The sequence below is a fragment of the uncultured Campylobacter sp. genome (assembly GCF_938002845.1).
Taxonomy (GTDB): Bacteria; Campylobacterota; Campylobacteria; order Campylobacterales; family Campylobacteraceae; genus Campylobacter_B.
Genome location: NZ_CALKZP010000008.1, coordinates 1 through 41329 on the forward strand (window position 1 = coordinate 1; position 41329 = coordinate 41329).

Annotated in this window: 54 protein-coding genes and 1 pseudogene; 2 read left to right on the forward strand and 53 right to left on the reverse strand. The window is 47.9% G+C overall.

Features of this window, described 5'->3' with window-relative positions:
• On the forward strand, nucleotides 1-635 hold a 635-nt coding region (locus tag Q0224_RS00535; RefSeq protein ID WP_297948085.1), incomplete at its 5' end, for a hypothetical protein.
• A gap of 219 nt (nucleotides 636-854) precedes the next feature.
• Here the strand turns inward: Q0224_RS00535 and trxB are convergent.
• The 18 genes and pseudogenes from trxB to mqnP all read right to left on the reverse strand — a co-directional run bounded on the left by trxB (nucleotide 855) and on the right by mqnP (nucleotide 14210).
• Complete coding sequence (gene trxB / locus Q0224_RS00540) at nucleotides 855-1799, reverse strand: thioredoxin-disulfide reductase (protein ID WP_297948088.1); 945 nt, start codon at nucleotides 1797-1799, stop codon at nucleotides 855-857.
• A 110-nt stretch (nucleotides 1800-1909) separates the two neighbouring features.
• Entirely contained in the window at nucleotides 1910-2224 is a 315-nt protein-coding gene (trxA, locus tag Q0224_RS00545; protein WP_295151069.1) for a thioredoxin, read from the reverse strand.
• A 70-nt stretch (nucleotides 2225-2294) separates the two neighbouring features.
• A complete protein-coding gene (locus Q0224_RS00550; protein ID WP_297948091.1) occupies nucleotides 2295-2633 on the reverse strand; it encodes a YraN family protein in 339 nt (112 codons plus the stop codon).
• 1 nt (nucleotide 2634) lies between these two features.
• Complete coding sequence (locus Q0224_RS00555) at nucleotides 2635-3903, reverse strand: homoserine dehydrogenase (protein ID WP_297948094.1); 1269 nt, start codon at nucleotides 3901-3903, stop codon at nucleotides 2635-2637.
• On the reverse strand, nucleotides 3903-5108 hold the full coding sequence (locus tag Q0224_RS00560; RefSeq protein WP_297948097.1) for an LL-diaminopimelate aminotransferase: 1206 nt from the start codon (nucleotides 5106-5108) through the stop codon (nucleotides 3903-3905). The genes Q0224_RS00555 and Q0224_RS00560 overlap by 1 nt, the downstream gene beginning before the upstream one ends.
• A gap of 482 nt (nucleotides 5109-5590) precedes the next feature.
• Nucleotides 5591-6610, reverse strand: a complete 1020-nt coding sequence (locus tag Q0224_RS00565; RefSeq protein WP_297948100.1) for a hypothetical protein — start codon at nucleotides 6608-6610, stop codon at nucleotides 5591-5593.
• Nucleotides 6582-7283, reverse strand: coding sequence for a 23S rRNA (guanosine(2251)-2'-O)-methyltransferase RlmB (gene rlmB / locus Q0224_RS00570; RefSeq protein ID WP_297948103.1), 702 nt, complete (start codon nucleotides 7281-7283; stop codon nucleotides 6582-6584). The genes Q0224_RS00565 and rlmB overlap by 29 nt, the downstream gene beginning before the upstream one ends.
• Nucleotides 7284-7318: 35 nt before the next feature.
• The gene (gene rsmI / locus Q0224_RS00575; protein WP_297948106.1) at nucleotides 7319-8134 is read right to left on the reverse strand and encodes a 16S rRNA (cytidine(1402)-2'-O)-methyltransferase; all 816 of its coding nucleotides are present in this window, start codon (nucleotides 8132-8134) and stop codon (nucleotides 7319-7321) included.
• Nucleotides 8135-8335: a 50S ribosomal protein L31 gene (rpmE, locus tag Q0224_RS00580; protein WP_005869728.1), complete on the reverse strand. Its 201-nt coding sequence runs from the start codon at nucleotides 8333-8335 to the stop codon at nucleotides 8135-8137.
• 315 nt (nucleotides 8336-8650) lie between these two features.
• The gene (locus Q0224_RS00585; RefSeq protein WP_297948223.1) at nucleotides 8651-9307 is read right to left on the reverse strand and encodes a 16S rRNA (uracil(1498)-N(3))-methyltransferase; all 657 of its coding nucleotides are present in this window, start codon (nucleotides 9305-9307) and stop codon (nucleotides 8651-8653) included.
• A complete protein-coding gene (locus Q0224_RS00590; RefSeq protein ID WP_297948109.1) occupies nucleotides 9307-9789 on the reverse strand; it encodes a hypothetical protein in 483 nt (160 codons plus the stop codon). The genes Q0224_RS00585 and Q0224_RS00590 overlap by 1 nt, the downstream gene beginning before the upstream one ends.
• Nucleotides 9790-10163: 374 nt before the next feature.
• Nucleotides 10164-10385 (reverse strand): hypothetical protein, encoded by a 222-nt coding sequence (locus Q0224_RS00595; protein ID WP_297948112.1) that lies wholly within the window; start codon nucleotides 10383-10385, stop codon nucleotides 10164-10166.
• Entirely contained in the window at nucleotides 10385-10966 is a 582-nt protein-coding gene (locus Q0224_RS00600; RefSeq protein WP_297948115.1) for a 6-carboxytetrahydropterin synthase, read from the reverse strand. The genes Q0224_RS00595 and Q0224_RS00600 overlap by 1 nt, the downstream gene beginning before the upstream one ends.
• Complete coding sequence (locus tag Q0224_RS00605; RefSeq protein WP_297948226.1) at nucleotides 10963-11706, reverse strand: 4Fe-4S cluster-binding domain-containing protein; 744 nt, start codon at nucleotides 11704-11706, stop codon at nucleotides 10963-10965. Before Q0224_RS00605 ends, Q0224_RS00600 begins: the two co-directional genes overlap by 4 nt.
• Nucleotides 11686-11928: pseudogene (locus Q0224_RS00610) on the reverse strand (7-carboxy-7-deazaguanine synthase QueE); the annotation flags it as partial. The gene Q0224_RS00605 and the pseudogene Q0224_RS00610, both read right to left, overlap by 21 nt.
• Nucleotides 11925-12890: a GTP 3',8-cyclase MoaA gene (gene moaA / locus Q0224_RS00615; protein WP_297948118.1), complete on the reverse strand. Its 966-nt coding sequence runs from the start codon at nucleotides 12888-12890 to the stop codon at nucleotides 11925-11927. The gene moaA and the pseudogene Q0224_RS00610, both read right to left, overlap by 4 nt.
• Nucleotides 12891-12970: 80 nt before the next feature.
• Nucleotides 12971-13330, reverse strand: coding sequence for a hypothetical protein (locus tag Q0224_RS00620; RefSeq protein WP_005869739.1), 360 nt, complete (start codon nucleotides 13328-13330; stop codon nucleotides 12971-12973).
• Between the two features lie 10 nt (nucleotides 13331-13340).
• Nucleotides 13341-14210 carry a menaquinone biosynthesis prenyltransferase MqnP gene (mqnP, locus tag Q0224_RS00625; RefSeq protein WP_297948120.1) on the reverse strand — a complete coding sequence of 290 codons (870 nt, stop codon included), beginning with the start codon at nucleotides 14208-14210 and terminating at the stop codon, nucleotides 13341-13343.
• Between the two features lie 96 nt (nucleotides 14211-14306).
• Between mqnP and miaA the strand changes: the two genes are divergently transcribed.
• Complete coding sequence (miaA, locus tag Q0224_RS00630; RefSeq protein ID WP_297948123.1) at nucleotides 14307-15212, forward strand: tRNA (adenosine(37)-N6)-dimethylallyltransferase MiaA; 906 nt, start codon at nucleotides 14307-14309, stop codon at nucleotides 15210-15212.
• Nucleotides 15213-15359: 147 nt separating this feature from the next.
• Here miaA and Q0224_RS00635 read toward each other — a convergent pair whose 3' ends face one another.
• The 35 genes from Q0224_RS00635 to Q0224_RS00805 form a co-directional block, all read right to left on the reverse strand.
• On the reverse strand, nucleotides 15360-15956 hold the full coding sequence (locus Q0224_RS00635) for a hypothetical protein (protein WP_297948126.1): 597 nt from the start codon (nucleotides 15954-15956) through the stop codon (nucleotides 15360-15362).
• 60 nt (nucleotides 15957-16016) lie between these two features.
• A complete protein-coding gene (locus Q0224_RS00640) occupies nucleotides 16017-17801 on the reverse strand; it encodes an NADH-quinone oxidoreductase subunit N (protein WP_297948129.1) in 1785 nt (594 codons plus the stop codon).
• On the reverse strand, nucleotides 17791-19320 hold the full coding sequence (locus tag Q0224_RS00645) for an NADH-quinone oxidoreductase subunit M (RefSeq protein ID WP_297948132.1): 1530 nt from the start codon (nucleotides 19318-19320) through the stop codon (nucleotides 17791-17793). Before Q0224_RS00645 ends, Q0224_RS00640 begins: the two co-directional genes overlap by 11 nt.
• Before the next feature lie 7 nt (nucleotides 19321-19327).
• On the reverse strand, nucleotides 19328-21175 hold the full coding sequence (gene nuoL, locus Q0224_RS00650) for an NADH-quinone oxidoreductase subunit L (RefSeq protein ID WP_297948135.1): 1848 nt from the start codon (nucleotides 21173-21175) through the stop codon (nucleotides 19328-19330).
• Nucleotides 21168-21491, reverse strand: a complete 324-nt coding sequence (nuoK, locus tag Q0224_RS00655; protein ID WP_297948138.1) for an NADH-quinone oxidoreductase subunit NuoK — start codon at nucleotides 21489-21491, stop codon at nucleotides 21168-21170. Before nuoK ends, nuoL begins: the two co-directional genes overlap by 8 nt.
• A gap of 1 nt (nucleotide 21492) precedes the next feature.
• A complete protein-coding gene (locus tag Q0224_RS00660) occupies nucleotides 21493-22020 on the reverse strand; it encodes an NADH-quinone oxidoreductase subunit J (protein WP_297948141.1) in 528 nt (175 codons plus the stop codon).
• Entirely contained in the window at nucleotides 22017-23207 is a 1191-nt protein-coding gene (gene nuoI / locus Q0224_RS00665; RefSeq protein WP_297948144.1) for an NADH-quinone oxidoreductase subunit NuoI, read from the reverse strand. Before nuoI ends, Q0224_RS00660 begins: the two co-directional genes overlap by 4 nt.
• Nucleotides 23208-23217: 10 nt before the next feature.
• Entirely contained in the window at nucleotides 23218-24213 is a 996-nt protein-coding gene (nuoH, locus tag Q0224_RS00670) for an NADH-quinone oxidoreductase subunit NuoH (RefSeq protein ID WP_297948148.1), read from the reverse strand.
• A complete protein-coding gene (locus Q0224_RS00675; RefSeq protein ID WP_297948150.1) occupies nucleotides 24210-26792 on the reverse strand; it encodes an NADH-quinone oxidoreductase subunit G in 2583 nt (860 codons plus the stop codon). Before Q0224_RS00675 ends, nuoH begins: the two co-directional genes overlap by 4 nt.
• A 1-nt stretch (nucleotide 26793) precedes the next feature.
• Complete coding sequence (locus Q0224_RS00680; RefSeq protein WP_297948152.1) at nucleotides 26794-27501, reverse strand: hypothetical protein; 708 nt, start codon at nucleotides 27499-27501, stop codon at nucleotides 26794-26796.
• Nucleotides 27498-27728 (reverse strand): NADH-ubiquinone oxidoreductase subunit E family protein, encoded by a 231-nt coding sequence (locus Q0224_RS00685; RefSeq protein WP_297948155.1) that lies wholly within the window; start codon nucleotides 27726-27728, stop codon nucleotides 27498-27500. The genes Q0224_RS00680 and Q0224_RS00685 overlap by 4 nt, the downstream gene beginning before the upstream one ends.
• Nucleotides 27725-28951, reverse strand: a complete 1227-nt coding sequence (gene nuoD / locus Q0224_RS00690; RefSeq protein ID WP_297948158.1) for an NADH dehydrogenase (quinone) subunit D — start codon at nucleotides 28949-28951, stop codon at nucleotides 27725-27727. The genes Q0224_RS00685 and nuoD overlap by 4 nt, the downstream gene beginning before the upstream one ends.
• Nucleotides 28951-29739 carry an NADH-quinone oxidoreductase subunit C gene (locus tag Q0224_RS00695; protein WP_297948160.1) on the reverse strand — a complete coding sequence of 263 codons (789 nt, stop codon included), beginning with the start codon at nucleotides 29737-29739 and terminating at the stop codon, nucleotides 28951-28953. Before Q0224_RS00695 ends, nuoD begins: the two co-directional genes overlap by 1 nt.
• Nucleotides 29739-30248, reverse strand: a complete 510-nt coding sequence (locus Q0224_RS00700; protein ID WP_297948163.1) for an NADH-quinone oxidoreductase subunit B family protein — start codon at nucleotides 30246-30248, stop codon at nucleotides 29739-29741. The genes Q0224_RS00695 and Q0224_RS00700 overlap by 1 nt, the downstream gene beginning before the upstream one ends.
• A complete protein-coding gene (locus Q0224_RS00705) occupies nucleotides 30230-30619 on the reverse strand; it encodes an NAD(P)H-quinone oxidoreductase subunit 3 (RefSeq protein ID WP_005869774.1) in 390 nt (129 codons plus the stop codon). Before Q0224_RS00705 ends, Q0224_RS00700 begins: the two co-directional genes overlap by 19 nt.
• A 215-nt stretch (nucleotides 30620-30834) precedes the next feature.
• Entirely contained in the window at nucleotides 30835-31851 is a 1017-nt protein-coding gene (locus tag Q0224_RS00710) for a tyrosine-type recombinase/integrase (protein WP_297948166.1), read from the reverse strand.
• Nucleotides 31852-31853: 2 nt separating this feature from the next.
• The gene (locus tag Q0224_RS00715; protein ID WP_297903448.1) at nucleotides 31854-32192 is read right to left on the reverse strand and encodes a hypothetical protein; all 339 of its coding nucleotides are present in this window, start codon (nucleotides 32190-32192) and stop codon (nucleotides 31854-31856) included.
• 3 nt (nucleotides 32193-32195) lie between these two features.
• A complete protein-coding gene (locus tag Q0224_RS00720; RefSeq protein WP_297948169.1) occupies nucleotides 32196-32714 on the reverse strand; it encodes a hypothetical protein in 519 nt (172 codons plus the stop codon).
• 56 nt (nucleotides 32715-32770) lie between these two features.
• Nucleotides 32771-32971, reverse strand: a complete 201-nt coding sequence (locus Q0224_RS00725; RefSeq protein ID WP_297948173.1) for a hypothetical protein — start codon at nucleotides 32969-32971, stop codon at nucleotides 32771-32773.
• On the reverse strand, nucleotides 32964-33146 hold the full coding sequence (locus Q0224_RS00730; protein ID WP_297948176.1) for a hypothetical protein: 183 nt from the start codon (nucleotides 33144-33146) through the stop codon (nucleotides 32964-32966). The genes Q0224_RS00725 and Q0224_RS00730 overlap by 8 nt, the downstream gene beginning before the upstream one ends.
• Nucleotides 33147-33375: 229 nt before the next feature.
• Nucleotides 33376-33621 carry a hypothetical protein gene (locus Q0224_RS00735; protein WP_297948180.1) on the reverse strand — a complete coding sequence of 82 codons (246 nt, stop codon included), beginning with the start codon at nucleotides 33619-33621 and terminating at the stop codon, nucleotides 33376-33378.
• An 11-nt stretch (nucleotides 33622-33632) separates the two neighbouring features.
• Nucleotides 33633-34076 carry a hypothetical protein gene (locus Q0224_RS00740; RefSeq protein ID WP_297948182.1) on the reverse strand — a complete coding sequence of 148 codons (444 nt, stop codon included), beginning with the start codon at nucleotides 34074-34076 and terminating at the stop codon, nucleotides 33633-33635.
• The gene (locus Q0224_RS00745; protein ID WP_297948184.1) at nucleotides 34073-34453 is read right to left on the reverse strand and encodes a YopX family protein; all 381 of its coding nucleotides are present in this window, start codon (nucleotides 34451-34453) and stop codon (nucleotides 34073-34075) included. Before Q0224_RS00745 ends, Q0224_RS00740 begins: the two co-directional genes overlap by 4 nt.
• Nucleotides 34440-34928 carry a hypothetical protein gene (locus tag Q0224_RS00750; protein WP_297948187.1) on the reverse strand — a complete coding sequence of 163 codons (489 nt, stop codon included), beginning with the start codon at nucleotides 34926-34928 and terminating at the stop codon, nucleotides 34440-34442. Before Q0224_RS00750 ends, Q0224_RS00745 begins: the two co-directional genes overlap by 14 nt.
• A gap of 18 nt (nucleotides 34929-34946) precedes the next feature.
• Nucleotides 34947-35345, reverse strand: a complete 399-nt coding sequence (locus Q0224_RS00755) for a hypothetical protein (RefSeq protein WP_297948190.1) — start codon at nucleotides 35343-35345, stop codon at nucleotides 34947-34949.
• A gap of 1 nt (nucleotide 35346) precedes the next feature.
• Nucleotides 35347-36099: a BRO family protein gene (locus Q0224_RS00760; protein ID WP_297948194.1), complete on the reverse strand. Its 753-nt coding sequence runs from the start codon at nucleotides 36097-36099 to the stop codon at nucleotides 35347-35349.
• Complete coding sequence (locus tag Q0224_RS00765) at nucleotides 36096-36299, reverse strand: hypothetical protein (protein WP_297948197.1); 204 nt, start codon at nucleotides 36297-36299, stop codon at nucleotides 36096-36098. Before Q0224_RS00765 ends, Q0224_RS00760 begins: the two co-directional genes overlap by 4 nt.
• A 150-nt stretch (nucleotides 36300-36449) precedes the next feature.
• Nucleotides 36450-36686 carry a transcriptional regulator gene (locus Q0224_RS00770; protein ID WP_297948200.1) on the reverse strand — a complete coding sequence of 79 codons (237 nt, stop codon included), beginning with the start codon at nucleotides 36684-36686 and terminating at the stop codon, nucleotides 36450-36452.
• A gap of 1 nt (nucleotide 36687) precedes the next feature.
• Nucleotides 36688-37626: a P63C domain-containing protein gene (locus tag Q0224_RS00775; protein WP_297948202.1), complete on the reverse strand. Its 939-nt coding sequence runs from the start codon at nucleotides 37624-37626 to the stop codon at nucleotides 36688-36690.
• On the reverse strand, nucleotides 37623-38432 hold the full coding sequence (locus Q0224_RS00780; protein WP_297948205.1) for a BRO family protein: 810 nt from the start codon (nucleotides 38430-38432) through the stop codon (nucleotides 37623-37625). The genes Q0224_RS00775 and Q0224_RS00780 overlap by 4 nt, the downstream gene beginning before the upstream one ends.
• 264 nt (nucleotides 38433-38696) lie before the next feature.
• Entirely contained in the window at nucleotides 38697-38858 is a 162-nt protein-coding gene (locus Q0224_RS00785) for a hypothetical protein (protein WP_297948208.1), read from the reverse strand.
• A gap of 10 nt (nucleotides 38859-38868) precedes the next feature.
• The gene (ssb, locus tag Q0224_RS00790; RefSeq protein ID WP_297948211.1) at nucleotides 38869-39315 is read right to left on the reverse strand and encodes a single-stranded DNA-binding protein; all 447 of its coding nucleotides are present in this window, start codon (nucleotides 39313-39315) and stop codon (nucleotides 38869-38871) included.
• Nucleotides 39308-40342: a RecT family recombinase gene (locus tag Q0224_RS00795; protein ID WP_297948215.1), complete on the reverse strand. Its 1035-nt coding sequence runs from the start codon at nucleotides 40340-40342 to the stop codon at nucleotides 39308-39310. The genes ssb and Q0224_RS00795 overlap by 8 nt, the downstream gene beginning before the upstream one ends.
• Nucleotides 40343-40352: 10 nt before the next feature.
• Nucleotides 40353-41174, reverse strand: coding sequence for a PD-(D/E)XK nuclease-like domain-containing protein (locus tag Q0224_RS00800; protein WP_297948218.1), 822 nt, complete (start codon nucleotides 41172-41174; stop codon nucleotides 40353-40355).
• Entirely contained in the window at nucleotides 41171-41293 is a 123-nt protein-coding gene (locus Q0224_RS00805; RefSeq protein ID WP_297948221.1) for a hypothetical protein, read from the reverse strand. The genes Q0224_RS00800 and Q0224_RS00805 overlap by 4 nt, the downstream gene beginning before the upstream one ends.
• Nucleotides 41294-41329 lie beyond the last annotated feature (36 nt).

Here is a 41329-nt window from a genome sequence, read left to right on the forward strand (position 1 = left end):
AAAGTATCGCGTGGAGCAAAGAGGAAAACGGCGGATTAAAGACGGTCAAGATGGTTTGCGACGTGGATATGGAGAAAGTAAAGGTCGATGTAGATGCCTTTAACAAAAAATATAAAGAGGCTATGCTAAACACGTCTTTAAGAGGTGCCGTGTTTTTCTATAAAGATAAATCTGATGATAAACAACAGCGTTTACTTAAATTGGCAAATGAACATTGCAAAATAAATGAGACGAAATTTCAAGAGGAGCTCAAAGACAGAGGCAAAATAGATTACTCATTTCAAAAAAAGCCAGTTGATTGCGACGATAAATTAAAAGATGAAATACTAAAGGATGGTGAACCAAAAACTTCTGCGATTTATATGAGTAATATTATTGATTCATTAGAAGACGTCGCTTATTATTCGCAGCTAACGCCTAGCCAAATAAGGCTACAGCTTGGAAGGGCAGCAGAGCTGCCGCCACAGGCTGCGATCGAATTAAATTTTATCGTGAATGCCGATAAGAGCGTAAGTTTATCGGATAAATTTATAGTGACTAAAGATATAATTGATGATGTTATTAAGATAAGATCGGCATTTAATAATAGAAAAACGGCGGAAGACGCCCTTGCAACTTTCTACGAAAGACAATAAAATTTTATCTGAATTTTTAAAAGACGTTTCGGCTCGGAAGCGTTTCCGCAAAAGACGATAGCATTATTTTGCGGCTCAATTTGACGAAATTTTAAATTTGAGCCGCCTTGCGTCAAAATTTCATTATTTCATTCAAATTTGACGCGGGCTTTTAAATTTAAAAAGCGCGGCGAAAGCAGTTTCGCCCGCCGCGCCGTGGAATTTACGCCGAATACAAGCTTATTTATCGTGTCCTTGCAGATACGCGATCGCGCTAAGTGCGGCAACCGCGCCGTCGCCTGCCGCGCAAACGACCTGCTTAGGCGCATCCTGCCTCATATCGCCCGCCGCAAATAGCCCGTGTACGCTTGTTTGCATCTTTAAATTTACCGCGACCTGTCCGCCGGGCGTGACATCGCAGATGAACTTGCCGCTTTCATTCTTTAGCACCTCGTTTCGCACGTCAAGCCCCACGAATACGAAGATCCCCGGCAGCTGCAGCTCGCGCGCAGCGCCGCTAATTTTATCCTTGACGACTATGCCCGTTACGCCGCTTGCATCGCCCTTGATCTGCTCTACGAGCGCGCTTGTAATGAGCTCGATATTCTCACTTTCGCGCACCTTTTGCACGGTCGAAGGCGCGGCGCGAAACTCGTCTCGACGGTGGATTAGGTATACTTTGGAGCAAATTTTAGCTAGATACAGAGCCTCCTCTAGCGCAGTATCGCCGCCGCCGAGGACGGCAACCTCTTTGCCCTTGTAAAAAAACCCGTCGCAGGTCGCGCAGGTGCTAACGCCGCGACCGAAAAACTCGTCCTCGCCCTCGATCCCCGCGCGGCGCGGAGTAGAGCCCGTAGCGACGATAACGGCACGCGCGCGTCGTGTTTGATCGCCCTCGAGATAGATCGTAAAATTTCCATCGCCGTCTTTTGAGACGCGCAGCACGCGCACCATCTCATGCTTTAAGCCAAAGCGGAAGCACTGCTCCTGCCAAGGCGCCATAAAGCTCATCCCGTCGGTCACCGCGGCGACGCCCGGGTAGTTTTCCATCTCGGAGCTTGAGGTGATCTGCCCGCCGGGCATACCCATCTCAAACATCACGACGTCTTTTAAACCGCCTCTTGTAGCATAAAGCCCCGCCGCTAGCCCTGCAGGGCCGCCGCCGATAATTGCTAAATCTAACATTTTTTCTCCTTAATTATTTTATTAAGTAAAGTCGCGGGCGCTAAATTTACGAATTTAATTAATATAACGATGAGTGGGAGAAAAAAGGGCGAAAGCCGCCCTTTTAAAATTTACAGAAGCGAGTTTAGTTTGTCGGCTATGATCTGCTTAGATTGCGCGCCAATGAGCTGAGCTTTTAGCTCGCCGTCTTTGAAAAATAGTATCGTAGGGATCGAGCGGACGCCGAACTGCACCGCCAAATCCTGCGCTTCGTCGGTATTTACTTTGCAAATTTTAGCCTTGCCCTCGTAATCGTTCGCAAGCTCCTCGATGATCGGGGCGATCATACGGCACGGCCCGCACCAAGGCGCCCAAAAATCGACTAGCGCGACACCCTCTTTAGTAACGTCGAAATTCTCCGAAGTAAGCTCTATATACTTTCCCATAATGTTCTCCTTGTGTTAAAATTCTGCGGATTATAGTTAACTATCTTAAATAAATAATAAAAATTCTAATTTAAAAAGATATGTTGGCGATAAATTTTATCTGCTTTGGATAAACTTCCACGACGTCGATCTGCCACGGCTCGTCCGTATCGCAGCTCATCAGATAAAATTCTGCCGCCTTTAAAATTTTAGCCATCTTGGCGTCCGTCATACGCTCTGCGGCGTCGTAATCGCCACTAGTGGCCTTCACCTCGACGAAGTGCAAAATTCCGCCCTTACGCGCGACGATATCGATCTCGCCGAAGCGGCAGCGGAAATTTCGCTTTAAAATTTCAAATCCTTCGCTGCGTAAAAATTCCGCCGCACGGTCCTCGCAGGCAAAGCCGAAAAGATATTCTTTTAAGCTCAAATTAGCTTTCGATCCTGATCATAAAAGGCTTTTGCGTAATGAAATTTTCGCCGCTAATTACGTTTATTGCGCGCTTTATGTCCTTCTCGCAGCATGTATGCGTCGTGAAAAACAGCGTCACTTCCTCATCCGTTTTGAGCTTCGGTTTTTGCAAAAAGCTGTCGATCGAAATATCGTTTAAGCTCATAATGTTCGTAAGCTTCGCGAGCACGCCCTTTTCGTCGCGCACGCGCAGCCTGAAATAATACTTCGTGCGGATCTGCTCGCTCGGCAAAATTTGCATAAAATTTTCGCTCGGCAAAATTTTATATCCCAGCATCGGATTTTTATTATCGCGCGCAATGTCGATAAGATCGCTTATAACCGCACTTGCCGTAGCGCTTCCGCCCGCGCCGGGGCCGTAATACATACTCTCGCCGACGCAGTCTCCGTAGATGCTCACGCCGTTCATTACGCCGTCTACTTTTGAGAGCATTTGATCCTTTGAAATGAGCGCGGGATGGACGCGCAGCTCGACTTTATTGTCGCACGCGCGTTTAGCCACCGCAAGCAGCTTGATTATGAAATCAAATTCGCGCGCGAAATATATATCCTCCTGCGTGATCTCCTCGATCCCCTCGATTAGGATATCCTCCGGGTCGCCGTGCACGCCGTATGCGATGCTAGCTAAGATCAAGAGCTTATGCGCCGCATCGAATCCGCCGATATCAAAGCTAGGATCGGCTTCGGCGTAACCGAGCTCTTGAGCTCGCTTTAGCGCGTCCTCAAATTTCTCATTTTTTTGCATCATATTCGTAAGGATGAAGTTGCTCGTGCCGTTTACGATGCCGATTATCTTTTCGATACGATTGGCGCTTAGCCCTTCGCGCAGGGTTTTGATGATCGGAATTCCGCCAGCCACGCTCGCTTCAAAGCCAAAAGGAGTATCGCCCGCCAAAGCCTGAAGTTTATAGCGATGATAAGCCAAAAGCGCCTTATTTGCGGTAACGACCGCCTTTTTACGCTTTAAAATTTCGCTTACGATCTCATAGGGCTTTTCTACCCCGCCCATAAGCTCTACAAAAACGTCGATGTCGTCGCGCTCGATGATACTCCCAGCGTCGTTGCTAAGCGGAATTTGCACATCACGCTTTTTATTCGTATCGCGCACGAGCCCGATTACAGGCTCTATGCTAACGCCTGCGCGCGCAAGGATGATATCTTTGTTTTTGATCAAAATGTTTGCAACTTCGCTACCTACGGTGCCGACGCCTAAAATCGCTACCTTCATCAAATCTCTTTCAAATATTTTTTTATATTTCTAGCAGCCTGGCGGATCCTGTTTTCGTTTTCGATAAAAGCGATCCGCACGTAATCGTCTCCCGCCGCACCAAAGCCCACGCCTGGACTTACGGCTACGCGCGCCTTAGTAAGAAGCTGTTTGGAAAACTCCATACTCCCTAGATGAGCCGCCGCGGGCGGCAATTTTGCCCACGCAAACATCGACGCGCTAGGTTTAGCGATCTGCCAACCTGCGTCCGCAAAAGCGTCAATCAAAAAATTTCTACGCTTCTCATAGCTCGCGCGGATCTGCTCTACGCACTCTTGCGGCCCGTCCAGCGCGATCGTGGCGGCTACTTGGATCGGCGTAAACATGCCGTAATCAAACCACGACTTGATCTTTTTAAGCGCGGCGACAAGCTTTTTGTTGCCGCTTACAAAACCTACGCGCCAGCCCGCCATATTGTAGGTTTTAGAAAGCGTGTATGCCTCGACTGCGACATCCTTTGCGCCCTGGACCTCAAAGATCGACGGAGTTTTGTAACCCTCAAAAGCGATCTCTGCGTAAGCGATATCGCTGATAATATAAAACCGCTCCTGCCGCGCCATCGCCACGAGCCGCTCGTAAAAGCTCTTTTGCACGACGACGGTGGTGGGGTTGTGCGGAAAATTTACGACGACGTATTTTGGGCGCGGAATACTCTCGTCGAAGGTTTTTTGCAGATCGATGAAAAATTTGTTCTCATTAAAATTTAAATTCTCATCATAGGCAAGCGGGATTTTAACTACGTTACCGCCCGCGATGATGAAGGCTTGAGTGTGGATCGGATAGGCAGGATCGGGCACCACCGCGACATCGCCCGGATTTACGATCGCGCTTGTTAGATGCACGAAGCCCTCTTTAGAGCCCATCACCGCGACGATCTCGCTATCTGGATCTAAGATCACGCCGTATTTACGCTTATACCAATTCGCGCACGCAAGTCGCAGTTTGTAGATACCTTGACTTACGGAGTAGCCGTGCGTTTTGTCCTTTTGCGCGCTTTCGCAAAGCTTGTCGATTATATGCTGCGGCGTCCTGCCGTCGGGATTGCCCATCGAAAAATCGATTATATCTTCGCCGGCTCTGCGCGCCGCCATTTTTATGGCATTGACCTCGGCAAAAACGTAATTGGGCAAACGCTCGATTTTTGAAAAACGGATTTCGTCAAACATCTCAAACCTCTTATTTTAAAGTATTTTTCAAGCCATATTTAAAATTTCGCGCCTTAACGTCGCGATCTGCTCGTGCTGCACGTAGGCAAAATTTCAAGCCTTAGCGTCGATGCGGCGGCGCTTTTTATATTGCTCGGGCAATTTAAACTTTTACCTCGCTAAAATTTTAAAACCGCGGGGGCATTGATTGTTTAAATTTAGAGCATCACGACCCTTTGCGGCGCTGTTTAAATTTACGTCCGATCAAAACGATAACGATTAAAGCTGCCGTTTTGCACGGCGCCGTGGACGACGCCTCTTAAATTTAACACTCAGGCGCCCACAACGCTTAAAATTTTATATACACCACTTGAAATTTTATCCAAGGCAGCGCATTTTAAAACTCTTTAAATTTACGCTCCTAGGTTTAATTTAGGTCGCACTCGCCGCAGAAAGCCAAAATTTTACTCTCGGTGGCGGCAAAAGCCCTACGAGCGAGAGCTTTACCACTTTTTGCCCTTGTTTAGGCGCAGAAACTCATCGGCTGAAATTTTAGTGATATTGCCATCTTTGACGTGGAATTTTTGAGTGTTTCTTTCGCTGAAAGTTACGTTGCCATCGGCTTTACCGAGCTCAAACATCCCGTGACCGGTAGAGATTAGCAGCTCCTCATCTCCTTGCGAAGCGACGACATAAGGGGCATTGATGACCATCTCGCGCTTCTTGCCGCTTTTTAGATCGATAATGCCTATCCACATCTTGCCGCGCGGGCTAAGCACGATATCTTTGCTCGGCGCGGGTTTGTTTTGCGTGGCGTTCTCGTCGGTGGAATTTTCCTCTGTTTTGGCACTCGCGCGCTCGATCCTGATAGAGCGATCCAGCGCATTTAGAGAGCTTAAATTTTCATCCGCAGCAACGGCTGCATTAATATCCGATTTTAGTGCGAATTTTTCATCTGTAGCGTTGTGCGAAACGACGTCGATACCGATGTTTTCAAGCTTTTTTTGAGTGTTATTTACGATTGGAGCGTCCGAGTAGGTGGTTTTGTTTTGTTCCCATAAAAGCGAGCCCAAAAATTCGCCGAAGCTTTTATAAAGTCCGAAATAAAAGATTGCGCCTATGATTAATACCATCGCAAGCAGCCACATAAGCCAACCGCTGCCGCTTTTGTTAGGGCTAACCCTTTGACCATAAACCTGCTCGACTTTAGCCTTTTTAACGGGCGCGAAGCTCGCTTTGGCGCTCTCAAACTCGCTAAGCCAGTCCGATAGATCCAGCCCGAACTCGCGCTCTAAAATTTTAATATAGCCCCTAACGTTAAAATTCGCTAGCTTCTCGAAGTCTTTGTTGATGATGTATTCTAAATTTTGCGCGTCGATACGCGTCGTGCGCGCTATCTCGATCAGATCCATAGATTTTAATTTATCCAGATCGCTATTTTTTGGCTGCTGTGTTTGCTCCAGCTTCTCGGTTTGTTCCGCCTGCTCGTCCGTATTATTTAACTTCTCTTTTACTTCTTCCATTTAAAATTCCATCGCATAGTATCGCAAATGCCGCGCTTACGTTAAGCGAGTCCCAGCCTTCGCGCATCTTTATCGATACCGCGCAGTCGCATTTTTTAAGCGCCCTAGCAGGTATCCCCTCTTCTTCGTTCCCCATTACGAGTGCGTTTTTTGCGCCGAGCTTTAACTCCTTAAAGTTCGTCCCGTCCGCACTCGCGGCGTAAATTTCAAAGCCGCTTTGTTTAAGCTCGTTTAACACGCTAAGTCCGTCTGTAACCTTAACGACGTTTAGCTCATACGCCGCGCCCGAGCTTGCGCGCACTACGCCCGCCATATTTAGACTATTTGCGACGACGATCACGCTGTCCGCGCCCAAAGCATAGGCGCTACGCATTATCGCGCCGATGTTTCCGACGTCGGTAAGCCCGTAAAGGATCGGCACGAATTTATCGTCTTTGACGCTAGCTAGATCGCCGAAGCTAAACTCCTCCACCTCAGCCAAGAAGCCTTGATGGTTGCCGCTGCGAGCGAGGGCTTGAGCTTTTTTCGCATCGGCGCGCTCGATTTTTACGCCGGTCGCGGCGATCTTTTTAAAAATTTCTTTCTCGCACTCCCTAGCAAGGATGATGCGGATAAATTTCTGCGGATGCCGGTTTAAAAGGTGCAAAAATAGCTGCTTGCCGTAAATAATCATTTTGGGATTTTAGCGAAAAACGGTTAAAATATGACTTAGCGTATCAAATTTTTATATATTTCTTTCGCGGGTTCGCCGCTGATTTTTGAGAGTAGTTTCGCTTTTATTTTCGGCGCGATCTCAAGCGACAGAATATCTTCTTGCGTGATTTTTTCAAAGCTTTTCTCGCCTGAGCCGTCAATCACGACGCACCATTCGCCGTTTAAATTTGCGCCGTTTAAGCTCAGCAAAACCTCTGCGGCGCTACCGAAAAATTTGGTTTCAAATTTTTTGGTAGCTTCTTTGATCGCAAAAATTTTGCGCTGCGTGTCGATCCCAGCGATCTGTTCTATCAGTTTTACCACGCGCTTTGGGGATTCATATAGCACGCACGGATAGGGGCTTTGCATTAAATTTAGGATCTGAGCTTTGCGCTGCGCGCCGTCATTATTTAAAAAGCCTAAAAAGCTAAATTCTTTCTCCACCAGCCCGCTTGCGGCAGCTGCGAGCAGCAGAGCGTTTGCGCCGCTAAGCACCTCGTAAGGCACGCCGTTTCGTTGCGCAAATTTTACGAGCGCAATACCCGGATCGCTGATGCAGGGCATGCCCGCATCGCTTACGTATGCGCAAGCTTTTTCGCGCAGAAGCGCCGGATTAAAGCCAGCGAAAAACTCCGCTTCGTTGTGCGTGTGCAGAGAGTAAAACTGTGAAATTTTAAATGAAATTTGAAATTTATCGGATAATAAGTTTAGAAGTTTTTTTGAAACCCTCGTATCCTCGCAGATTAGGATTTCGCAGCTTTGCAATACCTCAAGCGCGCGGCTCGAGATATCGCTTAGATTTCCTATCGGCGTAGGAATGAGATATAGCAACTATTTCATTCCATATTTTTGCTTAAATTTCTCGACGCGGCCCGCGCTATCTACGATCTTCTCGCTGCCGGTGAAAAACGGATGGCAATTGGAGCAGATATCGACGCGGATCTCGGCCTTATTCGAGCGCGTTTTAAAAGTGTTGCCGCAAGCGCAGGTAACGGTCGTTTCGACAAAGTTTGGGTGGATATCTTTTTTCATTTTTGATCCTTTTTGATGATTTTAAAAGGCAGCGATTATACAACTTTTTTATCTAAAAAGCAAATTTAAAGGGTTTTTAAAAATCTCTCGGCGAAGCGGCGGATTTTCTTTTCGAGCAAGCTTTTTGGGCGCAAAATTTTAAAATTTAGCGCATTTTGAAGATAAAATTTTGATTTATTGCGGCGTGCAAAATACAGCGCGTAAATACGCGCCGCGCGTTAAGCCACTGATAAACATAGCGGATCGCGCAGAGCAAAATTTAAATTCCAAAATTTAAAGGGCACGGCTTTTTAAATTTTAAAATTTGTCGGGCGCCTAAAACATCAGCTTCGCGCAAGTTGCAATCAGCGCTGTGTTTGAGCGCAAAATATAAGGGCTATTAAGCGCATAGGCTTTTTTAAATTTCTCCCTTTCGCGCGGCGAAAACCCGCCCTCGGGGCCTACGAACGCAATCTCATCGCCGCCGAAAATGTCGATGTTCTTGCCGCCAAAATCGATCAGGCTTACGTTTTCATATCTTTGCGCAAGCTCGTCCGAGCCGCCCAAAACCTCGATCTGCATGATGGAATTTCGCCCGCACTGCTGCGACGAGTTGATCAAAATCCGCTCCATCCTCTGCATATCGAGCCTCACGTTTTTCTGTGACAGATCGGCATATACCAAAATAAGCCGCCCGACGCCCATCTCGTTTAGCGCAGGCAGGCTCTTTTCGATCACGGCGCTCTCGATGACCGCCCAAGCGACGCAAAAATCGTGGCTCGGCATAAAAACAGAGCTTTTAAAAACCAAATTCAGAGCCGCACCTTTACGCGAAATTTCGGCGATCTCATATAGATAACTCGCCCCGTCCTTTAGATTTCGCACGTCTATGCGCTCGCCCGCCCTTGCTCGCCTAGCCTTTAGGTGTAAAAACTGATCATTCTGCAAAACTAGGCTCTGTTCGCCTGCAAACTTATCGTAAAAATATACCATCAAATAACACTCGCTATCAAAATTATCGCTAAGCTTAGCCCCAAAATCACTCGCATTTTGCGCTGATACGCCGCAAAGTTTTGACTTATATACGCTATTTTCAGCCGTTTGTACGATACCGCGCTAAGCGCGATCATCGCTAGCGATCCGACCGCCATAAAGTAAATTTTAAAGCTCAGATCAAAGCGCAGCACCGGCAGCATCACGCTTCCGCTAATTATCAGCGCCGCGAGAGTCGCATAATATATCGGCAAAAACAGCCTGATGCGCCTAAGAAATCTAAGCCCAGATCTGCTCTTTTGCTTTAAATTTTCAGCTTGCGGCGCGGAGGCGGCGGAATTTAAAGCCTCGCTGCGAGGGCAAAATTCCGCCGCCGCATCGATCTTAAGCTGGGTAAAGATCAGATAAATTATCGTTAAAATCGCCGCAGCTAGCGCGAAAAATTTATGAAAGCTCAGGGCACTTTGATACAGATAATCCATTACTTCCGCCGGAGGGTTAAATTTGCAGGATAAAATTTTGCGCGGCTAGAGCCGAAAGTACCGAATTTCAACGCAAATTTTTCCGGCGCAAGATAAAGCAGACCTGCTCCGCGCCTTTGAAATTTTAAAAACCATTCAAAGCGGTCGCGGCTATTTATTGCGTTAAAATTTAGCGCATATTTTAATTGCGGTTCCGTGCCGTATTTCTCGTGCCAAGAATGAAATTTTGCAGATAAAGCTTTATAAAATTTAAAATTTCTCTGCGCAGATCGCACGGGTAAAAAAGATACTAAAATCGCGCTTGCGCGCCGCATACAAACAACGCAAATTTTAAAAATTTTCAAATTTAGATGCGGACTTTTCAACGCTCCGCCCTATTCGGTCACCGGAAGCGGCGGCATATCGGCGTTTATATCGACTTTGGGCTCGCTAGGCGCGATAGGCACGTCCTTCGGCACCTCGCTATCCACCGGCGGCTTTTGCAAGGTGTCCTTTTTCTCATCGTCGCAACCGCCCAAGGCAAGCGCGCAGGCAAAGATCGCGCATGTGGCAAAAATGCGCATAAGCCCCACGCCAAATTTAAAGAAATTTCTCATCAGCAATCCTTTGGATAGATGATTTTTTCACCGCGCAATAGCTTTTGCCAAAGCTCCGGCTGCCTCCACTCCTCGCGCACGGCGGGCGAGAATTCTATCTCATCCAGCGCGATCTCGCCCATCTGCGCATTGTAGGCGTCCTCGCGGAAGCACTGCGCGTAGCCGGTCGCGGTTTCGTGCACGATGACGCTGTGAAGCTTTACTTCGCGCTCGCCGTTTTGCATCTGAGTCAGGCTCAAAAGTCGGTCCACAAGGACGAAAAAAATTCTACAAAACTGCTCCGCGCTCGGATTTAGCGGTATCTGTACCCAGCGCGCGCTGTGTTTTTTAAGATCCGCGATATAGCTCGCACCATCGCGCGCATAGATCGTCGTAGCGTGGTCAAAACTATCGATTAGTTCGCGGATACCGAGCTTCATGTAGCCGAAATCATAAACCATCCCCGCTTCATCCAAAAAATTTGAGCTAAGCAAAATTTCGCATCTGTAGGAGTGGCCGTGGATGCTAGTGCGGCACCGCTTCGAGCCGCACAGGCGCACGATGTGAGCGTTTTCGAATTCGTATAATTTCCTAATTATCATACCCCGTCCTTCTCGCCCCAAATTCTAATGTGCAGGCGATCGGAGTAATTATAGCCGTTTTTTAGGCAAAAATCCACGCAAAATTGCGCGCCGCTTTCTAGCTCGCGACGATCTGCGCCGCGCGGCATGCAATAAACCTCGCTCTCGCACGCCGCTAAAATTTCGCTGATCTCGGGCTGCGCGTCAAACTCGGGTGAGATGACGAACTTGTAAAAACTATCCTTTGCGTTTTGCCTTAAGCTTCGCAGCGCGGCGAAGTTTAACCTGCGTTCGCGCGGCTCGGCAGAGTTTGAAAGCTTAGGCGAGACCGCAAAGACGCAGCTTTTGTAGGCGGGAAATTTTTCAAAATCCACTAAAATCGTGCCGTTGGTTTCGAAGTGCACCGCATGTCCGCGCGCGAGCAGCTCGCAGACGAACTCGTAAAATAGCGCCTCTTTATGGTGCAGCATCGGCTCGCCGCCGGTAATAACGATGATCGGCTTTTGGTAAAGCTTAGCGCTCTGCGACGCGGCAGCGCTTTGCGGATCTAAATTTAAAGAATTCTGCGCCGCGAAATTTAAAGAATTTTCACTTGTTAAATTTAAAGAATTCTCTCCATTATCCTTTTGGCAAAAAGGTGTTTGCGCGGCGGCGGAATTTAACGTATCGCTTTCGAAAAAAGACTCGGCGGCGCAAAAACCCGGCGCAGAGCAAGCAGGTGCGAAACAGGACGAACCTGATAAATTTGGAATTTTATTCAAAAGCTGCGATAAATTTAAAATTTCTTCGTGCTCGAAGTGGTTCGTAAAGACTGCACGGATCGTATCGCAACCGCGCAAGATCGCGCCGGTCTTTGGCGAAATGCGCTCGCCGCCGAAGCCCGCACAGCGCAGATTACAGCCCGCAAAGCGAAAGAAAAACGCGAGTCTGCCTGCGTATTTGCCCTCGCCCTGGATACTTAAAAAGCTCTCTACGAGCCTCATCCGCCCGTCTCGTAAAATGCGCGGCTTGAAATTTCATTCGCCTCGTCCGTTTGCCAGCGGTTTTTTTCGGGCTTATTCGCTAAAATTTTAGCCAAAATTTCGGCGGCTGCGGCAATGTCGCCCTCTTTGACCGCTTTTTTGATACTTAGCGCGTCCTCGAAGTAAAGACACGGGATCAAAAGCCCCTCGGCGCTTAGTCTGATGCGGTTGCAGCTCTCGCAAAAATCGTGCTTGTGCGGATCGATGATACCGAAGGTGTAGCCGTCCCCGAGCGCGTAAAGCGACGCGGGCGAGCTTTGCGATTTCGGCAGAGCGGTAAAGATAAATTTACGCCTTAAAATATCTAAAATTTCGTTTGATTTTAAGCCTGTAAGATCGCTGGCATGGGTGTTTTCCATAAATTCTATAAAGCGGATCTGACAATCCTTTTCGCGGGCAAATTCCAGCAAATAAATAAGCTCGTCGTCGTTGATCCCTTTTAGCGCGACGGTGTTTAGCTTGACCTTTAGCCCCGCTTCAAGCGCGGCGTCAAGGCCTTCTAGGACGTTATAAAGTACGCCGCGCTGAGCTATAAATTTAGCTCGCTCCGGTCGCAGCGAGTCAAGCGACATATTGATGCGCTTTAGCCCGGCGTCTTTCAGGGCACGCGCGTAGTTTTTGAGATAATATCCGTTGGTAGTAAGCGCAAGATCGATACCCGGAGCATAATCCGCGATCATCTTTATAAAATCCTCGATCCCCTTTCGCACCAGCGGTTCGCCGCCGGTGATACGGATCTTTTTTACGCCGCCGTCGATCGCAACTTTGACGAATAAAAACATCTCCTCAAAGCTTAAAATATTCTCTCGCGGCACCCAATTAAACGGCGTAGCAGGCATGCAATATCTGCATCTAAAATTACACCGCTGCGTAACCGAAATGCGCAAATAATCGATCGTTCGTCCAAATTTATCAATTAGCATATTTTGCCTTAATATCAATTTGCGGCGATTATATAAAAAACAAAGCGATTTTGCAAAATTTTATTTTTATATTGCTCAGGCTATTTTCTTACCGAGCCGATGAGCTCTTTAAGCTGATCTAGTAGCGGTCTGATCTGCTTTTCTACCCGCTCGTCAATCATCGTAGGCACTACATCTAGTCTCTGCTCTATCGTCTCGTCGATCACGTCGGCAATCGCGTTTATATCGATATTGGGAGCTACTTTACCGCCCGAATCGATCATCTCTTTTAGCTCCTCGACCTTCTTTTTAAGCAGATAGTTTTCCTGCATAGCATCGGTCAATACCTGATCAAATCGCTCGAATTTTTTATCCGCTTGCTTATCCTTAAAATATATGACGAAAAACATCAAAAATATAACGACGCAAAGTCCTAAAATGATGATAGTGTTAAGATCCATAGGGGGTTCCTTAAAATAAATTTACAAAAATAAAAGCGAAAAACGCAATGCCCAAGTAGCCGTTAAGCGTAAAAAACGCGCGATCGATCTTGCTAAAATCGTTACGCACGATCCTATGCTCGAAGTACAAAATCGTCGCGCACGCAGCCACGCCAAGATAGGCAAAAAAGCCTAAATTTGCCGCCGCGCAAAACAACAGCCAAAAAAGCACCGCCACGGCGTGAAAAATTTTGGAGATAAACATCGACGCTTCCTTGCCGTAAAGCGCAGGGATGCTGTAAAGCCCTGCCGTGCGGTCAAATTCCATATCTTGAAGCGAATACAGCACATCAAAGCCGCCCACCCAAAATACTACCCCGAGGCATAGCAGCGCCGACCATAGCGGAATTGTGCCGCTAACGGCGATCGCGCCCGCAATCGGCGCAAGCCCCAAGCAAAAGCCTAGCATCAAATGTGCGGTCTCGCTAAAGCGCTTAAAATACGAATACCCACCCAATGCCGCTAAAATCGGCACCGAAAGCTTAAACGCCAAAGGATTTATAAACGCCGAAACCGCTATGAAAACCACCGCGTTTGCGATGATGAAAAGCAGTAAATTTCCGCGCCCGATCCGTCCGTCCACGCTGGGGCGCGAAGCGCAGCGCGGATTGGCGCGGTCGATGTCCTCGTCCAAGTAGCGATTTAGCGCCATTGCGAAGCTTCTCGCGCTTACCGCGCATAAAATCCCTAAACAAAGCAACTTCCAGCCGAACCATACCGAGCCGTTTTGCAGCTTGCTTGCGGTAATCATCGCCGTAAAGATAAACGGCAGCGCAAAAACCGAGTGTTTAAAAACTATTAATTCGTTGATGTCGGATAAAATTTCTTTAAATTTAGCCATTTCGCCCCTTATTTTGGGCACTATTGTATCAAAAAAAAGTAAGAATAGCTCTAAATTTGATATAATTTGAACGAAAAATTTACGAAAGGAAACGCCTTGAGCCAAAATCAAAACTCGCACGCAAGCCCACAGATCGCGATCATCGGCACTACAGCAAGCGGCAAAAGCGATCTTGCGCTAAGTATCGCGCGAAAGATCGGCGCCGTGATTTTGAGCCTTGATTCGCTCTGCATTTACCGGCAGATCGACATCGCAAGCGCCAAGCCAAGCAAGGAGCAACTGCGCGAGATCAGGCACTTCGGCGTAAATTTAATCTACCCAAACGAGTACTTTAGCGTCGGCGAGTTTATTAAAGAATACGCAGCCGCGCAGGCTTTTGCAGGGCGTAGCGGCGCGCCTTTGATAATCACGGGCGGCAGCGGGTTTTATCTAAAAGCGATGCTAAGCGGGCTGGCGCCGAAGGTTCCCGATTTCAAAAGTGAAATTTCAAACGATGAAATTTACACTCTAGCGCTGCGGATCGATCCGGAATTTGCCGCAAAGCTTAGCGCAGCAGACAGTTTTCGTTTAAAAAAATGGCTAAGTATCTATAAATTTTGCGGCGAGGCGCCGAGTAAATTTCTGCGCGAGAACACCGCTCCGCCAGTAATTTCGGATATTAAAATTTTTGAGATCGAGGCGCCCAAGCAATGGCTTGCAGGACGTATCGAGGTGCGCACGAAGGCGATGTTTGAGCGCGGGCTTTTGGAGGAAGCGGAGTTTTTATTCGCTCGCTACGGCTCAGAGTGTAGGGCGCTAGGCTGCATCGGGCTAAAGGAGTGCGGGCAGCTTTTGCGCGGGCAGATCTCGCGGGCGCAGTGCGAGCAGCTCGTAAGCCTGCACACGGTACAGCTTGCAAAGCGCCAGCGCACCTTCAATCGCTCGCAGTTCGCGGATAAAATTTCAGCGCCGCCGCAAGAGCTGGAGCGTGAAATTTTAAAGCTCCTCCGCCGCGAGATTTAAAATCAAAATTTATCAAAATTTGTGCGCTTGCTAGAAAAAAGTGAGACAAGGAAGTAAAATTTAGATTTAAATTTACCGCGCCAGTCGCATCTTTAAAATTTTGCGGGTCGCGCCGAGATCTCGTGCGGCGCGAAGCTCAGGTTAAATTTAATCGCCTTCGCAAATATCAAAGCTAAATTTATCGTTATCAAGCCTATCAAAATTTTGATTTTCCGCGCTTGCGTTGCGCTTGAAAATAAAGGCGTAGCCGTATTTCTCGAAGTGCTGCGAACTGTTTTTTAGCCCAACGACGCAAAGCTCGTAAGTGCCGCTTTGCAAGCCAAGTTTGAGCGTGGAATTAAATTTTCGCATCTTGCCCGCAGCGCCGCTTTGGCACTCATAGCCTAGCTCGAGTTCGTCGCTTTTTAGCTCATCGAAATGATACTGCAAAGCATCGAAACTCGCTAGGATCGCGGAGTTGCTTTGCGGGGCGAAATACAGCCTATCCCGCTTGAAAGCTACTTCGTAGCCCGCAGACGGCGCAAACTCCTCGTCAATGCAAACGAAGATCTCATAGCTGCGCACCGTAAGCGGGTAGAAGGGTAAAGCTTTAGCGCCCTTTACGGCGTCATAAAACAGCTGCTTGTGCGCGTCCCAGTAGCTTAGAAGCTTTTTTGCTCTGCATTTTCGCTCCTTTAAAAACTCACTCAAATCGCGCACATCAAGCAGCGCAAAACCGTAGCCGTCAGCACTTAGCTCGCCCAAAAATATATCTCTCCTTGTTGGCAAAGCGCGATGGGTTCAATTCGCGCTTAAAATTTTAGCTCAATACCCGCTTAAAAAGACGAAATTGTTTACCGCGCCGGTTAGAAATTTTACCAAAAACGGCGCCAGCACGCACGCCACGCTAGCTAGTACGACGGCAAATTTTATCTGCACCGAGACCGCGTTCAGCGAGCCGTCAAGCTCCGCGTCCTTTCGCGGCTCGTGCAAAAACATACGCACGATGAGGCGCAGGTAGTAATACAGCGCGAGCGCGCTATTTACCGCCATGATTACGGCGAGGGCGAAGTAGCCCGAATTGACCGCCGCGCTTAGCAGATACATCTTGCCCCAAAACACGCTAAACGGCGGAATGCCTGCAAGCGAGAGCATGAAGATCGCCGCGCATAGCGCAAAAAGCGGATAGGTGCGGATCAGCCCGTCAAATTTCTCAAACGAATGCTCGAAGCGAGCCGCGAACTTGGAGCTTTGCTCGCAAATTTCAGCGCCTGGCTCGCAAGTTTCAGTGCCGAAAAAGCTCGTTTCCGCGCCGAGCTCGCTCGCTTTAAAATTTTGCTCGTTTTCTTTGGAATTTTGCTCGCCTGCTTTAAAGCTCCACTCTCCGCAAGCTAAATTTTGTCCGTTCTCGCCTAAATTTAACTTGCTAGTAGAACCTAGCTCGTGATTTTGCGAAAAAGAAAGCTTTGCGTTTGAGATAAAATTTCCCTCATCCTCGTCGTTTGCATTTGAATTTAAAGCGGGACTTTGGGTTTTAAATTTTAAATTTAACGAGCGGGCGCGCCTTTGCCGCACGCACCAGATGAACGCAAACGCACCGAGGTTCGCCACGGCATATAGGATCCAGTAGGTGAAAAGTGCGGCGTTTGCCTGCGTCGAGCCGATCACGATCGCGCAGAGCACGAAGCCCGCGTGCGAAATGGAGCTGAAAGCGAGCATCCGCTTGACGTCGCGCTGCACGAGCGCCATAAGGTTCGCTAAGCTCATCGTAAGCACCGCTACGGCGTAGAGCACGATGTTTAGCCACTGCACGCCGATGCTTTGCAGCGCTTCAAATAGCCTGATCGCCACGACAAAGCCCGCGATCTTGGGCACGACGGACAAAAAGCCCGCCATAGCGGAGCTCGCACCCTCGTAAACGTCGGGCGTCCAGGTGTGAAACGGGATCAGCGAGAGCTTAAATCCTATCGAGACGATCATAAATGAGCAGGCGGCGAAAAGCAGGACGTTGGTTTGTAAATTTGAACTCTTGGCGATCTGCGCGATATTTGAAATTTCCATAGAGCCAGTCGATAGAAAAAACATCGCCGCGCCGAATGCGAAAAAGCCCGATCCCAGCGCGCCCATTATGAAGTATTTTAGCGCCGCTTCGACCGATCTGGCGCGATTATGCAGCGCGATTAGCGTATAAAGCGCCAGCGAACCCGTCTCAAGCCCCACGAGGATCATCATTAAGCTTTCGCTCGCGACCATAAACTCATACCCCACGAGCACGAATAAAAACAGCACGAAAAACTCCGCGGTGTGGTACTCGTGCGCGCTTCTCGCGCCCAAAGACAGAAAGATGAAAAATATCGAACCTGCGAGCATGATAAGCATCGATAGCGTCGCGATTCCGTCCACTAGCATTACGTCAAAAAGCCCACGTATGCCGCTGTTGTATCCAAAAACGAGCCCGAAGCCCAGAGCTAGCGCCAGTATCGTGATGACGGCGTAAAATTTATACGATAGCGTGCGCGCAAAAAGCGAAACCGCGAGCATCAGCAGGGCAAATCCTCCAAGTATCGCCATAGGCGCGATCGAGGCTAAATTTAAAAGATTATTTTGCATCGCTTCTTACCTTAAAATTTGCTTTTTCCATATAGGCGCGAGTCGCAGTCTGAGAGGCTTTGTTAAACATCAGCTCAAGGCTTTGCGTCACGCTGGGCTCGATGCTCTTTAGCATCAAATTTGGCGCGACGCCCAGCACTACCACCAGCACGCAGATCGGGACGATAGAGCAAAGCTCGGTTCTGTTTAGATCGCTTAGCTTTTTATTCTCCTCATGCACGAGCGCGCCGAAGAAGGTCTTTTTATAAAGATTCATCGAATAGATCGCGCCCATTATGATGCCGAGTCCGCCCAAAAGCGCATAGCTAAAGCTTATTTTAAAAATCCCCGCAAGGCTTAAGAATTCTCCCACAAAGCCGATCGTAAGCGGAAGTCCTATCGAGCCTAGCAGCACGACGCAAAAGCAAAACGCATAAAGCGGCATCACCCGCGCAAGCCCGCCGAATTCGCTAAAAAGCTTCGTATGCCTGCGGTCGTATAAAAAGCCTACGAGCATAAAGAGCCCGCCGCTTACGATACCGTGGCTTATCATCAAAAATACCGCGCCGCTCATTCCTTCGCGGCTTATTGAAAAAATTCCAAGCATTATGACGCCCATATGCGCGATCGAGCTATACGCGATAACCTGTTTGATATCCTTCTGCGCAAAGGCGATGAAGCTTGCATAGATGATCATAACGATCGCTACGGCGCACATCATCCCGCTAAAATAGACGCTCGCATCCGGAAACAGCGGCAGCGAAAATCGCACGAAGCCGTAGGTGCCCATCTTAAGAAGCACCGCGGCAAGCAGAACCGAGCCTATCGTAGGGGCCTGCCCGTGCGCATACGGCAGCCAGGTATGAAAAGGAAAGCAAGGGGTCTTGATCGCAAAGGCGATCGAAAATGCCAAAAACAGAGGAATTTGCGTGCTAAGCGGCAGCGATAGGCTCTGCCAGTCTAGGATATTAAAGCTGTACTCGCCCGTAGCCTCGTGATAGAAATAGCTCATCGCCACGAGTCCTACAAGTAGAAACATCGAACCCAGGAAAGTGTAGATGAAAAATTTCACCGCGGCGTAAATTCTTTTGCCGCTGCCCCACGCGCCGATGATATAGAGCATCGGAATAAGCGAAAGCTCCCAAAATATGTAAAACAAAATAGCATCCAGCGCCACAAAAACGCCCACCATCGTCATTTCTAAAAATAGAATGCAGATGATTAAATTTTTGGCGCGCTCTTTAATGCTTAGACTAAGCAGCGCTAAAAAGGTAACCAGCGTGCTTAGGATCACTAAAAACAGCGAAATTCCGTCCACGCCGATGAAGTAGTTGATGCCGTATTCGCTTATGAAAGGGTGCAGCACGCTAAACGCGATGCCGTCCACCGGCTCATAGAGTATCCACAAAACTAGCGAAAGCACGAACTCTATAAAGCTCATCGTAACGGCGTAGGTCTTGATGCTCGCTTCGTCGATCAAAAAGCCTAAAACCGCAGCTACCGCCGGAAAAAATATAACCAAACTTAAAAAGTATTCCATGCCCACCTCACAGCGCAAACGCCAAAATCAGCAAAATGAAAGATCCCAAAACCATCCACCTTAAATTTGCGCTCAAATCTCCGCTATTGCTCGCACGATCCGCACCTTCGCCGCTTTTTACCGCCACGCGAGCGATCAGATCGACGCTGGCGTCTATGATCGCGCCGTCGCATTTAGCACAGATCTCGCTAAGCTTGGCGTATCCGCGCACGATCACGCGCTCATAAATTTGCGGGATAAAATACTGAGCGATCAAAATTTTATAAAATTTGCAGTTCTTTAAATTTTGGCTAAATTTGCCCTTGCCGTATGTCCAAATCGTGCCGATCGCCACCGCGCTTATCATCGCTAGCGTTATGGCGATCAAAATTACCTCCACGCCGTGCGGGATCGAAGCTTTAAAGCCCGGTAGTATGCTAAGCACGAACTCCGCAAAATCGTGCTCAAAAAAGCCCGCGATCACCGCAGGCACAGCTAATACGCCCATCGCGATGAGGGCAAAGCCTTTCGCCTCGTGCGGATGGTGGGTAAATTTTTGCTTGCCGAAAAACACGAGCATTATCAGACGCACGCTGTAAAACGTCGTCATCGCAGCGCCCGCAAACAGCAGCGCCCAGATAAAATACGCGTCCGCGCTCCACGCCGCTTCCAAAATTTTATCTTTTGAGAAAAAGCCCGCGAACGGATAAAATCCGCAAAGCGCAAGCGAGCCTATGCACATTAAAATCGCCGTAGGCCGCATAAACTTATATAATCCGCCCATATTTTGGATATTTAGATCGTCCTTCATCGCGTGCATTACGTTGCCCGCGTCCAAAAATAGAAGCGCTTTGAAAAACGCATGCGTCGCCAGATGAAATAGTGCGATCCAATACGCCCCGAGCCCCGCGGCTACGAACATATAGCCAAGCTGCGAGAGCGTGGAGTAGGCGATGATTTTTTTAAGATCGTTATGAACCAGCGCCATCGACGCTGCAAAGACCGCCACAAAAGCGCCTAGGCAGACGATAAAACCGCTTACTTCGGGCGCGAGCGCGAAAATCGTGTTTGCGCGGATTACCAGATAAACGCCCGCCGTAACCATCGTCGCTGCGTGAATGAGCGCGGATACGGGCGTCGGACCCGCCATCGCGTCTGCCAGCCAGGTATGGAATGGAAACTGCGCGCTTTTGCCCATCGCGCCGATAAATAAAAGCGCTGCGATTAGGGTTAAAATTTCAGGCTCCAAGCCCGCCGCATTCGCAAACACTACCTCATACCGCAGCGAGCCAAAATTTAAATAGATCAAAAAAATTCCAAGCAGCATCCCAAGATCTGCGATGCGGTTCATTATGAAAGCCTCGTTGGCGCACCAGCTGTAATTACTCCTATCATACCAAAAGCCTATTAACAGCCACGAGCAGAGTCCGACCCCCTCCCAGCCGATGAAAAGCCCTAAAAAATTATCGCTCGTTACCAAAACTAGCATCGAAAATACGAAAAGCCCCAGGAAGCTGAAAAATTTAGCGAAGTTTTCATCATCCCACATATAGTAGATCGAATACACGTGCACGACGCTGGAAACGATGCCTACGACCACCATCATCACCGCACTTACGCTATCTATGAGAAAGCTAAATTTTGCGTCCAAAAATCCCGTGCTTATGAAATCGGCTAAATTTACGCTGATTAGGCGGTTGTCAGAGACGAGCTCCATCAAAGCAAGCGACGCGATAGTGCTTAAAATCACCAGCGCCGAGCAGATTACGCCGATAAACATCTTATCTTTGGCGCGAATGAAAACGCCTGCGAAGATCGCCGAGGCAAGCGGTGCGAAAAGGGCGATTAAGAGCCATACAAAAACGGTATCAAGCATCCGGCCCGTCCTTAGAAGGATTTTTAAAATTTACGAAGCTGTCAAGTTCGATGCTGCCCGTCTTCTTATACCACAAGATGAGCAGCCCAAGTCCCACGGCCATCTCGCTCGCGGCGATCGCTACGATGAAAAGCGCAAAAATTTCGCCGTTTATGTTGTCGTAAAATTTCGCCACGGCGACGAGGGCTAAATTTGCGGCATTTAATAAAATTTCGCTCGAAAAAAAGAGCATTATCAAATTTCTTCGCTTCATCATACCCGCAAGCCCTAGCCCAAACATCATCGCAGCGACGATCAGATAGTCATTTAGACCCATTTTATCCCTCGCTCTCTTCGTAGCTCAGGCTCGCGTCCATCTGCTTATGCGCAAGCACGATAGCGCAGATCATTGCCACGAGCAGCATCACGGCGGCAAGCTCGAAAATCGCCAGATATTTCGTAAAGATAATCATCCCAAGCGCCTCGGTGTCGTCGGTATTTAAAATTTTAAGCGTTTCTACGTTGTTCGCAACCACCGCGCCGAGCACTATAATCACGAGCAAAAATGCGATCACGCCGCTAAGTGCGAAAAATAGCCTTGCCCCTTTTTTGGGCTCGCTTACGTTTTTATCCGCGCCTAAAAACATCAGCGTGAAGCCGTAAAGCACGATCACGGCGCCCGTGTAAACTATGATCTGCACCACGCCTAAAAACTCCGCATCCAGCAAGAAGAAAAATCCGCTCATAAATACCATGCCGCCGGCCAGCGCGCTAAGGGCGTAAAGGACGTTTTTGCTAAAAACGCTGATGCCGAAAAGCGACAGGCAAACCGCGCTGAAAAAATAAAATGCAAGCGTTTGTATCATTGCTCCTCCTCCTGCGCGGCGGAATTTTCTTTGGAATTTCGCGCCGAATCAAGCGTGGAATTTTCAGCTTTCTCAGTAGAATTCTTTTTGGAATTTGCCTTAGATTTTTTGCCTCGCGCGGCGGAATTTCCCGCGTCTTGCGGAATGGAATTTTCTTTGGAATTCTCCGAAAAATCGTCGTTCGTAGCGGAATTATTTTTAAAATTTTCCGTAGAATCGCCGACAGAATTGTCAGCGTGCGGCGCAACGGAATTCTCTTTAAAATTTTCCACCAAATTTTTACTATCCGTAGCGGAATCTTTTGCATTTTGTGAGGCGGAATTTCCTTTGGAATTTCGCGCCGAATCAAGCGTAGAATTTTGAGTATCCACAGTAGAATTCTCTTTAGAATTTTCGGCGTTTGCGGCGGAGCTTTCCTTTAAGCTTGCCCGCCCGACGTCTTGCCGCTCGGCTAAAATTTCGCCGCTTAAGCCCGCGCCCTTTGAAAATAGAATTTTATCGCTAGCGACGCCCTCTTTTTTAAAGCTTTCCGCGGCGCTGCTTTTTAAATTTGAATCCACGCTCTTTGAGCTTAGCTCATCGCTTGCGGCATCGCTTTTTATATAAGCATTCGGCGTCACCTTGATCCGCGCGCCTGCGTTTTCATCCAGGCTGCCATAGCCTACAAACTCCTGCGCCGCGCCGTTTAAGCATAAATTTTCGCCGCGGATCAAAAGATCCTCTTTAAAGCCGTAATACGCGCGCTGTTCGCTCGCAAGCTCATATTCGCAGCCGTGCACGATAGCGATCTCGGGGCAGACGTCCGCGCAAAGCCCGCAGTAGACGCAGCGCCCTAAATTTATCGAGTAGTTATCTACCTTTTTGCGGCCGTCGGCGCCGAGGCTTGTCTCCATCGCGATGCAGTTCGCCACGCAGATCTTCTCGCACAAACCGCATCCGATGCAGCGTTCGCTGCCGCTTTCAAGCAGGCGCATAAGCTTGTGCACGCCGCGGTATCTAGGCGGCATGACAAATTTTTCCATAGGATACCGAAGTGTATGCGAGCCGCCGCGCTTAAACATATTTTTTAGCACCACCCACAGCCCCACGAAAAGCTCGCCGCGAAAGGTGCGGGAGAGGAATCTGCGCAGCTTATCGCCGCCGGATTTAATAGGGGCTCTTTTGTCGATCTGGACATATCTTGCCATCGCGCCCTCCTTAAACGATCGCTAGCGCGGTAATTAGAACGCAAGCAAGAGCTAACGGCATGCAGACTTTCCAGCAAAGCCCCATCAGCTGATCGGGGCGCAGATGCGGCCACGCCGCGCGCGCCCATAGAAAGCAGAAAAACACGAGGCTTGATTTTAATACCATCATAATGCCGCCGGGGATAAACCAAAACGCGTTAAATCCGCCCAAAAACAGCAGCGTCGTAACGACGGAGTAGGTTATGATATTGGCGTATTCGCCGATAAAAAACATACCCCAGCGCATGCCAGAATACGCCGTACCGGCGCCCGCTACGATCTCGGTTTCGTTTTCGGTAAGGCACAGCGGCGTGCGGTTGCACTCTACAAAGGCTGCGATGAGAAATAGCGCGAAGCAAACGGGCTCTTTCCAGATAAACCACTTATCTATGCCGCCGCTTTGCGCGCTTACGATGTCGATAAGCGAGAGTGAGCCAGTGATCATCACGATAGGGATCAGGCTAAGCCCGTTTATCACCTCAAAGCAGGTGATCTGCAAAAACGCGCGAAACGCGCCTATAGTGCCCCATTTATTGTAGCTCGCAAGCCCTCCGATCAATAGACCATAAACGCAGGTGCCGCTAGCTCCGAGCAGGAATAAAATTCCCACATTTATATCGCTTAAAATGGGCTGTATCGTCCGCCCGCCGATAGTAAACTCCGGCAGCAGCGGCACTACCGAAAGCGCCACAAAAGCTCCCGTAGCCGAGATTATCGGCGCGATTTTAAAAAGAAGCTTATTTGCCCGCGCAGGGATCGCGTCCTCTTTGGTAAAAAGCTTTATCATATCCGCGCCTACCTGCAAAAGCCCCGCAGGCCCGACCATAGAGGGCCCGATCCTGCGCTGCATGAAGGCAAGTACCTTGCGCTCGGCGTAGGTCGCAAGCCCCGAGAGCAGCGCGATGACGGCTAAAATCACGAGCGCCTTTAAGACGGTAGCTACGAAATAAAATACACTATCGCTCATCTGCCCTCTCCTTTGGAATTTGAAATTTTCTCGATTTTCACGCTTGCGTAGCGTGAGGTTTTGAAAAATATCTCGCCGCGCAGCTTCTCGTCAAAATACGGCAGATACGCCCCGCTAAAGCCTGGATCGATCTTTACGCTAGCGACGATTTCGCAGTTTAAATTTACGAGCTCAGTCGCGCCGTTTTCGCTGTTTTCATCACCGGCGCCGCCGGCTTTATGCGCGTCGCTAACGCGATCCGCTTTTTTTGCACGACCAGCACCGCTTTTATCATTAGCAGCACTCGTTTTGCCTGCGCCGCTAGTTTTTTTATCGTTGCTCGCGCCGTCTGCTTGGTAAATTTTAACGACATCGCCCGCGCTTACGCCCAGAGCTTCGGCGATGCCAGGGCTTAGATACAGCGCGCCCGCTTCGCCGAGCCCGCTGCTTGCGCCGCTAAATTTATTGAATTGATGCAGTGGATTTGCCTCATAGATTAAAATTTCACCCTCGCCTACTCTAAGCGGCGCGGAAAGCGAAATTTCAAACTCATCCTCGCTTGCGGCGAGCTCCTCGTTTCGCAACTCATATCCGCGGTGATTTGCGCCGCCGTTGTCGTAGAAATTTTCTAAATCGTCAAATTTAATCGGCTCAAAATCCGCGCCCAAGCTAGGCGTATAGCCGATCGCGTACTCCGCGCAAACCCCAAGCGCACAGGCGATGTCGTTTAGCTCGTATCCGCCGTAATCAAGCGCCGCATTGCTAGGCACTACGCGCTTGTCGTAGTTCGTAAACGTGCCCTCCTGCTGCACCAAACTAGGCGCATCCAGATCCGCTTCCAACACGCCGAAACTAATATCGCCCGCTTCATTGTAGCCTAGCGTCTCGCCCGCATTTTCTTGCGCGCTAAGCTCACAGATGAGCGCGACGCCCAGGCTGTTAGTGCGCGGCGGCACCAATAGCACCTTAAATGGCGTGTAGCGCTGCACCAAGCCCGCTAGACGCGCAAGCGTGGCACTATTTGGCGTGCGGATAAAATCCTCGCCGATGATAAGCGAAAAATGCTCCTTTTTAGCCAAAATTTCATCTATTTTTTGCTCGTCCAGACCCAGCGCGCGGGCAAAATTTGAAATTTTACTTTCCGCAGAATTCTCAAGATTTTGCGAATCTGCGGATTTCTCGTCTAAATTTTCCTTCGCCGCGGCGCGCGAAATTTCAAATTCCGCCACGAGTTTCGCATCCAGCCACTCAGGCAGATCGCGCCCGAACTTTTGCAAGATCCAAAGCAGGATCTGTGCCTCCAAGCCCGCAGCGTGCGGCTGATGGATAAAATTTTTGCCAAAACCCTTAATGCCCTCGTCGCAAAACGGATGAAAATAGATCCCGCTTGCCTTATTTAGCTTGCAGGCGCTGTTTACCGCATAGCCCAGATTTGGCGCGTCGCTACGTAAAAACGTGCCGCAAACTACGATGAAATCGCTGTTTTTAACCGTCTGCGAATCCGCATTATAAAATTTCGTGCCGCTAAGCTTAGAAAATTCGCGCAGGAATTTTTGATACGCAAGCGCTTCGTCGTTAATCAGAGCGAGCTTAAATTTTTGCCGCAAAAGCTCTAAAATCCGCGCTTCTTCGTTGGTAATAAAGCTGTTAAATTTGATATTTTTGATCTCGCCGTCCTCGATGCCGCGCACGATGCGGTTAAAAACCGCTTCGTTTTTGCTCGCCCGCTCGTTTGAAAAATCCCAGCCGAAGCGCGCTCCTGCATGCAGAACGCTGAAATTTATGTCGCTGCTAACGCGATAAATTTTCTCCGCAGCATCGCCTATGCCGCGGCGCTTGACCTCGTAATAAAGCAGTTCGCAGTCGCTGCTGTGCGGATTAGAGGCGGGGATTTGGCGCAGCTCCCAGGCGTTTGAGACGTATTTAAACGCGCTCTCCACCAGAGCCCCCGTCGGGCAGACCGCCGCGCTCTCGCCGTAGTTTACGCAATCATCATTTTCATTTACCCGCGCGATTAGGCTTTTTTGCAACTTGTTCCACACGGCGTAGGCATCTTTTGGCATCGCGTCCTTTTGCTCCTTACTCGGCGCGTCTCCGCCGCGCGGAACGAGCTTAAACGCATCTACGCCCAGGCGGTCTTTCGCGGCGGTGATACAGCGCTCGCAAACGATGCAAAGGCTAGGATCGTAGCTCAAATAACCCCAATCCTGCACCTCGCGCGCCGTATCGCGGATAGCGTAGCTTTGGGCATTCGTGCGCATTAGATGGGCTAAATTTTGAAGCTCGCACTCGCCGCTTTGATCGCAAACCCCGCACGCCATCGGATGGTTGATGCAATAAACCTGCGTGATCGCCTCGCGCTCGGCGTCAATCTCGGGGCTGCGGCTGTAAACGACCATGCCGTCTTTGGCTTTGGCGTTGCAGCTATAGACGCGCTTGCCGTCCGCTTCGACCATACAAAGCCTGCATGCGAGCGTCGGCGTACCGCCGCTTAGATAACAAAGCGCAGGGATAAAAACGCCGCAGCGACGCGCGACCTGCAAGATATACTCGCCCTCGTCGCACTCGCAAGCTTTACCGTCGATCGTGATCTTTGCCATTTTAAACCTTAGAAATTTCTGCGAGTTCGAAATTATAACCGCCAAAGCCCTGCCCGCCCGAGCCCAAAAGTGCGATCGTGCCCTTTAGCTCCTCATCCAAAATAAATTCTTTTTCCAAATTTAAATGCGGCGTTTTGATGCGGACGCGATCGCCGTGCTTGATCTTAGCAACCATGCAAAAATACCTTCCGCCGATGAGCCGCTCGTCCGAATCGTGTTTGAAAACCACGGCGCCGTCGAAATTCTCAGGCTCTTTAAGCGGGCTTAAATTTACCCGCTCTTGTGCGCCCAAGTCCGCTCGCTCGCCGCGTAAGCTTAAAATTTTAACCCCGAATTTTGCCGCTATGATAGATATAAAAGCTTTGATATTTTCGGCGTCGGGATGGGTTTTAATAAGCGCATCGTCGATCAAAATCGCGTCGCAGCCGCTTTGCAAAAACTCCGCGATCTGCTCGATCTCCTCCTCGCCCACGCTGCTTTCGCCGCTTAGATACTCCAGATCCAGATCCGCAAAATAGGGCTCGTCGCAAAAACTAGCGCAGACTAGCGCCAGCACGAAGCTTTGCGCGCCGATCTCGCATTTTATCAGCTCGCCCGGAAGATGCGGATCTTGCAGCGGCGATACGCTTAAAATTTCAGCGCTCTTAAAATCTTCTGCGAGCGCGGGATTTTGCAGGCTAAGCAGCGACGCGAAATTTAAAATTTTCATTCTCTCCCCTTTTTCGCGACTATCATCCAATCGACCTGGTTATATCGGATGGAATTTAATAGCGTGGAATTTAACCCCTCAACTAGATCGGCGCTTTTTTGAACCGCGCTGAAATCGCCCATCTCAAACATAAAGATCATCGTCTCGCCGCGAGCGGAATTTTTTAAAATTTCGCCCATGCGGTTTAAAAATTTATCGCCCAGATGCCTCAAATCGTAGCGCTTCATCGATCCACCTCGCCTAAAATGATATTCGTGCTGCCGATGATCGCCGCGGCGTCGGCAAGATACTGTCCGGGCAGAATTTCTTCGTAGATCGCGCAGTGCCAAAAGCTAGGCGTGCGGATCTTAAGGCGGTACGGGCGACTTTCGCCCATCGAGCGGATATAAAATCCAAGCTCGCCCTTAGGACTCTCGCTCGCGGCGTAAATTTCGCCTACCGGTGGGCGTAAGCCCTGCGTAACCAGCACGAAATGCTGCATCAGCGAGTAGTTCTGCGTCATGATCTGCTCTTTGCTAGGATTTACGTAAGCGGGGTCGATCGCTAAAATTTGCGGATCGCTCAGCGGATAGTGCTTCGCACACTGGCGCAAAATTTTAAGGCTCTCGCGCATCTCCGCCATATAGCACTTATAGCGCGCGTAGCAATCGCCCTCGCTCGCATACGGTACGTCGAAGTCAAGCTCATCGTAGATGAGATAGGGCTCTTCTTTTCGAATATCCCAAGCATGCCCGCTAGCGCGGAGCGTCACGCCGCTACAGCCGCAGCTAAGAGCCGCTTCGTGCGAGATCACGCCCACCCCTTCGGTTCGCATTAGCCAAATTCTATTCGTATCGAGCATATCTTCAAGCTCTTTAATATCGCTCGGGAATTCGTCGCAAAATTTCAACATCTCCTCTAACCAGCCGTTAGGCAGATCCAAAAATACGCCGCCGATTTTGATATTATTGTGCGTAAGGCGCGCGCCGCAGTATTTCTCTATCAGATCGAGTATGTATTCGCGCGAACGAAAGCAGTAGAGAAATACCGTCATCGCGCCGATGTCAAGCGCGTGCGTGCCTAAAAACAGAAGGTGCGAGCTAATGCGATTAAGCTCCAGTAGGATCGTGCGGATGATCTGCGCGCGGCGCGGCACTTCAATACCGCAGAGCTTCTCAACCGCGGCGCAAAAGCCGTAGTTGTTTGAGCCCGATGCGATGTAATCGATGCGATCTGTTACGGGGACGAACTCTGCGTAAATCATATTTTCTGCCATCTTTTCGATGCCTCGGTGCATGTAGCCCACGCCGGGGCGGGCTCGCACGATACGCTCGCCGTCAAGCTCCAGCACGAGCTTTAGCTGGCCGTGCGCGCTTGGATGCTGCGGACCGAAATTTAAGATCATATTCGCGCCCTCACGCTCGTACTCGATGTTTTCGAAAAAAGGTCTTAGCTTGCTTGGATTTTGCATTATTTTCTCTTTGTGATGATCTTGTAAATTCCGCGTTTAGCGCGTTTTACGAAGCGCACGCCGCCCTCTTCTTGATATTCTTGTAAAATTTTTTCTTGCGGGCGCGGCTCGCCTCTAGCGCCCTCGTGATAGAGCCGCGTAAAGTTAAAGGTATCCTTTTCATCTACGAATGCGGAATTTCGGTTCTCTTCGCCGATCCGCTCACGCGCGCCGACCCCAAAAATTTTATCCACCTCGTACCACTTGGCAAACTCGTCTCCTTGTAACGGATAGGACTTTAAAAGCGGGTGTCCGAGCCAATCATCGGGCATTATTAGGCGCGCTAAGTTCGGATGGGCCTCTATCCAAACGCCCATCATATCGTATAGCTCGCGCTCCGCCCAGTTCGCGCTTTTGTAGATGCCCGCAGCGCTTTGCAAAAAGCTCTCGTTTGGCACGAAGCACTTTAGCCGCGCGCGGCGCGCCCTTTTGATATCCAAAAGCTGATAAAAAACCTCGATGCCGCCGCGAGCCTCGGTAAAATCCACGCCGCTTAGCTCGCACAAAATTTCATATCCCGCGCTCTTAAGCGCACGTAGCGCCGCTAAATTTTGCGCAGGCTCCACGTAGAGTACGAGAGTATTAAATTCCACGTATGAGTTTAAAATTTGAACGCCTTCAAGCGCGTCCAGATCGTCTTTGAAATCGCTCTCGTTTGCGCTGGATTTAGGCGTTTCCTCGGGAATGAAAAATCTGTCTTTGTAGTAATTTTTTTTACTCTGATCGCCTTTGGGATTAAATTTTCTCATCAGATCAGCCTTTTTGCCTTTTGCGCGCGGCGCGGAGTTTGGGTGCGGATCTTTTTTTGCAGCACCATCATCGCAAACTGCAGCGTCTCGGGGCGCGGCGCGCATCCAGGCAGATAGATATCCACAGGCACTATTCGGTCGCAGCCTTGAACGGTCGCGTAGGTATTAAACATTCCCCCGGTATTGGCGCAGCTACCCATACTGATAACCCATTTGGGCTCTGGCATCGCGTCGTATAGGCGACGCGTAAACTCGGCGTGCTTTTTGCTAAGCGTGCCAGCGATTATCATCACCTCCGACTGCTTTACGCTTGCGCGAAATATCGTGCCGAAGCGGTCGAAGTCAAATCTGCCAGCGCCCGCCGCCATCATCTCGATCGCACAGCACGCAAGCCCGTACGTCATCGCCCATAAAGAGTTGCTCCTGCCCCACGCGATCAGTTTATCGACGGTGGTAAGAACTACGGGAAGCCCGTTTTCGCGCGCGTAGTTTATCTTATGCTCTGCCAATTTAGCGCTCCTTTTTTCCAGGCGTAGATGAAACCGATGCCTAATAATACGATGAAAAACGCCATCTCTACAAGCCCAAACACGCCTAAAATTTTAAAATTTACCGCCCACGGAAACATAAAGATAATCTCGACATCAAAAAGTATGAAAAGCACGGCTATCAAAAAAAAGTGGGAGTTCATTCGGTTGGGCTGTTTGACGGCTTCGGGGCCGCTTTCGTAAATTTCGCCCTTTAGCCGCTCGTCGCGCCTATCTGCCAAACGCGAGCCTACCAAAGAGGATAGTTTAACGATGAGCGAAAAGACGCAAAAGGCTAGGATTAGCATTACGAATATTCCGAAATACGGGCTTTGCAGCGGAATTCTAGACATTTTTCGCCTCGGTTTTAAAATTTAATGTGGATTGTAACGAAGTATTGATTTAATAAAGCTTAGCGCGCGCCACTAAATTCGCTTTTAAAATTAAAATTTATATACCTCGCCCGTGCGATTTAGTGGGGATAAAACGACAGGGTAATTGCAATGGCGCAAAAATCAACTCTGCTCGCACCTAGAGGTGCAAGAATGTGCCAAATTGTGCCAAAAAGCTATTTTGCAAAAGCTTTTTGCATCTTGGCTATGTTCTCCTCACTCGGTATGTAATGCGTATAAACTCGCGTTATCATATCGATATTGCTATGCCCTACGTTTCGCGCGATAAGTGCCAAATCAAGTCCGCTAGCTACACACTGCGAAATAAACGTGTGCCTAGTCGAGTGCAGGGTTTGCACCTCAAAGCCTAGCCGCTCGCATAGCGCTTTAAATTTCCGCTGCATCGTTCGCACGTCGAGCTTAAAAATCCGCTCGCTCTCCTCGCCCCTTTTCATCGTAGCGATGAAACTCTTTAGCGGATCGAGCAAGACCGCATATCTGTTTTTTCCATTTTTAGGCGTTTGACTGATTGCGCCTAGCGTATGAACGAGGGTTTTGCTTATGCTTATCGCTCGTTCGCCTATGTCTCCCCACGTAAGAGCGAGAATTTCGCCGCAGCGAGCGCCGGAATAAAAGGCGAAATATAAGAAAGCTTTTAGCTCTCCCTCCGCCTCTTGTAGCATAGTGGCTACCTCCTGCGGGCTATATGCGCTCTTTGGTTGCACCTTTACGTGCAGGCGCGGTAAGATGCACGGATTGCGATCTATCACGCCTTTTTGTATCGCTAGCGTAAAAGCGCTTTTAAACGGCGCGAAATACGCTCTTAGCGAATTATCTTTCAGCCCGCGAGCTCGTAGTTTTTTCGTCGCTATATCAAAATCTAGCGGCGAATAATCCTCGATGTTCTTATCGGGTAGCACCGCGAAAACCGCTTGTTTGTAGCTTTCATACGCCGCCTCCGTAGAAATCTTTTCTACGCCCTCGATAACTTCGTCCACGAAAGAGCTTAGTTTAAAATTCTTTCGCGGCGCGATTTTTAGCTCCGCTTGCCTCTTTACGTCGGGCAATATCTCCTCAATCGCCCGCGCCCTGTTTTCGGGGGTGTCGTCCAGCCCTAACGCCCGCCTAAAACGCCTCTTGTCTATCGTCCAGCTCGCATAGAGCCGTCCGCCTCTTGAATAAATCTTTGCCATCGCTACCCCTTCACCATTTTAAGGAGCGCGTTTTTACTCCATAGAATTTTACCGCGCTCTGCCTTATCGTTTGCTTTTTTCCAATCTACGCCCTCGCGCAACTTTCCGGAGCGGCGCATATTTTTCATCGCCATAGCATCTTTACCTATGAGCTCTCCAGCTCTTTTATCGCCCCCTATCCATTCAGGCATATAGTTTTCGATATGATAATCCCGCATCATTTCACACATTATGGAATAAAACGTGGCGCGAAATTCCGTGCTTTGCATTACATCGCGCACGGCATCGTTTAGGCTCTTTTCCAATACTTGCGCGTTTAGCGCTACGATCGTTTTTCCCATTTCTCATCCCATCTTTTTTTGTATCTCTATTATTGTTTGCGCCTCAGCTCCTGCTATGATTTCGTCCGCAGTCTGTTCCGTTTCAGAGTCAAAAAACTCAAAAGTCTTATAGAATATCTTTACATCTCCCCTTCGCATAGGCGGGATATAGGACTCAAAAAATGCGGCGAATTCTTTCCCTACTATCTCTTTCCAAACGCGTCCGTGAGACTTGACGATTTTAAAAGCTTTCCACGAGTAAAACTCGAAATCCCCATCTGCGTCGATGTTTTGCATACTGGATGTTATTATGGATAGATTGTCGAATGCGTTACTTCCTCGTCTGCTTCTTTGACCGGTAGCCGTGGTAAGCGTAAATGCAAATCGCGCGATTTTTTCGTCCGGATCGCGCACATATATTATTAGTGTGTCGCGCCCTCTAAAATCAGCGTATAAATAGGCGCTAAAGCACGTGAGCTTGCGATAATATCCACTTCGTAATATCCAGTCTCTTTGTGCAAAATACGCTTCTAGTGAATTCATTCTTAAGCCTTTTATGTTAAAATATCTCTGCCTCTTCACAAGCCCCGCAAGGGGCTTTAATCTTTATCTTTTATCTCTAAGCGTAAAAGCCGCTCTAGCCTCTCGAGTTTCTCAAAGCTCACGTAAAAAAGTAACGGCACTATTCGCCCGATCACTTCTACGCTTTTAGTTTCGACAAACTTTCCTTTGTTTCTTTTGTGAAACTGCTCTATTCGCCTTATCATCTCGCGCTCTTTTTCACGATCGGGGCTACTCATCGGGATCGTCCTTAAATTCGTTTTCCGATACGCCGTAAAAGACATCATCTTCTTCGTCTTTGTCCAGTGCGGCATTAAGCTCAAATGTCCTAGCGTAGGCGTTTTCTTTATAGCGGTAGTATTCCAAAGTCGAAATATCGCCGCAGTTAATGTAATTTACTTCATAAAATTTCATTTCTCATCCTTAAAATACGCAGCCATTGCTACCATCGCAAGTTGGAAAATAACAAGTAGGGCTAGCACGTGGATCATTCGCCAAAAAATAATGTTCTCAAAAACATACATCACAGCAATAAGAAAAATTCCTATCGCTGTCGGGATGGCACAAAGCCCAAGAAGCACATTATATAGCGTCGGACAATCGAAAGACGGGAGCGCACGATACATTTTGATTAAAAAATTTTTCATCGTCTTTTCTCCAATCTCGCCTCTATCTTATCGGCGTCAAATCCGTAGTATGCCATTGATAGAAAGATTGCGACTCCTAAGACAAATGCAAAATAAGGCGTGAATATGGCGATCACCATAGGTAATAGTTTGCTCTCGCTCTTTTTTCGAAGCCCGTTTGGGAACAGAGCCCTCACTATAAGAACAAGCATTGTAAATGCATAACAATTAAGCGTTATGCCCCAAAATATGAAATTTAGCATTTTATCCTCCTTTAAATTTGCGGTAGTCTAAATCCGAGCGCATAAAGAGGTATAGCCGTTTCTCTTTCATTGGGACCGAGCACTTCTTTGTTAAGGTCGCTTTTTGTGTATCTAGCGTCTGTCATTTTCCACTCGCCATCTACGTCTTGGTATTCCCAATACCAAAGGACGTCGTTGGTATTGATGAAATCATCTGGGTCTATTCCCTCTATCATAGACGATCCGACGCACCAAACCTCGGGATTGGCGATATCTCGTGAGCTTTTGCACACTATCTTATCGCCTATTTTAAATTTAGGCTCTTTGGGTTTGATGCGGTATTTAAATTTCTCCCAATTCCAAACCGGCAATCCTGCAAATGCCCATTCATCTTCTTCGCAATTAGCCGAACGCCTCTCTATCTCCTCGCCCCTCGTATAGGCTTGCATAACCTCTATCTTTTCTTTTGTCGTCATTTTGTATCCTTTGAAATTTTCGCGCTTCCGTAGATGTTGCCGATGACTTCAAACTCATCTGAAGCGTTTTTGAATTCCTTTGTAATTGGATACTCCGGGTTTATTCTGCTCAAGTCGTGCATATAGAATCCACAATCAAAGCAAATTTGATAGGTGCGCAATCCCCATTTAACGAGAAAGCCCGTATAAATTTCTTTACCGTTAATGTCGTTTATTCCTGTATATTGCAATAGTTCAATATCTTCGAAACTCGCCTCAAAATCTACAGCCGTTTCTTTATCCCAAAGCGTCACTTCTTTGTTCGCAAAATCAATGCTTGTCACTTCGTAAATTCGCTCATCCATCTTAAAAAACGCTCTAAACTTAATTTTTCTCATCGCTTTCTCCTTCAGTTTCACTCTGCACCTCCTTTTGCTTTCTTGCCGCTTCTCTCATAGCTTTCTGCTCGCGAGCCAGAAACTCTGCGCGCGCTTCTGCTCTCATTGCCAAAAGCGCCTCTAGGTTCTCGCACATTTTCTGCACTATTTTTCCGCCGCGATGCCACCGAAAGCGTATAAAGCGCTGAAGCACATTTAAGTGCGGCGAGCCCGTGCCCTTGTGTGCGATCCACGCAAGCTCATAATCGCTTGCGACAAGTTCGCACGCCTTGTAATACAACTCCTCTATCCGCTCTTTAAGCTCGGGCGTGATCGGATCGTTTTGTGGGAGGTAGTAGCGCTCCGTCTCTATCTGCAATACTCCGCCTACTTTACGGAAGCGATCCGCACGCCCGATCTTTCGGTCTTTACTAGCTTGCACGTCTATCACGTAGAGCTTTTTTCCCTCGCGCTTTGCGAATTCTCTAGCATCCATCCACATTGAATATCTGCCTTAAAATTTCTGGGTTTCGTAGTCGCTAATCTTTTCTTGCATTTTGCTAAGGCTATTTTGCAAACTCATCAGCTTCTCTCTTAGCTGCCCGTCTTTACCGAAAACATCCACTATCCCTTCAGGCGTCCAATCATTTAACTCTTCATTTAACTCGACGATAGCATTCCAAAAATTGCCGTAAGCCTCATCTACTTCATCAAGCGCATATTCTTTCGTAAACTCGACATCGATCTCATATTCCTTTTCTGCTATACGCTCATATCCGTTTTGTGCTAAAGTATCGATGATCGTATTGTTAAAATCCACGTCCGCCTGATTTTTAGCTTTCTCTAACGTGTCTGCGTAAAAAGGTTTTGATACGACTAGCTCGTCCGTTACTACTATGTTAAATTTTCTCATTTTATTCTCCTGCCTCGAATTTTGTTATATCTATGTTGTAGGCTTTAAGCCATACGTCTTTATGATATGCCCTTAGTCCTCTTGGATAGTTTTTATCCTCGCAAAAAGGTCTATCTTTTCCCAGTTCCTCCGATACATCCCTTAAAAAATAGAAGTTGTAGTTTTTTTCGGATGTTTTCATATTCCCCGCGACTTTTTTAATAGTCGCGTATTCTTTGCTTTGATCCAGCTTTATCCTTAGCTTATCGGCTTCTCTTTTTGCCGCGCTTGCCGTAGCCATAGCCGTCGCTTCTCTTTTCGAGCCGATCCACGCTTTAGTAGCTAGCGCATAGTCTCTTTGCTTTAGCGCGAGTTGTTTTTGCTCTACTTCGTTTGCATACGCTCTTAGCGCCGTCGGCAAATCCTGCGGGATAAAATTTTGCGTATAGCTCCCCGTTTTTCTAATGCTAGGCAAAACCTCTTTATTTACCCACATCCTAAACGGCTTCGCGTTTGGTTTATCGCTACGCATCAGCACGAAGTAAAGCTGCGGTTCTGTTATCATAGTAAATTCTTTAACGCCGTAGCCGGTATCAAAGCTACCTACATTTAACGTAGGGAGCTCAAACTCCGATTTTATCGCATTTACTGCATGTGTTGGGTTTGCCAGCTCTAAAATTTTGCAAACGTCGGCTAAGCAAAAAAGCGGTTCGCCTGTCTCATCGACCGCAACTCTGATCTCAAAATTTTCGTTTTTAAAAATTTCTAGATTCATTTCGTTTCTCCTTTGGGTTGAAGTATGTTTAAAATTTTAGCCTTCATCGCATTGTGATTTCTCGTTAGCGCGTCTAAAGCGCAGAATAGATCATAAGCGCAATCAAGCACCTTATAGCTTACTTCCTCGTCGCTATCCGTCGGCTCTATTTTGTAGAGCGCTAGATACTGGACGAATTTAGCCTTAGTTTGGTTTCGCATTGGGTCTCCTTATCGTCAAAACATAATTTTAAATTGTTTTGACGGGAGAATTATATAACTTTAAATTGTAAATGTCAAGGGTTTTTATAATTTTAAATCGTTTTTTGTAGAATTTGTATAATTTTAAATTGTAAATTTAGTAAAGCGGCATCACTTTACTAAATCTTTTAAGATAGCTTTCAGGCTTTCTAGCTTTTCTAACTCCTTTTTTAAATTTATTGTTTCTAGGTAAAGCTCAATAGCTCTTATCAACTGCACGCTTAGCTTATCGTTAGGTTTTGATGCCATATTATTAAGCGTATCTCCGCTAAACCCTATCGCTTCGCCAAGTTGCTTGTAAGTTAAATTTAGCTCCTTGCAAGTAGCTTTTATTAGGTTTTCGCTCATTTTATTCCTTTGTGTGCCCGCTTTCGTCAAAATCAAAAGGCAGCGTCAATTGCCCTGATTTTCTATCTTTGGCTTTTTGAAATTTATGCCACATATCTTGCATATTATCAGATAGTCTAAAAAGCATAATAGTTTGGTCTATTTGGCTTTTTAAATGGCTGTCGCCTATGTCCGCAGTTAAAAACTGATGGTATCTAGCCGTGGCGTTGCCAGCCGCGCTGGTAGGAGTTTTCCTTTTTAGCTCCTCTTTCACTCCAGGTGGTAGCTCGTCGTAGATAAGTTTGTTTGTCCAACTGCCTATAACACCAGGACGTTTTTTAATACCTCTGACGGAAAATTCCCAGCCGTTGAGTCTAAAAAGCTCTTTGTAAAACTCGTCGGGGAACTTCTTTTGCCAGGGTAAAAGCTCTTCGCTAATATATGCTTTTAGTATCTTTTGGAGTTCGTCGCGTTCGCGCTCATACTGGTAACCGGTAGCTTCATCGACCAGGGCGATGATACCGACTTTAGCCACGCTTCTTATTATGATTTCGGCAATAGCCGCGTATCGTTTTTGTCGGTCCGTTAATAGCCCTAGGTTTTTGCCCTCTATTAGGGCGTCGCAAATGTCAATAAGTAGCGTAACATCATAGCCGTAGGTCTTGGAAAGTTTACCGCCAGCACCAGGACGGATAAATTCTTTTCTATCGTCTATCTTTTGCCTAATCTCATCAGTGATAACGCTCTTAAATGCCCCTGCGTTCAGCATTGCGACGAGAGCCGAGCCGCCTGCAGTCGTCGGAAACTCCAGGGCTTTTTGCAAGCCGTTACCGCTAAAAACCCTGGTCCCGTCCTCCAGGACATAGCATTCCAAAAAAGCGTTACCGATTTTGATAGGCGTATCTTTTGAGCCCGCCACAGCCTTTAAAATTTGCTTAGGCTTAATTCGCTTTTCGCTCATTCGCTCTCCTTTTTCTTATCTATCTTTTTGAATTTTCTATCTACTTTTTTAAGCTCGTTTTGCACCTCTTTTATGTGCTCGGTTCTAGCTAGCATTTCGGGGCGCACGCCGTCGTTTCTAATCATTATGCCTCTTACTTCGCGCCCTACCTCGTAAGCCGTGTTTTCTAGGTTTTTTTGTCCGTAAATTCGATTATTTTCGATCTTAGCTTTAGTTTCTTGAAGCCTGAAAAGATTTGCGGCTAATTCGCGAGCTCCCATAAAGTCGAATACCTTATCCTTTGCCGTAAGCCCCTTGATACGCAAAAGGTCTTTTAGATGCATATTATACATACCCATATAACCAGCGTCCATAAAATAAGCATAGCATTCCACTCCGTGAGAGCTAGCCACGCCCGTTAAAGCCTTATTTGCGTCTTTGGTTTTTTCCCTTACATCTAGGCGTTCTAACTGCTCGGCTTCGATATGTCTATGCAGGGCTTCTGCGATAGTGGCGAAATATGCCTGCGCTTGCGCCACTCTTGGTTTTTTAATATCGGCATTCATAGACACCAAAAAGCAAGCGAAGCGGGATAGCTTATAATCGCTGCCTACGGGGCTGAAATGATCTAATATGTTGTAACCTATGCTAGAGCATACGGCGATAGCCTTATTCACTGCTTTATTTAGAGATTTTACGCCGTCGTATCCTAGCATTTGCGCCAATTCGCTTGCCAACCAATACGTAGTGCCATTTTTGTGCGAGGATAGCTCGAAAGCGTCGTTTTCCCGGTTGGATACGTCAAAAAGAGTTAGTTGCGTTTCCATTTATTGCTCCCTTTAATTAATTTTAACCAAACTGCGCTATAATTACGCCACTTCTTAAAAGAGTAGTTAAGCTTTAAAGCTAAGGTTTAGTTACTCTTTCAAGGAGATTTGCCTCCTTGCTTCTTGCAAGGCTCGGGTCCCCGGTCTTAGTGCCGGGATATTATCTTATAATCTTATCCTTTACCTTGCTTTTTATCTTTTCAAAATCGGCCTTTTAAAATTTTAGGCTCAATTATACAAAATTCTACTTTGATTTTAGATAACTCATTGGGTTTTTTCTTTCTCTACTTCAGCGAAATATTCCGCATCGTCTATCTCTCTATCATACGCCGCATCCGCTCCGTAATCCTCCCACCATTGTGCCTCTGCTGCGACGCGCCACTGCTCGTAAGATCCGCATTCGTTTAGCCATTCCACGTTATCCATAATTTATCCTTTAAAACGGGATCGTGTTGCCGCCGTCATCGTATTTATCGGCGGCGGGCTTTCCCACCCTGCTTTGCGCTCCGCCGCTTTGAGCGTAGGTTTGCGTGCCGCTGCTTTGGTTGCTCTGCCCGCCCTGATTGCTGCCTAGCATCTCTAAGCTCTCTACCTCTACTACGTGTTTGCTGCGGTTTTGTCCGCTTTGATCTTGCCACTGCTCTAGCTTGAGCCGCCCTTCGACGGCAAGCTTTGAGCCTTTGCGCAGGTATTGATTTGCGACCTCCGCCGTGCGTCCGAAAAACTTCAGATCTATAAAGCAGGTTTCCTCTGCCGTTTCCCCTTGCGCGTTCTTAAATTTCCTCGTTACGGCAATACCCGTGTTTCCAACGCAATATCCGCTCTGCGTGTATCTCAACTCGATATCGCGAGTTAAATTTCCAATTAAAACAACTTTATTCACTTCTTAACTCCTCCGCTAATGCGTCGATACTATTGGGATCGGATAGATATGCCTTAGCCTCATCAGGGTTCATCCTCTCCATCCGCTTTTCCGCCTCGATTTCGTCTATGCCTCTTGCCACTAGCTCGTTTTGCAGAGCGTCAAGCGGTAGCGCTTCTTCACCTACGTCGATCTCTAGCGGCGCGGCTTCGATGATCTCATCTATCGGTTTTGAAAGTTCGGCGGCAGATTTTTCTGTTGCTTTTGCCAAAAACTCGTTTAAATTTTGAGTTGCGGGAGTTTCGATTTTAGGTTGTTCTTTGTAGGCCTCATTTTCGGCATTTACCGCGCTCATCAGCATAAAATCGTCGGTCGGTAGCTTTGAGGCGATGTATTTAATAGCTTTTGCCTTAAACATCTCCTCGCTCCAATTCGTCCACGCTGAAAATTTGCCCTTTTTTACCGCTTGATTGGTGTTTTTTAGCTGATTTAGCTTTTTTGCGCTGATGAAATCTTTGGTTACGCCGTTTTTATCTCTAGCCCATACCATCGCCCCCAATAAATTTTCATTTATCCACGCGGTGTCGGTTTCGTTGCGGTCTTTTAGATTGGCTTCAAATATAAATTTCTTGCCGTTTTCATCGACCGTGTATTCAAATTTATCGCACTCATACACCAGCTCGGCGTCTATGTCATAGCCCGCGCGCTTTGCTAAAATTCGCCAGCCGATGTAGCCTATTTGCAGTTGAGCTTTTTTGACACCTTGTTCCATAAACGGCACGATGTAGGCTTGCTTCTGCTCTTTTACTATCGATAGCCCGACTTGAGCGATTTTAAGAGCAACGCTAAAGACGGATACGGGATCGCACTCTAAAATATTCTTATCTATTCCGAGCAGAGTTAAATCGGTTACAAATTTGTCCGCCTTGACCTTGCTTCCGCCGCTAAGGGCTATGATCTCACTCATCTTTTGCTCGGCAAATTTCGCCATTAAGCTATTAAAATTCTTTGCCGGGCTTTGTGGCTTAGTTTGTTGTAGTTGGTTCATAATCTATCCTTCACGCTATACTTTCATAAAATTTCCACGCAGGCAGGCTTAACGTCTGCACCGCCTCTATCTCTTTGCTCTCGGGCTCAAACTTGGCATATCCCCACCACTCGTTACGCTCCATGCATAGTTTATAGCGCTCAAGCAGGGCTAGATATGTCTTGCGCCCTTGCTCTATTGCCGCATCATCCAGCGTATAAAAGCCCGTCATATAAGGCTTTTTGGTTTCGACCGCGATAAAAAGGAAGTTTTCTACGCGCTTGCCGCATAGCCTTAAAATGTCGGTGTAAAACGCCGCTTGGATGTGGTAGTTGAAATTTGCTACCGATTTTGCAAATCCGTCCGCGCTAGCGTCGGAGGTCGTTTTCAAATCTACGCAAAGCCCTAGCGCTTCGTTTAGAAAATCGGGGCGACACCTCACGGGCACCCCCGAAATCTCCGCAAAATAGCTCTGCTCCGCTAGCCCATCTTTTAAAAAAAGCGCCGTCTCTCTCATAGAATTTACCGCATTTGCGATAGCGGTCGCTTTCTCGTAAGTTTCGGCGTCTAGCACGGTCTTGCCCTCTGCGCCCTTTAAAAACTCCGCGTAAATTTCTTTGCCCTCTTTGGTGCGTTTATCGGCTTTGGGTTCAGCGGCGAATTCTTTTAAAAAATCCGCAGGCTCTAAAACCAGCTTATGCACGGCGGAGCCTAAGATCAAGGCCTTACTATCAGGCTTTTCGAACTCGTCTTTGAATTTGAAGTGGTAGGGGCTTTTAGCCAAGAGATCCAAATCGCTTTTAGAGATTTCGGCTCGTGCGTGGTAGTCTTTGATACTCATTGTTTCACTCATTTCATCTCCTTTTTACGAGCATTCACAAATTTGGCGAAGCTGCTAAATTTCGTGTGTTTATCGACACCTATCCAAATCCGGTAGGCTTTAAATGCCTTTCTAAAATCTTTTAAGCTCATTTTTTACCCTTTCAATATCCCAAATCTAAGATTCGA

Coding starts and splice junctions, on each gene's coding strand:
- rlmB (WP_297948103.1), bottom strand. CDS start 7,283: ATGATTATTTACGGCAAGCAGCTATTTTTGCACCTTTTAAACCGGCAT.
- Q0224_RS00675 (WP_297948150.1), bottom strand. CDS start 26,792: ATGGCAAAGATCACGATCGACGGTAAAGCTTGCGAGTGCGACGAGGGC.
- Q0224_RS00640 (WP_297948129.1), bottom strand. CDS start 17,801: ATGCAAAATAATCTTTTAAATTTAGCCTCGATCGCGCCTATGGCGATA.
- Q0224_RS00740 (WP_297948182.1), bottom strand. CDS start 34,076: ATGACGACAAAAGAAAAGATAGAGGTTATGCAAGCCTATACGAGGGGC.
- Q0224_RS00795 (WP_297948215.1), bottom strand. CDS start 40,342: ATGAACCAACTACAACAAACTAAGCCACAAAGCCCGGCAAAGAATTTT.
- mqnP (WP_297948120.1), bottom strand. CDS start 14,210: ATGGCTAAATTTAAAGAAATTTTATCCGACATCAACGAATTAATAGTT.
- moaA (WP_297948118.1), bottom strand. CDS start 12,890: ATGCTAATTGATAAATTTGGACGAACGATCGATTATTTGCGCATTTCG.
- Q0224_RS00765 (WP_297948197.1), bottom strand. CDS start 36,299: ATGCGAAACCAAACTAAGGCTAAATTCGTCCAGTATCTAGCGCTCTAC.
- Q0224_RS00710 (WP_297948166.1), bottom strand. CDS start 31,851: ATGGCAAAGATTTATTCAAGAGGCGGACGGCTCTATGCGAGCTGGACG.
- nuoH (WP_297948148.1), bottom strand. CDS start 24,213: ATGAGCGATAGTGTATTTTATTTCGTAGCTACCGTCTTAAAGGCGCTC.
- Q0224_RS00770 (WP_297948200.1), bottom strand. CDS start 36,686: ATGAGCGAAAACCTAATAAAAGCTACTTGCAAGGAGCTAAATTTAACT.
- nuoD (WP_297948158.1), bottom strand. CDS start 28,951: ATGCAAAATCCAAGCAAGCTAAGACCTTTTTTCGAAAACATCGAGTAC.
- nuoL (WP_297948135.1), bottom strand. CDS start 21,175: ATGCTTGATACCGTTTTTGTATGGCTCTTAATCGCCCTTTTCGCACCG.
- Q0224_RS00725 (WP_297948173.1), bottom strand. CDS start 32,971: ATGAGTAGCCCCGATCGTGAAAAAGAGCGCGAGATGATAAGGCGAATA.
- Q0224_RS00715 (WP_297903448.1), bottom strand. CDS start 32,192: ATGGGAAAAACGATCGTAGCGCTAAACGCGCAAGTATTGGAAAAGAGC.
- Q0224_RS00800 (WP_297948218.1), bottom strand. CDS start 41,174: ATGAGTGAAACAATGAGTATCAAAGACTACCACGCACGAGCCGAAATC.
- Q0224_RS00775 (WP_297948202.1), bottom strand. CDS start 37,626: ATGAGCGAAAAGCGAATTAAGCCTAAGCAAATTTTAAAGGCTGTGGCG.
- trxA (WP_295151069.1), bottom strand. CDS start 2,224: ATGGGAAAGTATATAGAGCTTACTTCGGAGAATTTCGACGTTACTAAA.
- Q0224_RS00735 (WP_297948180.1), bottom strand. CDS start 33,621: ATGCTAAATTTCATATTTTGGGGCATAACGCTTAATTGTTATGCATTT.
- Q0224_RS00660 (WP_297948141.1), bottom strand. CDS start 22,020: ATGATACAAACGCTTGCATTTTATTTTTTCAGCGCGGTTTGCCTGTCG.
- Q0224_RS00695 (WP_297948160.1), bottom strand. CDS start 29,739: ATGAGAAAATTTAATCCCAAAGGCGATCAGAGTAAAAAAAATTACTAC.
- Q0224_RS00730 (WP_297948176.1), bottom strand. CDS start 33,146: ATGAAATTTTATGAAGTAAATTACATTAACTGCGGCGATATTTCGACT.
- nuoI (WP_297948144.1), bottom strand. CDS start 23,207: ATGGCAAGATATGTCCAGATCGACAAAAGAGCCCCTATTAAATCCGGC.
- Q0224_RS00755 (WP_297948190.1), bottom strand. CDS start 35,345: ATGAGAAAATTTAACATAGTAGTAACGGACGAGCTAGTCGTATCAAAA.
- nuoK (WP_297948138.1), bottom strand. CDS start 21,491: ATGGGTCTAAATGACTATCTGATCGTCGCTGCGATGATGTTTGGGCTA.
- Q0224_RS00590 (WP_297948109.1), bottom strand. CDS start 9,789: ATGGATTATCTGTATCAAAGTGCCCTGAGCTTTCATAAATTTTTCGCG.
- Q0224_RS00705 (WP_005869774.1), bottom strand. CDS start 30,619: ATGTCTAGAATTCCGCTGCAAAGCCCGTATTTCGGAATATTCGTAATG.
- Q0224_RS00645 (WP_297948132.1), bottom strand. CDS start 19,320: ATGGAATACTTTTTAAGTTTGGTTATATTTTTTCCGGCGGTAGCTGCG.
- Q0224_RS00685 (WP_297948155.1), bottom strand. CDS start 27,728: ATGAAGCGCTACGATTTGAGGCATCTGGGCGATAAATTTTTAAACCGC.
- Q0224_RS00620 (WP_005869739.1), bottom strand. CDS start 13,330: ATGGATCTTAACACTATCATCATTTTAGGACTTTGCGTCGTTATATTT.
- Q0224_RS00760 (WP_297948194.1), bottom strand. CDS start 36,099: ATGAATCTAGAAATTTTTAAAAACGAAAATTTTGAGATCAGAGTTGCG.
- Q0224_RS00565 (WP_297948100.1), bottom strand. CDS start 6,610: ATGGAAGAAGTAAAAGAGAAGTTAAATAATACGGACGAGCAGGCGGAA.
- Q0224_RS00560 (WP_297948097.1), bottom strand. CDS start 5,108: ATGTTTGACGAAATCCGTTTTTCAAAAATCGAGCGTTTGCCCAATTAC.
- Q0224_RS00785 (WP_297948208.1), bottom strand. CDS start 38,858: ATGGATAACGTGGAATGGCTAAACGAATGCGGATCTTACGAGCAGTGG.
- Q0224_RS00600 (WP_297948115.1), bottom strand. CDS start 10,966: ATGATAATTAGGAAATTATACGAATTCGAAAACGCTCACATCGTGCGC.
- Q0224_RS00805 (WP_297948221.1), bottom strand. CDS start 41,293: ATGAGCTTAAAAGATTTTAGAAAGGCATTTAAAGCCTACCGGATTTGG.
- Q0224_RS00750 (WP_297948187.1), bottom strand. CDS start 34,928: ATGGATGCTAGAGAATTCGCAAAGCGCGAGGGAAAAAAGCTCTACGTG.
- Q0224_RS00745 (WP_297948184.1), bottom strand. CDS start 34,453: ATGAGAAAAATTAAGTTTAGAGCGTTTTTTAAGATGGATGAGCGAATT.
- Q0224_RS00780 (WP_297948205.1), bottom strand. CDS start 38,432: ATGGAAACGCAACTAACTCTTTTTGACGTATCCAACCGGGAAAACGAC.
- trxB (WP_297948088.1), bottom strand. CDS start 1,799: ATGTTAGATTTAGCAATTATCGGCGGCGGCCCTGCAGGGCTAGCGGCG.
- Q0224_RS00585 (WP_297948223.1), bottom strand. CDS start 9,307: ATGGTATATTTTTACGATAAGTTTGCAGGCGAACAGAGCCTAGTTTTG.
- Q0224_RS00680 (WP_297948152.1), bottom strand. CDS start 27,501: ATGAAAATTTTAAATTTCGCGTCGCTGCTTAGCCTGCAAAATCCCGCG.
- Q0224_RS00720 (WP_297948169.1), bottom strand. CDS start 32,714: ATGAATTCACTAGAAGCGTATTTTGCACAAAGAGACTGGATATTACGA.
- Q0224_RS00555 (WP_297948094.1), bottom strand. CDS start 3,903: ATGAAGGTAGCGATTTTAGGCGTCGGCACCGTAGGTAGCGAAGTTGCA.
- Q0224_RS00595 (WP_297948112.1), bottom strand. CDS start 10,385: ATGAGAAATTTCTTTAAATTTGGCGTGGGGCTTATGCGCATTTTTGCC.
- rpmE (WP_005869728.1), bottom strand. CDS start 8,335: ATGAAAAAAGATATCCACCCAAACTTTGTCGAAACGACCGTTACCTGC.